A 57671-nucleotide genomic window follows, 5' to 3' on the forward strand; every position below is an offset into this window, starting at 1 on the left:
GTGCAGATATCCGAGCCATTGGAAAACTATATTATAGAACTGGTATTTGCTACGCGTTTCCCAGAAGAGTATGGGCTGAAGGAAGAAGCCAAGTACATCCAGTTTGGGGTGTCTCCACGGGCGAGTATCAATCTTAACCTCGCATCCAGGGCGGTAGCCTTTATGGATGGCAGGGATTATGTGCTCCCTGAGGACATCAAAGAAATCGCAGAAGATGTGCTCAACCACCGGATTATTCTTAATTATGAAGCCGAAGCCGACAATGTGAACACCAGGGATTTGATCCAGATTATCTTGGATAAGATACCAATTAACAAATCCGTAACATTGAAATAGTCGTTAAAAACTTAATATGCAAAGCCTTTGATCCGTCAAAGGCTTTTTTTTTTACTTTTTGTTAATTGAATATTAAATGACGGGATCTTTTTTAAAAAATACATAATTGGAAAAATTCCATGGCGAGAAAAAATTGATTCAGCTTTGTGGAGCGAAAACAAAAAAAAGCAAACAAACTAAATCAATTTCATATCATGAAAAAACTCAATCTACTCTTTTTAATGTTGATCGGAGCATCGGTGATGTTCACTTCATGTAGTGATGACGACAATCCTACTCCAGATCCTACTCCAGATCCAGACGATGAACTGGTTCTTGACGAGAACATTGCAGAAGACATGACCTTAGCGTCAGGAAACGTGTACACCCTTGCCAGCAGAGTGTCTGTATTGGACGGTGTGACCTTGACCATCGAGCCAGGTGTAATCATCAAAGGTGAAGCTGGTTCAGGAGCAAATGCCACAGCATTGGTTATCGCCAGAGGTGCTAAGATCATGGCAGAAGGTACAGCTGAGCAGCCTATTATCTTTACTACCGTAGCAGATGAAATCCAACCAGGTGAAGTGTACCACGAAGATGGTCTTTCTCCTGAACAAAATGGCCTTTGGGGTGGATTGTTGATCTTAGGTAGAGCACCTATTTCGGTAGGTGGTGATAATGCTGAGGCGCAGATCGAAGGTATTCCACCATCCGATACGAACGGTCTTTACGGCGGATCTGATGTCGAAGATGATTCAGGTGTACTGAAGTATGTATCCATTCGTCATGGAGGTGCCAACATCGGAGACGGTAACGAAATCAATGGCCTTACTTTAGGTGGTGTGGGTTCTGCTACTACTGTAGAAAATGTAGAAGTTGTCGCAAACAATGATGATGGTATCGAGTGGTTTGGCGGCACGGTAAGTGTTAAGAATGCTGTCGTATGGAATGCCGGAGATGATGCCATTGATACTGATCAGTCTTGGAACGGTACACTGGATAACTTTATCATTGTTAATGCCGGAGACAAGAGCTTTGAGCTTGATGGACCGGAAGGTTCTTATGTAGATGGAAATTTCACCTTGACCAATGGATCCATTATCGCAGGTGACGCTGCTGGATTGGTAGATAATGACGAAAATACTAATGTGAACATGTCCAACATTTACTTCACTAGCGTGATGGATGGTCAAACGTTTGACGAATTGCCAACTGTAGCTACTGAATTTAGCAACTTTGAGGTAACCCTTCCTGAAGGTGGAGCGGTTGCGGACTTCTTCCTAGGCGGATCAGCGGATTTCACTAATGCTGTAGCGGAAGGAGAAAATACGGTAGGTGCTGACAAGTCTGTTTTTGCAGGATGGTCTTGGACTTCCGTATCAGGTTCCCTAGACATTTTGAATTAATATAACAATCATCCAATAAAGAAGGGATCGAACTCGATCCCTTCTCTTTACTTTTTCAACTAATAATCGTTCGCTGTAACTTATAATTCTAAAAACAATGAAAAAGATCTTTGTAGCTTTTACCTTATTGGTATTTGCTGCGCTTCCCCAACTCGCTTTTGCCCAGCAAGGGACAATTCGAGGAAATATTATAGACGAAGGTTTAGGAGAACCTTTGATCGGGGTTTCTGTTTTGGTCAAAGAAACACAAACCGGTGCTGTTACGGACTTGGATGGGGCTTTTGAAATAAAGCTTGCACCAGGAACTTATTCGCTTGTTGCGTCTTTCATTTCATTTAATAAAGTAGAGATCAGTGAGGTAGAGGTAAAGGCCGGAGAGGTCACTGTGCTGCGTGATATCAAGATGGGTGAAGCTACCGAAGAACTGGAATCCGTAGTGGTATCAGCCAAAGCCATCAGGACTACGGAGGCTGCCTTGATGACCGTAAAGCGGAATGCTGCCAATGTCATTGACGGGATCTCTGCCTCTACCTTTCGCAAGATCGGGGACAGTGATGCTGCTTCTGCCATCAAAAGGGTGACAGGTGTATCCATCGAAGGAGGAAAGTATGTATATATCCGTGGATTGGGAGACCGATATACCAAGACCGTACTGAACGGTGTGGATATTCCAGGGCTTGATCCAGACAGAAATTCCATCCAAATGGACATCTTCCCTACCAACGTAGTGGATAATATTATCGTCTCCAAGTCCTTTACCAGTAATCTCCCAGCGGATTTTACCGGAGGTGTAGTGGATATCGAAACCAAGGATTTCCCAGAAGAAAAAACATTTAAAGTAAGTGTAAGTGGCGGTTATAATCCTTCCATGCACTTTAACAGTAACTACCTTCGTGTGAATGGTAGTGGCACCGACTTTTTAGGCTTTGATAATGGCTATCGGGATATTCCAACTGGTGGTAGCACAGATATTCCCCAGTACGCCCAAGTAGTAGGTAATCCTGATGGTCCAAGAGGACAAGAATACCAAAGCATCCTGAGAGGATTTAATCCAACCATGGGAGGTTACCGTGACGGTAGCTTAATGGACATGAGCCTAGGACTTACCTTTGGTAACCAAGTGGCTGTAGGGAATGACAATAAGTTGGGATATAACTTGGCCTTGACCTACAGCAATGAAACTACTTATTTCCAAGATGCTGAGTATAACCTATTTGGTAAGCCGAGTAATGCGGGAGAGTATGAATTGACTCCACTGGAAACACAGAAGGGTGACTATGGTGTCAATAATGTTTTGCTTGGTGGAATGGCTGGTGTGGCCTATAAAACTGGCCTATCCAAATTCAAATTAAATTTCCTTCGTCTTCAAAACGGAGAATCCAAAGTGGGACAATTTGATTTTGAAAGTACTAATGTAGGGGCCGTTTTTGGCGCCGACCAGTACAATATCGAATATAGCGAACGCTCTTTGACCAATGTCCTATTGAGTGGTGAGCATAAAATCGGGCCAACGAACGATTGGGAGCTGAACTGGAAACTGTCTCCAACACGGTCGGTAATCAACGATCCAGATGTAAGAATACTTCGGTTTAGAGATACCAATAATTCCATTTCGACAGAAGTGGGACTTCCTGAACGTATCTGGAGAAACCTCGAAGAGGATAACCTAGTGGGTAAAGTAGATGTGATCAAAAATTATACTTTCAGAGATCAGGCAGCCAAATTTGGATTCGGAACCAGTTATACCTATAAGCAACGGGATTTCTTGATTCAGAGCTTCCAGTTCCAAATGGGAGATAACAATACTACGAATCCTTTTACCGGAGATCCCAATTCAGTTTTTACCGAAGATAGGCTATTTTCTTCCGATCACGTAAATGGTATTCGTTATGATCCATTGTTCTTGCCAAACAATCCAAACGAGTATAACGCCAGCATCAATAACCTAGGGGTGTATGTCAATACCGAAATTAACCCTTGGGAAAAGCTTAAAGCGATTGTTGGGGTGAGAATGGAGATGTACCAGCAGTATTATACTGGCAAAAACCAAACTGCTACTATCGTTTATGATAATGAAAAAGTACTGGATGACACGGATTTCTTTCCTACGCTAAACTTGATTTATGATTTAGGAGAAACCCAAAACTTACGTTTTTCCTACGCCAGAACCATTGCGAGACCGTCGTTTAAAGAGATGTCCTATGCAGAGATACTGGATCCAATCTCCGGTCGTACATTTGTTGGTGGCTTGTTTGAAGAAACTACCAATGGCGGTACAGAAGTACTTTGGGACGGTAATCTACAGTCTACAAGAATCCATAACTTGGATGCGCGATGGGAAATGTTCCCTAAGCGGGGAGAGATCTTCTCTGCCAGCCTTTTCTATAAGAAGTTTGGCAATCCAATCGAAATGGTGCAGTTCCTTTCTGATCCTGGCTCTTTTCAACCAAGGAACGTAGGGGATGGACAAGTGACTGGGGTAGAACTCGAAGTGAGAAAATCACTGGATATCATTACTCCGGCAGCAGAAAACTTCTTCTTTAATGCCAACCTGACCTTTACCCAGTCCAGCATCCAGATGTCTGAGTCTGAGTTGCGGTCAAGGGAACTTTCTGCTAGGGAGGGCGAAGAGATTTCTTCCACTAGGGATATGTCCGGACAGGCTCCTTATATCATCAACACTGGGTTGGCCTATGAAAACTGGGAATCCGGATGGGAAGCTGGTGTGTACTATAATGTGCAGGGAAGCACGCTTTCTTATGTAGGTTTTGGTAACAGAACAGATACATACACAGTACCTTTCCACAGCTTGAACCTTAACATCAACAAGTCTTTCGGTCCTGATGAGCGGTTCCAGACCGGTCTGAAAGTAACCAACTTGCTGAATGATAAGAAAGAGGAAGTGTTCAGCAGCTATAATGCCGCTGACCAAATCTTCACTAGCCTGTCCCCAGGTACGGAGATCAGCATCAAGCTAGGGTATTCCTTCTGATAATTGTGCCTTCAATAGTTAGTTAATTAACCTTTATCATACGAAAACGTGGGTAGAAATATCCACGTTTTTTTTCTTTTATTTTTTTATATTTCAACCATGTATTTGTTGTGCTTAGATTTACTAGGCCATGACATGAACATTACTGTTTTACTCCTATCGTGTTATGAATAAGAAATTGCTACTATTACTTTTTGTTGTTTTGGGAAATAATCTTTTTGCTCAGGACTTTGTCCCATTACAGGATTTTATTCCCTTGAATAAATACAAAATAGAAATCAAGGATTTGGATAAGTACAAAGTCTGCTATTACAAGAAACTTTTGATAGATGACACTCATGAAAAATATGCTGTTATATATGATACTTTGTACAGAGTTTATCAAGAGAATTACACCTATTTTGCTATTGAGAATAAACCTTCAAAATTTGTTGAAGTGACTTTTAACGACGAGGGGGATACCACAGATGTCACTTATATTGATTATGTGAGAAAAATCAGAAAATGGGCTTATTATGACCAAGGGGAAGAGTTTGCAGCATTTGAATACAGTAATGGTGCTGTTTCTGGTTGGAAAATAAACGAAGCCGGTAAAAAAGTGATTACCGATATCGACGAATATTTGGCACGGCCAAAAGTATCTAAAGATAGACATTCCAATTTTTTAATTAGGAGGATGAAGTACCCAAAAGACTGTCGCCGAAAAGGGATCGAAGGAAGTGTCAAATTAAATCTCAAGATAGATTCCGAAGGAAAATTGATTGGAATTGATGTGATGAACCCTGAGGATGTTGATTTGAGCTTACAGCATGAGGAAGTTAGGGTAATGTCACTGTACCCTTGGGACTTTATACCCGCTCAGGACAGGTCAGGAAACCCCGTTGAAAGCGAGTTAGGCCAGCCCATTAAATTTAGACTTTAACAATTTTTAAAAATAAAATCAGTGAAAATCTGCCCAAGCAGCGCTGTCTGCGTTCCATTAAAAAACGACGCACCTTATTCATCATCTTTCCAACCTTAAACCCGGAATATGCATTAGCCTATCTACGCCACGGCGCACAGGTGTTGCGACCTTAAACTGCTTCAAAATCAGCCGTTTCACTTTAGTTTTTGGCATAACCGTAGCGGTGCTACGCTAATGCCTCCAAACTAACTGATTTTCTTGCAATTTCAGCTCTCACTACGATTCCTAACGCATAATCCGGGTTAAACCTTCCAGCTTCAACCCGATCATTTGGTTTTCTTGCGTCTGGCGTATTTGCCTTTTGGGCATTGGCAGTCGTCGATCATGAAGCGGGCGCCACGTCTGGTGCCGTCTTCCAAGGTGGTCCAAGCGGAAGCGTTGGAGGAAAAGCTGGTGCCATAGTCATCGTCGTCTCTGGTGCGGACCCTTCCTTGGGTCAGTATGGTGAGCTTAGAAGCCAGTTGGTTATGGTGGGCTTCTATCAAGTTTAGGCTGACAGTACTTTCATTGCTGACTGGAACGGGTCCTCTGGGATGTGGGTTCGTCTGAGTTGGTTTGCTGACATTATCGCTATTGCCTTGTCGTTCCAGGTAGCGTTCCAAGTTGGACTTTACCACGTACTTCACCCCTAGCTTTTGATGGGCCAAGGCCAAGTCCTCAGCGGTTTCTACGGATTTGATACCATTGACCAGGAGGTCATATTCCAATTCGTACCAACGAAAGACGTGTTGGAACCCTTGGTCTTTCAATAACCCGATCACGATATTGTTCAGTGCGGTGTTTTCAGACATTGTAAGGGCCGGCAAGTGGATATCGACTACTACCGTATCCTGTTTGTCCATGCAGACTGTGCAGTATTGGTTTTTGATAATGGTGGACTTGGTCGAGCAGGAAAACAGCAACAGCCCAAAAATAAGTAAAATGACTGTGGCAAAAAATCTTCTATTCATAACCCAAAGAAATAAAAAAAATGACGCTTATAACAGGCAATAGATGACAAAACCCTTGATTAATGTCCTTAAAATGGGTGATTAATAATGGTCGCTGCCGGTGATTCGAAAGTCTTGGATAAAATCCCCCAATCTTCTGATTTTTTCATTTTTCAATATACCATCAATTTTCCACCACTTTCAGGGATTTTTTTATCTTTGGAATGTACGAGCGGTTTTTTGTTGGGATTGTGCACGATGGCGTACGTTCGGGGCTTTTGTATCAAATTGATTTTTCTTAAAACTTCCAGAGATCATGTTAAAGAAACTTAGCAAATTAATAGGCGCCATGCTATTGGTACCTTTTGTCAGTTGGGCACAGGTGGATGCCAAAATCGCCCAGTACCCTGATGTATCTGATTCGCATATCACTTTCAGCTATGGCGGTGACATTTGGGTAGTACCCAAATCGGGAGGCTTGGCCAATCGGCTGACGAGCTCAAAAGGGACAGAGTCCTTCCCCAAGTTTTCACCTGATGGCTCCAAGGTGGCTTTTAGCGGAGTGTATAATGGCAACACAGATGTTTATGTGATGTCCTCCCAAGGTGGTGTTCCGATGCGATTGACCTACCACGGTATGAGTGATCGGATGGTGGACTGGTATGGTGATGGTGAGCAGCTGTTGTTTGCCTCTTCCCGAGAAAGTGAGAAGCAGCGGTACAACCAGTTCTATAAAGTATCAGTGGATGGAGGATTGCCGGAAAAGCTCCCGGTTCCCTATGGGGAGTTTGGCATGATCTCGCCGGATGGCAAGCAGATCGCCTACACGCCAAAAAGTAGGGCGTTCCGTACGTGGAAACGCTATAAGGGAGGAATGGCCACGGATATTTTTACCTTTGACCTGGCGAGCAATGCGGCTGAAAACATCAGCAATAGCATTTATAATGACGAGTTTCCCATGTGGACAGAAGATAAGATCTATTTCCTGTCTGACCGTGGAGAGCACCAGCGAAGCAATATTTACAGCTATGACTTGGCCAGTAAGGAAATGGAGCAAATCACGGATTTTAGTGATTTTGATGTGCTGTTTCCCAGTATTGGAGGAGGGGAAATTGTATTTACCGCTGGGGGTGAGATTTATTTGTTGAACCTGTCATCTGAGGAATATGCAGCAGTGAGTATTCACGTGAGCAGCGATGTGGCTTCATTGATGCCGCGTAAAGAAAGCGTAAAAGGCTATATCCAAAATGTGTGGCCCAGCTATGACGGCAACCGAGCGGTGTTCGAAGCTAGAGGAGAGCTCTTCTCAGTTCCTGCCAAGGATGGCCCAGTGATCAACCTCACGCAGTCTTCCGGTGTGGCGGAGCGCTATCCTTCCTGGTCACCTGACGGCCGCTACGTAGCCTACTGGAGTGATCGCTCAGGAGAATATGAGTTGACAATCAAAGACCTGAAAAACGGCGGTGAGGAAAAAGAGCTCAGTGCTTATGGTGCGGGTTACCGCTATCAGCTATTTTGGTCTCCGGACAGCAAAAAGCTGGCTTTTGTGGACAAGGCGATGGACATTTATGTTTATGATAAGGAAAAAGACAAGACCACTCATGTGGACAAGCAGCTATCCCTGTTTCAATATGGCCTAGATAATTTTTCTGTTTCCTGGTCGCCGGATAGTCGCTACATGGCCTTCGAAAAGAACCTGGCCAATCAGCATAACGCCATTGCCGTTTTTGATACCGAAGAGACCAAACTTCATCAGGTGACTTCGGGTTTTTACAGTGACAATAGTCCTGTCTTTGGGCCGGAAGGCAAGTATTTATACTGCTTGACCAATAGGGATTTTGATCCGGTTTACAGTGACTTTGAGGGCACATGGGTCTATGCCAATGCCACCCAGTTGGCCGCGATTCCTTTGAGCAAGGAAACGGCTTCTCCGTTGGCGCCGAAAAATGATGCGACTTCAGTGAAGGAAGAGGAAAAATCCGATAAGAAAGAGGACAAAGGCAAAAAGGACAAAAAGAAAGACACTGCCGAAGAGGAGGAAAAAGAGGCCGATAAGGCTGTAAAAATCGATTGGGACGGTTTGGAGCGACGGATGGTGGTATTACCGCCAGTAGCGGGCAATTATAGTAGCCTCGGAGCGGTCAAGGGCAAGGTGCTCTACCTGAAGCATCCCGTCACCGGTGCTGAATCCCACCAATCCGAATTGGCCTATTATGATCTGGAAGAACGTGAGTCCAAGACCGTGATGGGCAATGTAAGCGGGTATCGCTTGACGGCAAATGGGGAAAAAGCCTTAGTGGTTTCCCAAGGTTCTTTTGGTGTAATTGGCATCGGAGAGGGCAAAAAGTTGGAAGATAAAATGCCCACAGACAAGATGGAAATGACGCTCGTGCCCAAGGAAGAGTGGCGCCAGATTTTTAATGATGCTTGGCGTTTGGAAAGAGACTTCTTCTACGACCCCAATATGCATGGAGTGGACTGGGAAGCCATGCGCGATCATTATGGCCGATTGATCGATAATGCCATCACCCGGGAAGACGTCAATTACATCATCGGTGAGCTGATCGGGGAGATCAGTGCTTCCCATACCTACAGGGGTGGAGGAGATACAGAAAGTGCATCCAGCAAAGCTGTTGGTTATTTGGGAATTGACTGGGGCGTGAAGAATGATGCTTATTATGTGAAGAAAATCATCCAAGGTGCTCCTTGGGACAATGAGGCAAGGTCGCCGCTGGATGAGGCAGGTGTAGAGGTGAGTGAAGGGGATTTTATTCTTGCCGTAAATGGCGTGCCAATGGACATGGAAAAAGCTCCATGGGCAGCTTTTGAAGAGTTGGCTGGTGAGGCGGTGGAGCTTACCGTAAATGACAAGGCAGACATGGACGGATCCAAAAAAGTAATGGTCAAGACCCTTGGCACGGAAACCCGCTTAAGAAACTTGGCTTGGATAGAGGCCAATAGAAAGCGTGTCGAGGAAGCTACAGAGGGCAAAATCGGCTATATCTACGTTCCTAGTACCGGCTATGACGGACAGCAGGAATTGGCCAGGATGTTTTATGCGCAGTTTGACAAGGAAGGCCTGATCATCGACGAGCGCTTCAACAATGGCGGGCAGATCCCGGATCGGTTTATCGAATTACTTGATAGAGAGCCGCTGGCTTTTTGGGCAGTAAGGGATGGAGAGACTTGGCAGTGGCCACAAGTTGCTAATTTTGGCCCGAAGGTAATGCTGATCAATGGCTGGAGTGGTTCAGGAGGAGATGCCTTTCCGGATTACTTCCGTAAGACAGGCCTTGGTCCGTTGATCGGTACGAGGACTTGGGGTGGCTTGATTGGGATTTCGGGAGCGCCTTCCCTGATTGATGGAGGTGCAGTGACCGTGCCTACCTTTAGGATGTTTGACCCGAGTGGTGAGTGGTTTAAGGAAGGGCATGGAGTGGATCCCGATATCGAAGTGGCGGAGGATCCTACAGCATTGGCCAATGGCACAGATCCACAATTGGAGAAAGCCATCGAGGAAACCTTAAGACTGCTAAAGGAGCACCCTCCCGTCAAGCCAAAAGTGCCGGAATATGAAGTGAAATAAAGCTAAGGATATGAAATAAGTGATGTGACATTTCTATATATAATTCTCCGTAAATGATACCAGTAATCACAGGGAAATTAAATAGGTACTCACAGAAAACATGGAAATCTCAGAAAAGCCTTATTTCATTCTGGGTGTTCTGTGCGTTCCGTGAGAAATAAAACCTACTGGCAATAAAGTGTATAATCAGATTTCTATATATTAAGAATAGCACATTGATCCCAAAATAATAACTTAATCATGCCATGTCTTACAGTCATGGCATGATTTTTTTATGACTAATTGAAGAACCTGTTATTTTTCACTAATTTAAATGACAATACCACATATACATTTATGGTTTTACTGATCCTTTACCTGACGCTGGCGATAGGGGTGTCTTTTTTATGTTCCACGCTGGAAGCAGCATTACTAAGTATTACACCTTCGTACATTGCTACACAGCAGCAAAAGGGGAAAGTCTATGCCAAGCAGCTGATGCGTCTAAAAGAAAACATCAACCAGCCCTTGGCTGCGATCCTATCCTTTAACACCATCGCTCATACGGTAGGCGCTGCCGGGGTGGGGGCGCAAGCTGTGGAGGTTTTTGGCCAGCAGTATTTTGGTTATATTTCCGCTGGGCTGACCATCGCCATCTTGGTGTTTTCGGAAATTATCCCCAAATCCATTGGTGCTAACTACTGGAGGCAACTGGCGCCATTCATCGGCGGAATACTTAAGCTGATGATTTATGGGCTATATCCGCTGGTGAAGGTGTCGGAATATTTGACACAGTTTTTCAAATCCGAAGAACAGCATACCACCAGCCGGGAAGAACTTGCGGCGATGACGACGATCGCCACAAAAGAAGGGATCTTCAAGGAAGATGAGTCGAAAATCATCCAAAACCTGATCCGGTTCAGGTCTATTTTGGTGACCAATGTCATGACGCCCAGGACCGTCACTGTGGCCATGGAGGAAAATGAAACCGTAAAGGATTTTTATGCCCAATCTGATTCCAGAAGGTTTTCGCGTTTTCCAATTTATAATGAAACAATTGACAATATCACTGGTTATATCATGAAGCATGATGTGCTGGCAGAACTTGCAGAAGACCACTTTGGCAAAAAGCTTGTGGAGCTAAAGCGTGAGATTACCATAGTGTATGAAAATTACCCGATTCCGTCGGTTTTAGAAACCATGCTGAACAAGCGGGAGCACATTGCCCTTGTGGTGGACAAATATGGAGGAATGTCAGGTATAGTCACCATGGAGGATATCCTCGAAACACTGCTGGGGATGGAAATTCAGGATGAAAGCGATGAGGAGAAGGACATGCAAGTGCTGGCAAGAAACAAATGGGCCGAAAGGGCCAAAAAGATGGGGCTTATTTTTGATAACCCCGGTGAGAATATTGATTAAAAATCCCTCGGATACTGATTTCATCGAAAGATGCTTGAAAAAATAATAGTGATAGAGAAGCGTATATTCATGAAATAATTTTATCATGCACACTCAATAGAATTTTTATGGAAAAACAATACCCAAGTAGTATTATTCTGGCCGCAAAATTAATCGTCCTATGCCTGACCATAGCGATTGCGTATTTTCTAAAAAGCGTATTGGTGCCATTGATGTTTGCCCTGGTAATATCGATCATGTTGTTCCCTTTATGCAATTTTCTGGAACGGGTCAAATTACCCCGTGCAGCGGCTTCCATAATTTCGGTAATTGTGGCGACATTGATCTTGTCGGGACTGATGTATTTTATAGTGCACCAAGTCATCGTGATAGGAAGAGATGGTCAGGATATCGCTGTCAATTTTGGAAACATCTATGACAGTATCCAAAAATGGTTGGAGTCGACTGTTGGACTGGAACCAGGAGAGTTGACCAATCGCATTAGAGAGCAAGCTCAAAAATCACTTTCAGGTGTCGGGAAATACCTGACATCGGTATTTAGCTCTGCCGGAGGTACTTTGGCCAACGGAATATTGGTGCCGCTTTATACGTTCTTTTTCTTGTATTATCGGGACTTCTTCAAAGATTTCTTGATCCAGGCCGTCAAGGGCGCTTCTGCCAGTAAGGTAGTAGATACCATCAGCAAGATCTATCATGTCATACAGAGCTACTTGTTGGGACTGGTGATGGTCATGGGAATCGTCGCTGTGCTCAATACCGTTGGACTGTTGGTGATGGGGCTTGAGTATGCTTGGTTCTTTGGAACATTGGCGGCCATCTTGATATTGATTCCATACATTGGAGTAGCGATAGGGTCACTGGTGCCGGCATTATTTGCCTTGGCTACGATGGACAGCCCTTGGTATGCACTGGGCGTTATTGGTTGGTTTCAAGTGGTACAGTTTCTGGAAGGGAATTTTATCACACCCAATATCGTGGGAGGAAAGGTAAGCCTGAACCCGTTGGTGGCCATTATTTCATTATTGTTGGGTGGCATGCTATTTGGTTTGGGAGGCTTGATTTTAGCCATTCCAATGGTGGCCGTGATGAAGATTATCTTTGAAATGACAGATGCCACGCAGCCGTTTAGCTTCCTGATAGGAGAGCCTGAAAATGACCATCTTAAAAAAGACTCTTACAACAAACTTCTCGATAAGCATAAGCTCAAAAAAGACGATGATGTTGAGTAAGCGTGACTTAGACCATCGATGACTTGTCAGTGCGGCTCTTCACATGTTAGGCATTTTGTTACTTTGATAAAGTATACGTATTGATAAATCATTCTATATTTTAAATAACCATATACAGTTATGACAAATCTTATTCGTATAATACTTGCAGTTATTTTACCTCCTTTGGGAGTGTTCTTGACCGTCGGGTTGGGCAAGTCCTTTTGGATCAATGTCCTGTTGACTATATTAGGGTTTATTCCAGGTATTATCCATGCCGTATGGATCATTGCAAAGCAGAGTGAGCATTAACTGACTAGACGAACCATTCATTATAGCTGATGCTCTCCAAAAAACGACTGGCCCATATTGTTTTTGAATCTGATGATGCTGCGTCAAAACGCTTTGATGTGGTATTATTAGTGGCCATTTTGGGGAGCGTGACGGTGGCTATTCTGGACTCTGTAAGTGAGCTGCATCAGGCCTACGGGACCGTGTTTTATTTACTGGAGTGGGGGTTTACGTTACTTTTTACGATCGAGTATCTCTTGCGTGTATGGTTGAGCAGGCGGACATTAGGCTATGTGTTGAGCTTTTACGGAATAGTGGATCTCTTGGCGATCTTGCCCACTTATCTAAGCTTGGTAGTGGCCAATAGCCATTTCTTGGCAGTGGTCAGGGCATTACGTTTTCTGAGGGTGCTAAGGGTGCTTAAGCTGGGGCGATATTTGCGCGAGGCACAGGTATTGACTGATGCCTTGTACAATAGCCGCTTGAAGATCCAGGTGTTTCTTGGTTCTGTGGTGACGATCGTTTTGGTCATGGGGACGGTCATGTTTTTTATAGAAGGACCAGAAAGTGGCTTTACCAGCATCCCAACAGCCATGTACTGGGCCATTGTCACCTTGACAACAGTGGGATATGGTGATATATCGCCTGCTACTCCGCTAGGTCAGTTTATGGCTTCCTTGATCATGTTATTGGGATATGCTATCATTGCTGTTCCCACGGGAATCGTCACTTCAGAAATCAGCGCTTCTGCCAAACGAAAGCAACAGGACCAACGGGCCTGTCATACCTGCCATGCCATTGGGCATGATGAAGATGCCTATCACTGTAAATACTGTGGGACAAGGCTCTGATGCCAAATAAAACCCGACATTGTTATTTGTTTTATACCAAGTTGGCCTAACTTTACTGTATTTTAGAGGAAAGGTATGTATGTAGATAAGAAACTCATCAAACAAATCATCGAAAAAGTCATTCTTGTGCTTAGTTTTGCAGGATTTGCCTTGGTGATTTATGAAGAAGGGTTCAAAAAGCCATTTTTGACAGAAACAGATTCTCATTTACTGCTTAAGGTCATGCTGTCAACGATTTGGGCCGGCTACGTTGCGTTGTACTTTTTGGTCAAATCCAAAACAGGAGCTTTTACCAAGAAACGAATATCAGAGCTGATGGCTATACTGATCATCAGTGGTATCTTGGTGTTTATCTTTACGGAATATTCCATTCCGGGGCTTGACATGATCACGCAAGCGACTACCGACCGCTTCTTGGTGGATTTATTGGTGGCCGGAGTGTTTTTAATTGAGCTTTCTAAAGTAAGTTTGGGCGTCAATGAACTCCAATTAAACCCTCCGCTGATATTTATTCTTAGCTTTTTGGTACTGATAGCCATAGGTACGGTGCTGCTGATGTTGCCAAACGCTACTCATGGCCCCATTCACTTGATAGATGCTCTTTTTACTGCCACTAGTGCCGTGTGTGTTACCGGGCTGATTGTACTCGATACGGCCAAGGATTTTACCATTTTTGGACAATTGATCATTATGCTATTGTTCCAGTTGGGCGGCTTGGGGATGATGACCTTTACGAGTTTCTTTGGCTTCTTCTTTCGCGGGAGCTTTAGTATCCAAAACCAGCTTTTCTTGAAGGATTTTATCAATGAGGATAACTTTGGCCAGATATTCAGTACGCTGATGAAAGTGATCCTCTTTACATTTTTGGTCGAAGGGTTGGCCGCTGTATTGATCTTTTTTTCCTTGGACAATGAACTGTTCAATGGCGTAGGGGAAATGATATTCTTCAGTATTTTTCATAGTATTTCGGGCTTCTGCAATGCAGGCTTCAGTATCCTGAGCGACGGCCTTTACGAACAGGGTTTTCGTGACAATTACAACATGCAGTTGATCATAGCATTTTCCATTATTTTGGGAGGGATAGGATTTCCAGTGGTGCTTAGCTACTATGGTTATTTGAGGCATTTTGTCCGTGGGATGTATCGCAAGTTGGTGTATAAAGAAAGTTACCGTCATTTGCCCAGAGTGGTGAATATCGGGACACGATTGATTGTGATCACTACAGCGATATTGATAGTGGTGGGGTTTCTGGGATATTGGATCTTGGAATATGATCACTCCATGGCAGGGCTGGATAGCTATGGCAAGATGGTCACCGCTTTTTTTGGGGCAGTGACACCGCGGACAGCAGGCTTCAATACGGTAGATATGGCGGCACTTTCTGTCCCTACAGTGCTGCTGTACCTTTTGTTGATGTGGATAGGTGCTTCACCAGGCTCCACAGGTGGTGGGCTGAAGACCAGTACATTTGCCGTGGCCATTTTGAGTTCATTCAGTATTGCCAAAGGCAAGGACCGGGTAGAGGTGTTTAGAAGGGAGGTTTCGAGCAGTACTTTGCGAAAGGCTTTTGCGGTCACCTTTCTTTCCTTTATGGTCATAGGGACAGCCATTTTTGCTTTGATGCTATTTGATCGCAATTTGCCATTGTTGAGTGTGGTCTTTGAAGCTTTTTCTGCCTTTTCCACGGTGGGGCTAAGTTTGGGGATCACGGGGAGTTTGAGCTTTGGAAGTAAAATGGTATTGATATTGACCATGTTTATTGGCCGGGTGGGGATACTGACGCTATTAATTGCAATCAGCAAAGAAGTAAAAAACCTGAGCTACCGCTACCCGGAAGAAAGTGTCTTTATTACCTGAGGTCAAGACGTGTCTTGTAGTGAGTCTTGAGATATGAGTCTTGAGTCTTGAGACATGATACAAAAGTCTGCGACTTGAGACTTGAGTCATCCTCCCCTTTTAGGGGAGGTTAGGTGGGGTTATTTTGGAGCAAAGAGAAACACAATAGGATTTTAGTAAATGACTAGCGATTACAATAATTGACAATGAAAACTAATATTAATACGGGCAACACTAATCAGGGAAGTACAAAAATGTCTTTGGAGGTGTTGATTCAATAACTTAATAACTAACGATATGAAATTTATCATAGTAGGGATGGGGAATTTTGGTGCTTATTTGGCTGCCCGTCTGACCGATAAGGGCCATGAGGTCATCGGTGTGGACAGTAAAATGTCCAAAATAGAAGGAGTCAAGGAAAAGGTAACCCATACCATCTGTATGAATGCCACTGACAAGCAGGCAGTCAAAAACTTGCCAATCAAAGATACTGACGTCGTGCTGATCGCCATCGGGGAAGACATGGGTGCATCCATTATGGCCACGGCTGTGTTTAAGGAGCTGCAGGCCAAGAGAATCATTAGTCGAGCCATTACCAATACCCACGAGACGGTCATCAAGGCCATTGGTGTCGATGAAATCATCCATCCCGAGGAAGAAACTGCCGAGCGCTTGGCCAAGAAATTGGAGATGAAGGGGGTGATCGACAGTTTTGATATTTCTGATGGGTATAATATCGTAGAGGTGAATGCGCCAAAAGACTTTATCGGTAAGACTATTGGTGAAACAGACGTCAGAAACAGCTTTAATGTCAATATCCTGACGATTATCAAAGTAAGGAACCGCCCCAATCTCTTTGGCAATATGCAAGAACGACAGAAGGTGTTGGGCGTCGTCAGTGGCAGCACTGTCATTGAGGAAAATGATATCTTAGTGCTTTTTGGCGACTTTAAGGATATCCAAAAGATTTTGGACCTGAATGAGGGGTAATAGGGGCGTCTGGTTAGGCCCACTGGGAAATTGGAGGATGTAAAAACCCGGAGGCTGTTTCATGTTTTGGTGCTATTGAGGTCGTAGCGATAGCGAAGAACAGCGACCCCTTCTTATAACCTCAGGTCGATTATAAAACCGTTTCCGTACAGTGGTCGGACCATGCACTGCGAGCCTGTCTGAAGCCAAACAGGGCTTAGGGGAGATTTGAGGGGATGGAAGCCGTGGCAGCTTAGCTGTTCGAGATTTATAATCTCGAACCGAGATAAGGGGGATTTGAAATCCCCCTAGGCCATTTATGAACAGTGTAGGTGTCAATAATCATATGTTTCTCAGGGATTTACAGATGTTAGCTTGACGGCTATGATTTATGAGACAGCCTCTAGATTTTTTGACTTCTAAGCTTACTTTTTTTGATTATACGCTTTCTTGCCAGTAGACTTTATTTCTCACAGAACGCACAGAATACTCAGAATAAAATAAGGCTTTTCTGAGATTTCAGCGGTTTCTGTGAGCACCTATTTACTATTTCTGTGATTACTGGTGTCATTGCGGATATACATATTACTTTTTCAACAAAAACACCGTCAAGCTTCTTGGGCCATGGGCACCGATGACCAGGGACTGCTCGATATCTGCGGTCTTAGAAGGGCCGGCGATAAACACACCGTAGCCACCATCTGCCACATTGACCTTTTCGTAGGCATCGTGCATATTGGTGAGTAAAGTTTCTTCGCGGATGACAATGATCAGGTGCTGGGCGATAAAGGGGAGTACACGATGGACGACATTCTTTTCTGGCATCCAGATGGCTCCGTTTTCGGAAACCCCTAGCTCTCCCTTCAGAATGGCCAACTCTACATGCTCTAGGTCGTGTGGGTCGGAGATTTTGCTTACGTCCACATTTCCATTTACCTCGTCCACCAAGGAGGCGATGAGCTGGTCACTAGCATAGTTTTCCCTTACGAAAGCTTCCAATTCTTCCAAAGAATCCACTACTTGTAATTTGCCACCATTGCCAGTGAGGCCCTTTTCGTAGCGCTCTATAAGGTTGGTTTCATCGGGAAACTTAAGCAAATCCGGTAAGGGAGTTGCTGCGGGTTTGTTTTTTTTGATGGCTCCTAATATAGCTTCCTTGCTGCTCATTGTTTTCTGTTTTTCTTATACCATTCCTTAAAACTCTCCTCGGGGACTTCTGGTAGGTCACGGTGCTTGCCCCAGACATTGATACTGCTGTACACCAGACTGTGTGGGGTGTATTTAAGGGCAGTTCTTGCCACTTTTCCGGCCAGATCATACAGGACTGGCTTGCCAAAAGTCATTCCGGCCACCTTCATGGACAGTTGTTTGCTTCGGTCCATATTGGTGTGTTCGGCGATTACCTGACGCCATTTGTACAGCTGTTCGTGGATGTTGATCTTCACGGGGCATACATCTGAGCAGGAGCCACAAAGCGTCGATGCAAATGGCAGTGTGCTGTATTTCTTCAAATCCCTCCCAGGAGACAGGATAGACCCAATCGGTCCAGGAACAGTGTAGTTATAGCTATGCCCTCCGCTACGTCTGTATATGGGGCAGGTATTCATACAGGCACCACAACGGATGCATTTAAGGGAGTTTTTAAAATCTTCCCGGCCAAGCTGATCTGTTCTGCCATTGTCCACCAAGATGATGTACATCTTTTTTCCTTCGGCAGGACGGTGGAAGTGAGAGCTGTAATTGGTGATGCTCTGTCCTGTAGCGCTTCGCGCCAAAAGCCGGAGAAATACACCCAAGTCAGCGGCACGAGGGATCAGTTTTTCGATGCCCATGCAGGCGATGTGGACATCGGCCAAGTGCGTGCCCATGTCTGCATTGCCCTCATTGGTGCAGACCACAAAACCGCCCGTCTCCGCTATACCGAAGTTGACGCCGGTAATGGCAGCATTGGCTTCTACAAACTTTTTGCGTAAGTGCTGTCTTGCCGCTTCGGTAAGGTAGTTGGGGTCACTGGCACCTTCTTTGGTGCCGATATGATTGTGGAAGATCTCGCCTATATCCTGCTTTTTGAGGTGAATGGCGGGCAAGACGATATGGCTTGGGGTCTGTTTGGCAAACTGGATAATGCGTTCGCCCAAATCCGTGTCCACGACATCATAACCTTTCTTTTCCAAGTAATGGTTGAGGCCGCATTCCTCAGTGAGGATGGATTTACTTTTGACAATATTGCTGACCTTGTTTTCTTGGAGGATACGATAGACATGTTGATTGTGCTCTACGGCATCCTTGGCCCAGAGTACTTCTACCCCATTGGCTTTTGCGTTGGACTCAAACTGTTCCAGTAGCTCACCTAAATGTGAAAGGACGTAATCTTTGGTGGCGGATGCCGTATCCCGCAAGGTCTCCCACTCAGGGATGCCCTGGGCAGAACGGTCCCTGTTGGAGCGTACATGCCAGAGGGTTTCGTCATGCCAATGGGTTCTGGCGTCGTCTTTTATGAATGCTGCCGCTTCTTCGGCGTGGGTCTTTCCTTTCATGCTACCATTATATTATGCTGTTGTCTCTGACACGAGACTATCAAAGGCTAGTTTTCGTACGTTGAGCTGCAAGCTCATATTGATCGTACCAGGGCACACCCCTTAGGTACAACGGGTTATCTCTAAAATCTCACATCTTGAGTATCAAGTCTCACTACTCTCTACTACTTCATTTCCATTCAGGATTTCGGCGATATGCATCACTTTGATGGGGCTTTTTTGGCGTTTGAGCAGGCCTTCCATGTGCATAAGACAGGACATGTCAGCTCCAGTGAGCACTTCTACACCATTGCGCTGATGATCTGCAATGCGGTCCTTTCCCATGGTGACAGAAATGGCTTCTTCGGCAATCGCAAATGTTCCTCCAAAGCCACAGCATTCATCTTTGCGGTCCAGTTCGACCATTTGGATGTTATTTACCATGTTCAATAGGGAAAGCGGCTTGTTGAATTCTGGATCCATTCGTTCCGAACATTTGGCCAAACGAAGCCCGCGAAGGCCGTGGCAGCTCGAATGGAAGCCTACTTTGTGGGGAAAACTTGCATTCACGTGATCCACTTTCAGAATGTCTGTGAGAAACTCACACAGTTCGTAGATCTTGGGAGCCCCTTCGGTTTTTGGGAGGACATGGTCCTTGACATGGAGCGTACAGCTGCCAGAAGGTGCCACGATGTATTCAAACTCACCAAAGTTTTTCATGAATAGATCGGCGGAATCTTTCCCATATTTTCCATAGCCGGAATTGGCCATGGGCTGGCCGCAGCAGGTCTGGGAAAGGGGATAAACGACTTCCACGCCGTATTTTTCCAGAAGCTCCAAGGTAGCTTGAGCCGCTCCGGGATAAAACTGGTCTACATAACAAGGTATAAAGAGTCCTACTCGCATAGTTTTATAAATTCGATTCCCCAATATAGGATTGGCAGTGCAACTGTTCATCCTGCACCATACTGTTTATATGTCTTCGGCAAATGCCCACTTAGCAATAGCGTTGTCCATTAGCGGTATTCTGGAGACGCATCCTGCATATAGGTACTGTTGAATAGACTTGTCGTTTGGTGGGCAGGAAAGTAAAGTACACCATTGGCCATGAAATGTTTTATATTTCCGACATTCCTTAGGAAATACTATCTAAATTTTACCCTAAAGGTACCTTAAATAAACCTAAAAAATCAATTAACAGCTTCATGAATAATAGTCATTTCTTTGCAGCTTTTTTCATTTTCTTGGCTCAAACAAGCCTCTTGTTTGCTCAAGAAGGACAAGAAAGTCTGTCAAACGACCAAAACACTTACCTTATCTCTGCAGGAAACAAAAACCTGCAGTTACAGTTTCACTCACCTGATGTCTTTCGCGTAAAGACCTTTTGGGGCGAGCAGCCCGAGGAGCAATATTCCTATATGCTCAAGCAGCAGGCATTTGACTTGCTTCCTGTCAAATCCACCAAGGATGAAGGGACCTTTATCTTCGAGACAGGCAGACTAACAGTGAAAGTGGACCAATACAGCTTAAACCTAATGGTGTATGACTCCCAAGGAAACCTCCTTTCTGGTGAAGAGGTCTCAGACGCTGACGGTGGTGCCTATCAGGATACCGACGCCGTGGGAGCGATTAAAACGCTTCAGCCGGATGAGCACTTTTTTGGCTTTGGCGAACGCATGGATTTTCTTGACCGTCGGGGCAAGGAAGTGGACTTGAATGTAGGTAGAGGATTGGGAAGACCCCATATCATCGGCGCGTATAATGTCATGGAAGCCAATTACGCTCCAGTACCGTTCTTTATGAGCACAAAGGGTTACGGTATCTTTTTCCATAATTCCTATGCCACCCATTGGGACCTCGGCTCGGAGAGCAATGAGCACCTGAGCTTCGAGGCAGAAGGTGGTGAGCTGGATTATTTCTTTATGTATGGACCTGATTTCCCCAAGTTGCTTTATCATTATACCGGTCTGACAGGCCGGTCACCATTATTGCCGCGTTTTGCGCATGGCCTTCACGTGGGTACTTACAGTGGTGGTACTTGGGGACATGAAGAGATGACCAGTACGCACTATGTGGTGGGGCTGGCCAGAAAATACAGGGAAAAAGGAATTCCTTTTGATGTCTTGCACTTGGATTCTACATGGAGGATGTTTGGTGAAAATGGCGGAAGTGGAGCCACCACTTTTGAGTGGAGGGAAACTTTCAAGGATCCGGCGAGTATGTTTGACAGCCTCTATGCGATGGATATCAATATGGTGGGACTGCACCTGAGGCCGCGGTTTGACAATGGTAAGCAGCTGGATTTGCTTAATCAGGCCAGGGCCAAAGGCTATGTATATCCTGAAGAAGACAATCCTGGTGAATTTGTGAATTTCTTTGATGAAGAAGCCGTGGATTGGTGGTGGGACAATGGCGTGATGCGCATTGCGGAAATTGGAGCCATGTTCCTGAAAACTGATGAAGGAAGTGCTTTTGGCCGTAAGGCAAATGAAAGTGACAAGACCGGCCCTCGGACGGAAGAAGCCAGAAGGCTACATAATGTCTTTCCCGTGGCTTATGCCAAAGCTCCTTATGAGAAATTTAAAGAATATAACGGTATGCGCGGCATGAACCACACCCGTGAAGGGTACGCCGGTATCCAGCGATATCCCTTTATCTGGGCAGGAGACTGGCCAAGCGAATGGCAGTATTACGGCCCGGTGATCAAAGCAGGGATCAATGTAGGCTTATCTGGCGTTGGGTATTGGTCGCATAATATGGGCGGTTTTGAGCATGATGCAGATCCGGAACTGTTTGCCAGGTGGGTGCAGTTTGGGATGTTCAGTCCAGTGGCGCACGTTTTTGGGATGGATCATCCCGGATATAAGGAGCCTTGGAACTATGGTGACAAGGCAGAGGAGATCTTTACGCAGTATGATAAACTACGGTATCGCCTGATCCCTTACATCTATACGACTGCGTTCCAGCAGTATCAATCGGGTACACCGATCATGCGGGCATTGGTATTGGAGCATCAAGAAGACTACAATACCTATACAGTGGATGATCAATATTACTTTGGTGACCAGATGATCGTATGTCCCGTGCTGACCAAAGAGGCGCAAACCAGAACGGTGTATTTGCCAGAAGGCACTTGGTATGACTATTGGGATGGTACCAAATATGAAGGCAAGCAGTACTATAATATTGTCACACCTCTCGAGGAACTACCGATCTTCGTGAAAGAAGGGGCGATTATCCCTATGCAGGATGAAGTGGCTTATGATAATAAAGAAGCTTATGGCACGATCACCCTCGACATTTTCCCAGGAGCATCTTCCCGATACCGTCTTTTTGAAGATGATGGGGTGTCCGAGAAGTACATGGATGGCCATTATGCAGAAACCCTCTTTCAAGCCACATCGGAAGGAGATGGTTTGGAAGTTCGGGTAGGTAAATCAGAGGGTGCTTACGATCCTGGTGCACGCAGTTATGTCTTAAAAATCCATACTGAAACCGAGCCGACTGAGGTAATGCTGAATGGAGAAGATCTTGCGCAATTGGATGCCGCTGCTATCAAGGAAGGTAACGCTGGCTGGGCGTATGATGCAGAAGCCAAGGTGCTTTGGGCAGGAGGAGAAAAAAATGCTGATGAAGAAATTTGGTTTGATATCAAGTAATGTGATTGGCGATCAAATCCTTATGCAAGCGGTTTTATCAGTACAGAACAGGACAGTATTTTAGTTTAAAAAGAATAAATTCGCTATTATAAATTTCAAATCTGCAATTAAAAAACACATAAGATAATGAGCACAGCAGAACGTACTTTTAAGCATGTCAACTACCTCTGGGACGAGCAAAAAGCCCAAGAACTAGAAGGAGACGAGGTAGCCCTTTTGATCTACCGTTCCAATATCCTTGGATCGGATCTCCGCATCACCAATTACGGTGGGGGAACACGAGTTGCAAGACCACGGAAGTCGATCCCTTGACCAAGGAAGAGACAGAGGTGATGTGGGTAAAGGGCTCCGGTGGGGACATCGGCACCCTGAAGAGAAGTGGCCTTGCCGGTCTGTACATGGAGAAGCTGCATTCGCTGAAGAATGTGTACAGGGGCTTGGAGTTTGAAGACGAGATGGTAGGTTTGTTCAACCACTGCATCTATGACCTGGACTCCAAGGCACCTTCCATTGATACGCCCTTGCATGCTTTCTTGCCGTTCAGGCACATCGACCACCTGCATCCTGATGCGGCCATTGCGATTGCGGCCTCGAAGGACGGTGAGAAGATTACCCAAGAGCTTTTCGAAGGACAGATTGCGTGGGTACCCTGGCAGCGCCCAGGATTTGACCTGGCCCTGCAATTGGAAAAAGCCCTGAACGACAATCCCGGTATCCGTGGCATCATGTTGGGCGGCCATGGACTGTTCACCTGGGGCGATACGGCCTATGAGTGCTATATCAACAGCCTTGAGATCATCGACAAAGCTTCTGAGTACCTGGAGGAGAACTATGGCAAGGACCGTCCGGTATTCGGTGGGCAAAAGCTGGAGTCCTTGGCCCCTGAACAGCGTAAAGAGCAGGCTTCCATCATCGCCCCCGTGCTAAGGGGACTGGCTTCCGGATACAACAGAATGGTCGGCCATTTCACCGACGATGAGCGCGTACTCCAGTTTGCCAACAGCCATGACCTGGAAAAACTGGCACCGCTGGGAACGAGCTGTCCCGACCACTTCCTGAGGACAAAGATCAGGCCTTTGGTACTGGATTTCCCTGCTGATATTGACCTGGGCAACGCAGAAGAGATCAAGGAAAAGCTGGACAGGGATTTCGAAGAGTACAGGGCGTACTACAAAAAATATTACGAGGACCATAAGCGGGACAACAGTCCGGCCATGCGAGACCCGAATCCCGTGGTGATCATTTGGCCAGGCGTGGGGATGTTCTCCTATGCCAAAAACAAGCAGACCGCACGTGTGGCCAGCGAATTTTACATCAACGCCATCAACGTAATGCGCGGGGCGGAAGCTGTTTCCGAGTATGTGGCCCTGCCGCTCCAGGAGGCTTTTGATATTGAGTACTGGTTGCTGGAAGAAGCAAAGCTCCAGCGTATGCCCAAGGAACAACCACTTTCCAGAAAAGTGGCATTGGTGACCGGTGGTGCAGGCGGTATCGGCAAGGCGATTGCCGACAAGCTGGCCGGTGAAGGTGCCTGCGTATTCATCACGGACATCAACCAGGACCGTCTGGACGAGGCTGTAGGGACTTATTCCAAAGATGTCGGTGGCGGTGCAGTGATGGACGTGACCAAGGGTGACGACATCGTAAAGGCCTATAAGGAAGCTGCCCTGAAGTTTGGTGGTGTGGACATCATCATCAACTGTGCCGGGCTGGCGATTTCCAAGCCGATCGAGCAGACCTCCGAGAAAGACTGGGACCTGCTACAGGATATTCTGGTAAAAGGACAGTTTGCCGTATCCAAGGCGGGAGTGGAAACCCTGAGGGCGCAGAACCTTGGCGGTGACATTATCAATATTGCCAGTAAAAATGCCCTGGTATCCGGTCCCAACAATGTAGGTTATGGTACTGCCAAAGCCGCCCAGGTGCACATGAGCCGTCTTCTGGCCGCTGAGCTTGGTAAGGACAAGATCCGCGTAAACGTGGTGAACCCTGATGCCGTGATCGAAGGAAGCAAGATCTGGGAAGGCGAATGGGCAAAAGGAAGGGCCAAAGCCTATGGCATCACCGTGGAAGAGTTGCCGGCCTTCTATGCAAAAAGAACAATCCTGAACGAGATCATCGGTGTGGATGACATCGCCAATGGTGTCTTTGCCTTTGTAGGCGGTCACCTGAGCAAGTGTACAGGTAATATTCTGAATGTAGATGGCGGAGTGGCCGCTGCTTTTGTGAGATAATTATGCGAATAGACAAGCAAAGAATAAAAGAAATGAACGATCAAGCTCTCCCGGACCACCGGGAGGGTTTTGATCATTTGGACAGCGTACTGGGAAAGAAGGGCATCGATGTCAATGCCCTTGTGGGAAAGCTAAAGGAATTCCAGGTGGCCGTGCCCAGCTGGGCACTGGGCACCGGAGGCACACGTTTCGGGAGGTTTCCCGGAGGCGGTGAGCCAGGAACCTTGGAGGACAAGATAGCCGATGTGGGGCTGTTGCACCAGTTGAGCCAATCTGCGGGAGCGATCTCGCTGCACATTCCCTGGGATATCCCCAAGGATGTGAAGGCCATTAAGGAACTGGCCGCTTCGCACGGGCTGATCTTCGACGCGGTGAACTCCAATACCTTTCAGGACCAGCCTGACCAAGAGCTTTCCTATAAGTTCGGGTCGCTTTGCCATGCGGACAGGGCAGTCAGAAAACAGGCCGTGGACCATAACCTTGAAGTGATCAGATATGGTGATGCCCTCGGCTCCAAGTCGCTGACCGTTTGGTTGGCGGACGGATCGTCTTTCCCGGGACAGCTGAATTTCAAGAAGGCTTTCCGGCGTACCCTGGAATCGCTTCAGGAAATCTATGCGGGCATGCCTTCCGACTGGAAGATGTTTGTGGAATACAAGCCCTATGAGCCGAATTTCTACTCTACCGTCATCCAGGACTGGGGCACCTCCCATATGCTGGCCGATAAGTTGGGCGACCGTGCCTACAGCTTGGTGGACCTTGGCCACCACCTGCCCAATACCAATATCGAGCAGATCGTGGCGACGCTGATGATGGAGGGCAAGCTGGGCGGCTTCCACTTCAACGATTCCAAGTACGGCGATGATGACGTGACCGTTGGCTCGCTGAAGCCCTACCAGTTGTTTTTGATCTTCAACGAACTGGTGGACGGCATGGAAGACCCTACATCGGACAATCCCTACCCTGCCTGGATGATCGATGCCAGCCATAACCTGAAGGATCCGTTGGAGGACCTGCTTCAATCACTGGAAGCGATCAAACTGGCCTATGCACAGGCACTGTTGGTGGACCGTGTGGCACTGGAAGAGGCCCGGGAAAACAATGATCCTTCCCTGGCACAGGAAATCCTTCAGGCAGCCTACCGTACGGATGTCCGTCCACTGTTGGCGGAAGCCAGGTTACAGTCAGGAGGGGCCCTGGATCCGATAGGTACTTATCGAAGACTCAATGTCCGGAAGGAACTGATCGCCCAGCGTGGCGAGAAGGTGATCTCCACGGGACTGTAACAGGGCCGTCATAGCTTTGCCTTAGGCCCTTATCATAACATCAATACAATCCATTACAGCAACTTCCGGCAATCCGTTCATTTCCTTTTTCACGGGTTTAATAGGTTTGAGAATTTTCTTCTGAAAAATTGAACTGGATTGCCGGTTTTGTATTACCAGCTTCCAACGTGAAGTCTAATTAACTTACCCCATGACGCCAATACCGGTAATTGCCATATTTGATATAGGAAAGACCAACAAGAAGTTCTTTTTGTTTGATGGGCACAGCAATGAAATCAAGCAGGAGTACAACAAGATTCCGCTGACAGCGGACGAGGATGGTTTTGAATGTGATGACCTGGCAGCATTGACGGATTGGATAAGGTCCAGTGTTGAGGGCATCTGCCGGTCACCGGACTATGAGCTCAAGGGGATCAATTTTTCCACTTATGGCGCGTCGTTTGTCCATATTGGCGAGGATGGCGAGCCGCTGACACCACTTTATAATTACCTGAAGGAAATCCCCCAAGAGGTGCTTGACGGGTTTTACCGGCGCTATCCCGAGGAGGCCAACAACCTGGAGACCGCTTCCCCTTCATTGGGCATGCTGAATTCCGGGCTGCAGCTGTACTGGCTGAAGAAGACGAGACCGGCACTGTTTGCCAAGATCAGACACTCCCTGCACTTCCCCCAGTACCTGAGCTATCTGTTTACGGGCAAGGCGGTGAGCGAGCCCACTTCCATCGGCTGCCATACACGTCTCTGGGACTTCCAAAAAGGCCAGTACCATGATTGGGTGAAGGCGGAAGGCATTGACCGGGTGCTCCCAGAGATTGTACCGACGGGCCAATTGTACACGGCAGCGATCTGTGGTCGAAAAGTGGATGTCGGTGTAGGTATCCACGACAGTTCCTCGGCGCTTGCTTCTTATCTGGTGCGGGTAAAGGAACCGTTCCTGTTGATCTCCACCGGCACCTGGAGCATTTCCCTCAACCCGTTTACCCAGGATCCACTGACACGGGAAGAACTCCACAATGACTGCCTGAATTTCCTCAGTATAGATGGCAGCCCGGTGAAGGCATCCCGCTTTTTTATGGGCTACGAGTTCAATTACCAGATGGACCGCATCAACAGGCATTTTGACAAGCCCGACAAATATTACAAGACGGTACCTGCCGACCCGGCAATCATCCAGCAAATCAAGGACGGAAAGGTCCGCAATACGTTTTGTCCGGAGCATATCGCGGAGACACCATTGGTGAAGTCCCTTTACGGCGGCAATGAGTGGGAGCCCGGGGCATTTGCCTCTTTTGAAGAGGCCTACCACCATTTGATCTGGGGGCTGACGCTGCTGCAGGTAGCGTCGCTCAAATTGGCAAGGGGGAATTCCGCTATCCAGAAGGTCTTTGTCGACGGCGGCTTTGTCCACAATGAGGTGTTCATGGAGCTGCTGGGGCATTATTTGCCAGACTGCGAGCTGGTGTTTTCGGACTTCCCACTGGGATCGGCCTACGGCGCGGCCCTGGTGCTGGAGGCCAGCGAGAAGAAGATGGTGTAGAAGTCCGAAGACTTCGGGAAGTTATGGTCGCAAGTCTGGAGACTTGGACCAATTAAGCCCTGGTCCAAGTCTCCAGACTTGCGACCTCATACCTTATGGAAGTCTTCAGACTTCCCCTTTTTTTTATTAGCTTGTTTTAAAGAATTTTAAAATGAGCAGAAAATACCAGATCAGGGATCAGGATGGATTGTATTTTGTGACTTTTACCATTGTGAGGTGGATTGATGTTTTTACCAGGAATTGCTACAAGGATATTTTTATCAATTCATTGAAGTATTGTCAGGAAAACAAGGGGTTGGAAGTATATGCTTTTGTTATTATGACAAATCATGTTCATCTAATTATCGGTAGAAATGGTGAAGTGCCCATTCAGGCGATTATCCGAGACATGAAAAAATACACTGCCGTGAAAATTTTAGAGGCTATTGAGCGAAGCGCGGAAGAAAGTAGGCAGGATGGTTATTGTATTTTTTTGAGAGAGCAGGAAGTTTCAAGGCCAGCAATACCAAATATCAATTTTGGCAGCACCATAGTCACCCCCTAGAGTTAAATTCAACCAAGAAGACGATAAACTATTTGAACTATATTCATCAGAATCCAGTGAGGGCTGGAATTGTATATCAGCCAGAGGATTATGTTTATAGCAGTGCTGCAAATTATGCAGGGATGGTGGATAAGGTGTTGGACGTGAGGTTTATTGGGTGAGAAGTCCGGAGAAGTCTGGAGACTTTGGGAAGTTATGGTCGCAAGTCTGGAGACTTGGACCAATGAGGGACTTGAACCAATTAGGAGACTTGGACCAATGAGTGAATTAGGCCGGAATATGAAAACCTTCAATATTGATCTATAAAATCACTTTTTATAGATCGTTTTTTCGTTAATATTGATCTATAAAGCGTATATTTATAAATCATGACTTGGAACTGGCAACATACAAATTGGCCTCAATTCATTTATAACACGGAGGATTTTAAAGAACATGAACTGCAATTTTTCGAAAAAGCAGGGATGTTGAATGGAAGCATTCAGCATATTGATCAGGCTGACCAAACGTTGATAACTATTGACCTGATAAGTAATGAGGCGTTCAAAACCTCTGAGATTGAAGGTGAACTACTTAATCGGGACTCGCTCCAATCCTCGATCAGAAGACAGTTTGGGCTTCAAACGGATTACCGTCGAGTGGAGCCGGCAGAGCAGGGTATAGCTGAAATGATGGTTCATCTCTACAGGAATTATCACACCCCACTTGATAAGGAAACATTATGCCTTTGGCATAAAATGATCACCAACGGGAGGATGGACCTTAAAAACATTGGAACATATAGAACCCATGAGGATCCAATGCAAGTGGTTTCCGGGCCTATGGGGAGAGAGATTATCCATTTTGAAGCGCCTCCTTCAAGCCGGATTCCAGAAGAAATGAGCGGCTTTATTAGATGGTTTAATGATACAGAAAGGAGCGGGAGAAAGGAAGGGGCAAGTTTGGTAAGGGCTGCAGTGGCCCATCTCTATTTTGAATGTATTCATCCGTTTGAAGATGGAAATGGACGGGTCGGAAGGGGTATTTCAGAAAAGTCATTATCCCAAAGCTTGGGCAGACCGACCTTGATTGCCTTGTCCCACATTATCGTAGAGAATAAGAAGGGCTATTATCAAGCACTGGAGCGAAACAATCGGGGGCTGGAAATCTCAGATTGGATTTCATATTTCTGTGATACTGTCTTGAAAGCGCAGGATCACACGCAACAGACCATAAATTTTATTATCCAAAAAGGAAAGTTCTACAAGCAATTTGAAGGAAAACTCAATGAACGCCAATTGAAAGTGGTAGACCAGATATTCAGAGAAGGTGTTAAGGGGTTTAAGGGTGGGTTAAGCGCTAAAAATTATAGGAGCATCTCCGGAGCACCAAGTGCTACTGCTACGAGAGATTTGACCAAAATGGTAAAGGTGGGAGCACTAAAAAAAACAGGAGAGCTTAAAAGTACCAGGTATTTCTTGAACATCTAGCCCCAAGGGTTATGCTGATTAATACGAATGGATAAACCACGAATGCACGAATGACTGCAAATGGTCCAAGTCTCCAGACTTGGACCTATATCTTGCAAAAGTCTTTCAGACTTTTAGCCCTTAGGCCTTTTTGCCTGTAACTTAATGTCCACCAAGTCTGAAATGTGGACGGGTTGATTGGTTTCTATACTTTTTCGGGCGGCAATACCGATCAAGATGGACATGGCACCATCCCGCGTGCCGGCTGATTGGCGATAAGGGTCCGCCATATTGGGGTCCTTGAAGAGTTTGTCTTTTAGCCTGACATCCCCGCCACCATGTCCACCACCGCTATGAGGGATGGTGATGATTTCCGTTTCCCCAAAGTTTTTGGTCAAGCGCAGTTCGTCAGCAGGTTTTTCTTCCCATGGTTGGCTTTCTTTGATCCATGCTTCCAGCCTGCCTTCTGTACCATTAAAAGCGATGCGGTAGCCTTCGTAGGGGGAGTAAGTAGTAAGCGAGTAGCTGACTTGGACATCATTCATATAGCGGATTTGTACGGCCATCTTATCATAGATGTCAATGTCTTCCCTGTAGACGCAGCCATCTCGGAGATAGCCATCGTATTCTTCATTATCTACATAGAGGTCCGTGAGGCGTTTGCTTTTGGTGATATCCCAGTAGAAGTCACAATCGGATTTGTGTGGGCAGGGACGACAATTGGTAGAGCGAAAAGGGCCATTTTTACCATAAAACTCCAGTTTTCCAAATGCAAAAACTTCCGCCGGATCGGAATCCAGCCACCAGTTGAGCAGGTCAAAGTGGTGGGTGGCTTTGTGTACCAGCAGGGTGCCGCCTTTATCACGGTAACCATGCCAGCGACGGAAATAGGACGCGCCGTGGTCTGTGTCCAAGTACCAGTGGAAGTCCACTGAGGTGACCGTTCCTATTGCCCCTTCATGGAGCAGTTCATAGATTTTTTGACGATGCGGGCTGTAGCGGTAGTTGAAGGTGACGATTACCTGTTTGCCGGTTCGCCGTTCTGCATCCAGTATGTTTTGGCATTTTACCTCATCGGTGGTCATGGGTTTTTCGGTGATGACGTTGGCACCTGCTTCGAGGCCTTTGATGATGAACTGGTCGTGGGTACTGTCCATGGTGGTGACGATAAGTACGTCGGGTTTTACGGTGGCTATCATTTCGTCAAAGTCCACAAAGGTGGGACAATCCACGCCGATGTACTTTTTGCCATAGGCAAGCCGTCCTTCGTTGATGTCAGAAAGTCCGACAAATTCCACTTCGTTTGGATAATCTTCTACGACACTTTTGCCAAACATGCTGGTGCCCCTAATACCGGTTCCTACCAAAGCGACACGTAGCTTTTTGGCAGGATTTTCCCGTAAATGTAAGGCCTTGGCAATGGGGTGGATAAAAAAAGAACCGGCTGCAAGGGTGCCGGACTTGGTAATGAATTTTCTGCGATTTAGGTTGGTAATCTGATCTGACATAATATTTTGGGTTGTTGTTTAATAGCGTTATAATATACCTAAAATGATCTTTATATCTGTACTGTATGTAAGTAAACTATACGAGCGGCTGCGTGAAAATTTGAAATGATCAAATGGAGGATTTTACGGAAAAAGTAATATTTTATAAATAGGTACCAATAGGTTAAGCCCTAAGTTACGGCGTGCCAATGTTAGATAAGTTGGTTGATGATTTCCATTATCAGGTGCCTTTGAAAACTTCTGTATGCTGTTATATGACAAAAATCTATTTGGCAGGAAAATCCATTGCACCCTATTCCTGTGCGACCAAATAAGCGTCAAAAAAAGATGATGGGAGGATTACTTTGTAAGGCTTTTATATTTGCCCCAGTAATAGATCGGGAGGATCAGTGCTTTTAGTTTCCAGTCATTTTTTTCCTTTGTTCCGAGAGATTCATCTCTATGAACTTGGGAGTACATCATCGATGCCATGATGGCATGGCCAAAAAGCAACAAAAAGATGATGGCGTAGATAATTAGTTCTGTCATATGCTTAGCAAATTGATAGGTTTGGAGTGTGGCTTATCGCCGGGTATTTTCAGGGTTAAATGATATTTTCTTTCTATATTGAGTAGCCATCCGGTATTGGAGGAAAGAGCTGCAATATCCATAAATTAATGTTTTTAAAAAAGCGGACGGGGCCATTTGGTTTGAGGGAAATGAAGGACTGGGTCAAGCCGGCGTAGATGATATTTAAGAAAAAGACATACAAATGAAAATTGGTTTGATCAAAGAGGGCAAAGTTCCCGTGGATCGACGGGTAGCCTTTAGCCCGGAACAGTTAAACATCATGAGCAAGCGGTATGAGGGGAAGTTGAGTTTTGTGGTGCAGCGAAGTGATGTGAGAGCCTTTAAAAATGATGAATACGAGGCCGTGGGAATTCCCATGGTAGACGATGTGTCGGATTGTGAGGTGCTGATGGGGATCAAGGAAGTACCGATTCCTTTGCTTATTGGAGATAAGACTTATTTCTTCTTTTCCCATACCATCAAGGCACAGCCTTATAACCGGGGCTTGTTGCAGAAGGTATTGGAGAAAGGTATTCGGCTGATTGACTATGAAGTGTTGAGGAATAGCAGCGAGCGGGTAGTGGCCTTTGGGAGATGGGCAGGCATCGTCGGCGGCTACAACGGTCTTTGGACTTATGGGAAAAAAACAGGGCTTTTTGATATGAAGAGGGCCAAGGACTGTTTTGACCTAAAGGAACTTCATGAGGAGGTAAAAAGTATTCAGCTGCCACCGATCAAAATGGTCATCACCGGCAATGGCCGTGTGGGAAATGGCGTAAAAGAAATCCTGGAAGTAGCAGGGATCCGAGAGGTCAATCCCAAAGAACTTTTGCAGAATTATTACGATGAGCCTGTTTTTGCGCAGTTGGCCATGGAAGATTACAATCGGCGCAAAACCGATGGTGGATATGAAAAAGGAGAGTTTTACAGTCAGCCAGAAAAATATGAAAGCCATTTTCTCAAGTATGCAGAAGTGAGTGATGTGCTTTTTGCTGCAGCTTTTTGGGATCCTAAGGCTCCGAAGCTTTTTGAAAGAAAAGATGTGGCCAGTGAGGATTTTAATCTTTCCGTCATTGCAGATATTACCTGTGATATTGATGGTTCGGTACCGACGACAGTGAAGCCCTGCACGATAGACGATCCGGTTTACGATGTGGACAGAGAGTCGTTTGAGGTGTTGCCGGCTTTTGGCGAACAGCTGAGTATTTCGGTGATGGCCATTGATAATCTCCCTTGTGAATTGCCCCGGGATGCTTCGGAGGATTTTGGAAGACAACTGATGGAAACGGTCATTCCTGCTTTATTGGAAGAGGGAAAACCGATCATTGAGAAAGCGACCATTGCAAAAGCGGGCGAACTGACCACTTACTTTGACTATTTGGAGGATTTTGTCCGTGAAAGTTCCGATGATTTATGAATTCCATTAACACCTATTTAGAGCATACACAGTTAAGCCCTGTCCTTACCGACCAGCAGGTCAATCAGCTGATAAAAGATGCTCACAAGTACCAATTTGCAGGGGTTTGCATACCGCCATTTTGGGTGAAAAAAGTAAAGCGTGAGTTGGGAGATTCAAGCGTACAGGTGGTGACTGTTGTGGGTTTTCCCTTGGGCTATCAAATGACCGAGACCAAAGTCTACGAAACCACGAAAGCGATCGAAAATGGCGCGGATGAAATTGACGTGGTATGGTCGCTCAGTGCGTTTAAGTCAGGGATGAACTGGCCGAAAATCGAATTGGCCAAGCTTTCTTCGGTTTGTCATGAAGCGGGGAGACTTCTTAAGGTCATTGTCGAAACGGCCTATCTGGATGGGGATGAACTGGTAGCCGCCTGTAAAATCTGTGCTGATGCAGGGGTGGATTTCGTGAAGACTTCCACCGGCTTTGCTTCATCAGGGGCCCAACTGGAAGATGTCAAGCTGATGCGGGAGGTATTGCCTGCTCAGGTCGGAATCAAAGCCAGTGGTGGCATCAAGACACTTGACCAGGCAAAGGCTTTTGTACAAGCAGGAGCCGATAGGATCGGTACCAGTGCGGGAGTTCAGATCATGGAGGAATGGCTTTCCCGAAAAGGCTGATCCTATTTTTACCTTTTTTCTAAGAAATTGAGTACCGTCTCAGAAAATCGCTGCGGAATCTCTGTCAGCGCATTATGACCTGTACCGTCGAAGATAATGAATGTGGCATCAGGGATGTTTTTAGCAATCAATTTGGTATGTGCTTCCTTGACATAATCATGTTCACCTGCCATGATCAATGTAGGGCAATTGATCTTGGACAAGGCAGCGGGAGAGATGTTGGGTTCTGACTGTAAGCTCTTTTTGACACGTAAGGAAAATTCCTCCCTTTCGTTTAGTGTGCGACTTTCCAAGTCCTCGATTTGTTTTTCCAACAATTTATTGATTTTGGTATCTACGGAGGTTTTGTCATTATACAATATTGCAGCCATGGTGGCCAGACGGCTGACTTTGTCGGGGTAGTTCATGGCCAGTACCAAGCCGGTGTTGCCACCATCACTCCACCCAAGGACGTTTACTGCTTCTATTCCAAGTTTATCCAAAAAGGCGTTGACATCTTCAGCGTATAGTTCATACGTCAGTTTCCTGCCATCTTCGGTGGATTTGCCATGTCCTCTTGTGTCCAGTGCGATGACCTTATAATGCTTCGCCAAAGTGGGGATAATGCTGGAAAAACTTCCTATGGACATGTCGGCACCATGCAATAGCAACAATGGCTCACCTTCTCCGTAGGTTTCGTAATAGAGGTTTATACCATTGACCTTTACCTGTTTTCCTACCTTATTGTTCCTGCCTATTGCGGTGCTTTCACCATTTACCGTTAGTTTTAAAATATGGTTGTTTTCATGGTTTGGTTCTTTAACGAGGGCAGTACTGTCTTCTTTACTTAAGCACATAAAGGCAGAAAGACCACTGTCTAAATCCTCAAAAGTTCCGTTTACCAAGATGGGTGCGTCATTTTTGTCGCCTTTGATGGTCAATTGTAAGTTGTCTAAGTAATACTCCCCCGCATCTTGGCACAATACCCCAATTAGAAGTTTAATGCCTTTTTTATGGATTTTCCCCGAAAGGGTTAATGCTCTCCAGGCATTATCGTCCATTGGTGCAGGCTCATCACCGAGGTGGTTTTCCAAAAAGCGCCCTTGGTCATCATAGCAAGCTGCAAAACCTATCATTTGGTTGCTAGATTCATACTTGGTAAGAGTGCTGAATGTAAACTTTTTACCCTGATAGTCTCGGATGTCAATGGATTGGACAAAACCTGAATACTTTGCTTGCGCCATAGCATTATTTAACAATCCTAAAAAAATCAGTGTAAGCCCGATAAAAACGTTTTTTTTCATGGAACCTGGAGGTTTTATTAAAAATCACATTAAAATATCATCAATGCCATGACGGCACCTGAAAAAGATCAATTGTGTATTTCAAATGAAGATTTGGGAGGGGCAGTTGCCTGAATTTCCGTTTTTTGTTTTTCCGTATCTAGGTTTGAAGTATCATCATCTTTATTCAGGTAAATCAGAATAAAGGGAATCACGAAGAAAGTCAACAAGATATAAGCAATGCCAATGACCTTTTGCTTGGCGGCATTTTTTCCAAAATAGATGGCCAGCTTTACCGGGATGTTCCTCAAGCCGGGGAAGGGCAAAAATATCAAGGCTCCGATAAAATTGAACAAAAAGTGGACGATGGCAATGGCAATGGCGGCTTCAGTCTTATAAATGGCTGCAATGGCCGCCGTGATAGTAGTGCCGATATTGGCACCAATGATAAAGGGAAATACCTTGTTCAGGGATATTTTTTTTGTGGCGACAGCAGGTACTAAAAGCGAGGTAGTCACTGTACTGGATTGTACCGCAGCAGTAAAAAAGATACCATAGGCAAAAGACCTGTAGGGGAATTTGAAAATGTGTTTGCTGACGTCTTTAAAGCTATTGGACACAAAGGTCTTATAGACTGATGTGGATAGTATCTTGATGGACAAAAACAGTAAAATAACACTTATCACCAGTGCCAAAATGGGGATTTGGATCCAGTCAATGATGATATTACTAATGGATCGTGTAAATATGATATTATAGCTGTAATCTCCTTCTACACCATTGGCCATAGAGAAAAGTGCCTTTGAGAAAAAAGTGGCTATTTTGCTCATAAAGCTGAAGTAATACTCCATTGGTAGCAAAATGATCACGGTAATGATATTAAATAGGTCATGTAGTACTCCAGCAGAAATGGCTTTTCTAAATTCACTTTTCTTCATGATGTAGGTGAAAGAAACCAGTGTGGAAGTGATCGTGGTGCCGATATTGGCTCCCATGACGATAGGTACAGCTTGGGTGATGGATAGGTTGCCTGAGGCTACAACAGCTACCACCATTGCCGTTACGGTACTGCTGGACTGTATCAATGCAGTCATCAGCAGACCAATGAACAATCCTATGAAGGGGTTGTTGGTAGCGAGAAAGATCTCATTGGCCACCTCGTTGTTCATATTGAGCAGAGAGACTGTCAAAAGATCTATGGAGGTCATGAAAAGGATCAGCGCAAATAACATTTGCGCTGCTATGATCCACCTGTGAGTGTAATCTTCTTTTTGGGTCAATTCTGCCATTTAATAATGAGTACTCTGCTTAATAGAAGGCCTAATTTAGGGTAATTCACAAAATAAGGCGAATAACGGGAGATAATTTTGTAAATTATGTAAAGGTTATGTTAACAATGTGCTTTAATAAGTTAAACAGATATTTTTCGCCTCAGTATTTTATTTTTAAATGTAATGTTTTTTATTGGGATAATTTTGTTGCTTGGTGAAATTAAGGCATATTGTAACATGTTAAGAGGTTGTATTTAAGTGTTGACATTATTTTAACAATTTCATAACATATAACTCTTATAAAGTTACTTAACTTTGTGGCCGAGTAAAAAATCCTCTCGATAATCGCCAAAAACAAATCTATGGCTAAATTAAAAGATCAAAACATTAACCAGGACGCATTGTCAAAAGCGGCCTATTCACTTTTTGATTTTACTAAGAAAGAAAAATCCTTTTTAATTGTCTTATGTATTCTGGTTTCCATTGCTGGTTTTATTACCCAGTACACTTATGCCGCTATGTGGTTTGGGTTTTCCCTAGCTGCCTACTCAGCGATCGGTAACGACAGTATTCAGACCATCGGAACCTTTATAGCTTCCAATCAGCGTAGAAAGTGGTATTGGCTATGGTTTTTTATGGGAGGGATTTTTGTGGCTACGGCGATATATAGCTGGGTGACCTATGGAGGAGATGTCAGCTATCAGCGCCTTTATGTAAAAGGACTGGACAAAGCCCCTGAGAAGTTTGTATTCCTCCAACTCGCGTCACCTATTGTGCTGATGGTGATGACCCGGTTACGGATGCCTGTTTCCACAACGTTTTTGTTGCTTAATGTTTTTACATACAAAGCAGGAACAATTGCCGGGGTGGTACAGAAGAGTTTGATCGGTTATTTATTGGCCTTTGTCATAGCGATTGTGGTATGGTTTGTATTGGAGAAGTTTGTCACAAGTTATCTAAAAGGTAAAACCAAAAACTACTGGTATGTACTCCAGTGGATTACTTCGGGGACACTTTGGTCGCTGTGGTTGATGCAAGATGCTGCAAATATTGCGGTGTTCTTGCCGAGGGTCTTGAATATTTATGAATTTGTGGCCTATGCTGGCTTTATTTTCTTTGGGATGGGATTTCTGTTTTACTTTAAAGGAGATCGTATCCAAGGTATCGTCAATGAAAAAACACAGGTAACCGATGTGAGGGCTGCGACCATCGTGGATTTTGTGTATTGTATTCTGCTGTTCTACTTTAAGATGCACAGTAAAATGCCGATGAGTACCACTTGGGTGTTTATTGGACTTTTAGGAGGACGGGAAATCGCCATTGCATTGGCCAAGTCAAAAAAATTGAAGAAGAGGAAAGCTAGGCTGGTACGCGCTTATTTGTTGGCAAGAAATGATGTGTTTAAAGCGGCCATCGGATTGATTGTCTCCTTGATACTGGCACTTATTATTAATGAAGGTGTCAGGGAAGAAGTTTTCAATTTGATCTTTTAAGAATTATAGAAGCGGCGGAAGCCGCTTTTTTTTTGCCTCATTATTAAAACCTTGCGTCCTGAAATAGCTTGGGGCTTTGTCTGTCGCTAAATTTACCTTAACTTCATTTGCCAAAATCACCTGGTATGGAATTGTATACACCTGAATATTTTATGAATGAGGCCTTGAAGCAGGCAAAAACGGCTTTTGAGGAAGGTGAAATTCCAGTAGGAGCAGTGATGGTCTGTAGAAATAGGGTAATAGCAAGGGCTTATAACCAAACGGAGAAGCTTACTGATGTTACTGCCCATGCTGAAATCTTGGCGATCACCTCAGCCTCAGATTCCCTTGGGGCAAAATACCTCACAGAGTGTGAATTATATGTCACATTGGAGCCATGCGTGATGTGTGCAGGAGCCAGTTTTTGGGCACAGCTAGGTGGTATTCATTTTGCAGCCTCTGATCCTAAGAGGGGGTATGGCAGGATGAACGAAAACCTATTGCACCCCAAGACCAAGGTAAGTCGGGGCTTGATGGAGACGGAGGCGAAAGAGTTATTGGATGCCTTTTTTCGAAAATTGAGAAAGTAGGATTTTCAGACATATTATAGAACTCTTTTGACGTTATCTTGGTTGAAAAGATAAGTGATTTTAGAAGTAAGGAATTATTTTAATGTTTAACCATAAAATTTTATAAACAATGGCTTTTGAATTACCAAAACTACCGTATGACTACAATGCATTGGAACCAAATATCGATGCTAAGACAATGGAAATCCACTATGGAAAACACCACAATGGTTATGTAACTAAATTGAACGATGCTGTTGCGGGAACTGACTTGGAAGGTAAAAGCCTTGAGGAATTGATGAAAGTAGCCGGTTCTAACGGAGCGGTAAGAAATAACGGTGGAGGACACTTTAACCACTCTCTTTTCTGGACCATCCTATCTCCAAATGGTGGAGGTCAGCCTTCAGGAGATTTAGCTTCTGATATCGACGCCAAGTTTGGGTCTTTTGATGCATTCAAAGAAGAATTTAACAAAGCCGCTGCTACCAGATTCGGTTCAGGTTGGGCTTGGTTGTGTGTAGATAAGAACAAAGAGCTATGTGTATGCTCTTCGCCAAACCAAGACAACCCATTGATGGACATCGCTGAGTGCCCAGGTACTCCAATCCTCGGACTTGATGTATGGGAACACGCTTACTACCTGAACTACCAAAACAGAAGACCTGATTATATCTCTGCTTTCTGGAATGTGGTAAACTGGGAAGAAGTGAGCAAAAGATATGCTGCCGCCAAATAAGCTGGACGGCCAACGTATAATTAACTGAGAAACATCCTCGATTCGCTGAAGCGGGTCGGGGATTTTTTTTGCATCAAAAAGAGCTAAGCGGGGATTGGCTAATAACCTCAGTTCGATTATAAAACCGTTTCCGTACAGTGGTCGGCACATGCACTGCGAGGCTTAGGGGGAGAGTTGAGGGGTGGAAGCCGTGGCAGCTCGCCGCGGCGAGTTGCCACACCCTTTTCCAACCCACATCCTCCTAAAAAGGGTTCGCAATGACGCTTTTTATACTAAAAATAAGTCGAGCTCAGGTTAATTAGTTATCGGCTGGTTGTAATTTTTGGGTTCTATATGATTTACTGAGGGTAACTTTTATTTTGTTTGCCAAATAATAGCGTGACTATCACTTTGTTACCTTGTTACTTTTTTGCTTCAGGTCAAAAAAGTAACCAAGAAAACCCAGAATGAAACAACGCTTTTCTGTGCTTTCCGCGGTTTCTGTGAGGACCTATTTCATGTCTCTCCTGATAGAGTGAACAGACTGTTTGTAAATGAACGATCAGATTGTACGAAACCGTACACTTTTCTTAAAGGTTGTTTTTATAAGTAGTTGAAATACAATTAAATACAAAATAATTTTTGGTCTGGCACTGCTTTTTCTAAAGGTAGGTCATAGCATCGAAACTGAAACAATTATGAAAATACCTTACCAATTAAGCACTGTCTTGTTTTTCTTCCTCTTGGGTATGAGCCAAGCATTGGCGCAGCAGTCGGGAAAGCTCAGTGGCAGAGTAGAAGATACAAATGGAGAAGTGTTGCCCTTTGCCAATATTTCACTTTTAAAGGCAGGATCTGGGGATATGATTGCCGGGGCAGTTTCTGACGAAAATGGGACGTTCGAAATAAGCACTTCAGCAGCTGGACAGATGATCCTAAGCGTGTCTTCGATTGGTTATAAGACTTACTCTTCCGGTGCTTTTGAGATGACATCTGGAATGAAAAAGGACTTCGATGTTATCAGGATCGAAGAAGAGGCGACCGCTCTCGACGCAGTAGAAGTGAGAAGTAGTCGGCCGGAAGTGATGATAGAAGCAGATAGGACCATCGTAAATGTCGAAGGTACCGTCATGGCAGAAGGCAGTACGGCACTTGATGTGGTGGGCAGGTCTCCCGGGGTCTATGTGGATGCAGATGGAAACATCAACCTAAATGGACGCTCTGGTGTGATCGTGCTGATCGATGATCGCCAAACCTATATGAGCGCTAAGGATTTGGCCAATTTTCTTAGGGCCATGCCTGCGGATAATATCAAAAGCATAGAGGTGATCAATAATCCCCCGGCAAAATACGATGCCGAAGGTGCGGCAGGCGTGCTCAATATCCAATTGAAAAAGAACGATTATAACGGAATGAATGGCAGTATTCAGGCGGGGAATTACTATAACGGTCGCCATGCTCCCTTTGCAGGAGGAAGCCTGAACCTCAAGCGAGGCAAATGGACTACCAATGTCAGCCTAAACTATAATACCTGGGTAAGGGATATTGATCTACAGATCCTTAGGCGGTTTAAAGAAGAAAATGGAACTTCTGAGTTTGACCAAGATGCCTTACTTGAGTTGGGTGGTGAGAACTTATTTCTTACAGGAGGTGCCGATTATCAAATTGACAAAAAGCATTCAGTAGGGTTTAACTTCCAAGCCTCAGACTATAATGGAAAAGAAGATGGGAATTCACTTACTGATATTTCCAATCCAGATAATGGAGACATCAATCACCTTCAGGCACTCAATGACAGTGAATCAGACAATAGGAGGTTTTTTACCAATTTTCACTACGTTGGTAATTTGGATACCTTGGGTACAAAGCTCTCGGCCGATGTGGATTACACGGTCGTGGATGGAGGAAGCCTTAGTCTCCTGACCAATAATTACTGGGTCAATGAAGCTACCGAAGCGGGTACCATGGACAGGATAAGGACGGACAATGATATGGAGTATACCATTTTTACGGCCAAGGTGGATTTTACCAAACCCTTAAGCGAAAAAGTAAAGCTGGAAACGGGAGTGAAGGGCAGCTGGGTAGAGTCCGATAATATGCTGGATATCTCAAAAAGCGTAGAGGATGGGCCCTTTGAGCCAGATCAGAACAGTAACCATTTTATTTACAATGAAAATGTCCTGGCAGCATATGCCTCCGTAAAATCTCCATTGGGCAAAAAACTTGACTTCCAAGCAGGGCTTAGGATGGAGTATTCGAATATCAAGGGAAACTCTGTAACGCTCAACGAAGTCAATACACAAAACTATGTAAACCTATTTCCAAGTATGTTTTTACAGCATAAGGTTTCCGACAATTACTCCATTACCTATAATGTCAACAGGAGAATTACCCGTCCCAATTATCGCTCGCTAAACCCGTTTGTGTTTTACATCGATCCACTGACGACCGAGCAGGGGAATCCAAACCTGAAGCCTCAGTATGCCAATAACTTTGAGATGAGCCACGTGTTTAAGCAGGCATATCAGTTCACTTTGGCATATTCCAGAACGACCAATTCCATCGATCAAGTGATGATCCAGAACGATGAAACGAAGGAAACGACCCTTCAAGTGCAAAATTTCGATAAGTCAGAAGATGTTAGTCTTAGGATGTTGGTACCCGTGGAGATAGCAGAGTGGTACAGTACGAGTAATATGGTCCAGCTTTATTACAAAGCCTATCAATCACAGTTGGGAGATGACTTTTTGGATGTCAGTCAGTTTTCATACATGGCCAGAACCCAACACAACATCATCCTTCCCAAGGGATTTAAGGTAGAGTTGGTAGCGATGTACTTAAGTCCATTTCTTGAAGGCCAATTAGAACTCAATGGCTTTGGATGGGTGGATGCAGGGATCACCAAAACCTTTAAGGATGACAAGTTCAGTTTGACGGTAAATGGCCAGGATATCTTCAGAACAAGGGGTATAAAAGGTGTGGTCAATTTTGGGGATATCAACACCGATATCCGTCAGTATAATAACCAGCAAGCCGTAAGAGTGACCTTCAGATGGAATTTCTCAAAAGGCGAAAAATTCAACGTATCCAATAGAAGTGGTAGCTCCGAAGAGAGAAACCGGTTGGATTAAACCCGGATTATGCGTTAAGAATCGTAGTGAGAGCTGAAATTGCAAGAAAATCAGTTAGTTTGGAGGCATTAGCGTAGCACCGCTACGGTTATGCCGAAAACTAAAGTGAAACGGCTGATTTTGAAGCAGTTTAAGGTCGCAACACCTGTGCGCCGTGGCGTAGATAGGCTAATGCATATTCCGGGTTAAACAAAGAGGTTGATTTGATTTAATAAAAAAAGGTAGCTTCCATGTGGAGGCTATTTTTTGGTTTCGAGATGTTAACCCAGGTTTACCATTCTTCCAGTGGAAAATCATAAGTGAGTGCCCACTTCCCATTGACCTTTTGATAGATCGCCAGCGAACTCGTAGACGCCTCTTTTGTTTGACAGGAATAGAATATACAGGCAATGGAATAATTCTTCATAAAAGCAGGCTTAGAAGTAGTAATGACATAATCTTTGGAAGAAACATTCGAAGCCAGCTGATATTGGTTTACCGTTGATGATTTATTCGTGTTTAGTGGTTCATCAATCAGTCGAATGCCAAATTGATTGGATTTAAGAAGGTTAAAATATACCTCGTTTTGATGCTTTTCACCTATTTCTCTAAAGGCTTTTTCCGAAACCAGGTTTTTAAAAGGTTTGTCGGTCAGTGGTGATTGGTCGTTTTCTATTTTTTGGTAGGCTTGGGCTAGGGAGCCATGTTCATGCAAGAAGTACTTGATGGGTTGGGTTTGACTGACCAAGTACACGCGGCCGTCGTGTTTGTTGGTTTCTTGTACAAATTGGTCCAGTAAAGCGTACATTTCCCTATTCTCTTGATGTCCACATGCAGTCACAAAAATCAATATAATCAAGGGTATAACAATTCTTTTCATATTGTTGGAATCTAGTGAGGTATTGTTGAGTAGGACATTTCATACGTCATAGGGTTATTGTCATGTTGTTGACAATAAAGGAGTTATATCGAGACGCCAGAAAAGATAAGATATAGGGATTAGTCGCTATAGACAAAAATACTGCTACGCATATGTACGCAAAGTACGTATAGTTATGTTTTTACATAGAAAAGTGTAAAAAATAACCCTTGAACGTTGGTTGCATTCAAGGGTTCTGTTTATGGCTTTATTCCTAAAAGTAGAGGGAGATCTCCGACTTTCTTATTTAAAGTGATAGAGGAAGATCAGTTTCCCTGTAAAAGCAGGTTTTTTCTGGCCTTTGATTTCTAGTTTGATGCTCATTTCTGTTTTTACCGTTCCCCTGAGGTTGGTGATATTGGACAAGGAGGCATGGAGCCGTACTTCGCTGTCGACGACTACAGGTTGTGCAAAGCGCAGTGATTCTATCCCGTAATTGACGAGCATTTTAAGGTTGTTGACCTTTACGATCTGTTCCCAAAGGTAAGGAACAAGAGAAAGCGTCAGGTAGCCATGTGCGATAGTATTGCCAAAAGCGCCTTCTACTTTGGCCTTTTCTGGGTCGGTATGAATCCACTGATGGTCGAGCGTAGCATCTGCGAATTTATTGATTTGATCCTGTGTGATTGTGTGGTATTCAGAAGATCCTAGGCTTTGCCCAATGTATTTTTCGAATTCCTCGAAACTGTTGATGACTAATTGACTCATAAAGTATTTTGATAATTTAATAGGCGAATATACACAAAAGGCAGTAGATAAGAAACCAGCGGTTTGAGACCTATTGATCCTTCATTTTTGATGTTTCTATGAACGTTTCTCAAAAAAAGTTATTGTTTTTGAAAAAAAAATAGTTGTTTTGACGAAACTACTTTGTTTTTAAAGAAACACTACTTACTTGATTTTAAGATGATTGCGATTTTTAAAAAGACGTTGATTATTGTCTTCTCGCTACTTTTATTTATAGATAATATTGCAGCGGCCCAAGATAAAGCAGAAATACAGCTGATTAATTCAAAGATCAACAGTGCCGAAACCATTCGGCTTACCGATGATTATGAGGTTCTTATCAGTGTAAAAAATAAGATAGTTATTCTCAACAAGGATGGGCTGAAGGATGGTAACATTTGGCTTCAGTACAGTGATTTGATGTCTATCGAGGACTTTGGAGGGGAAATCACAGACCAGAGCACTGGTAAAACCATCGAAAAACTAAAGCTGAAAAATTTTAAGGACGTGTCCTATATCAGTGAAGGGTCAGTGTTTGAGGATGATCGATTGAAATACTATAAGCCGTCTTTCAACCAGTTTCCAATAGAGGTCTCCTATGAATACACCCAAAAGATCAGCGGAAACATGTATATCCCATCATGGACACCGGAAGGAAGAGCTAAACAGCTGGTAGAAAAAGCCACCTTGGACCTGGTCTATCCAGAGAAATTGGGACTGCGGTATAAGATGGAAAATATGGAAAAGGCCCCGTTGATTTCCAAAAACGATGGGGAGGTGATACTAAAGTGGGAATTTGAGAATCTCTTCAGTCTTGATACATCTGAGAAAGATAGTTCGGCTTTAGTGAAAATAGCACCAGAGGAATTTTCCATGGAAGGCTATGTCGCCGACATGAGTACGTGGAATGGCTTTGGCCAATGGGTGAACGAACTCATGGCTGGAAGAGCAGGACTTTCTCCTCAGGCCAATGCCACCGTAGCGGAAATCATCGACACCCTTGAGACAGATCGGGCAAAGGTAAAGGCCTTGTACCGCTATCTGCAACAAAATTACCGCTATGTCAGTATTCAAATGGGAATCGGAGGTTTTCAGCCTGTCTTTGCCAATGAAGTATATGAAAAGAAATATGGTGACTGTAAGGGGTTGACCTTTTTGATGAAGGCCATGCTCAAAGAAGCAGGAATTCCTGCCAATTATACTTTAGTGAGAGCAGGAAGCGATGCTGAAGATATTGATGCAGCATTTTCTTCCAACCAGTTTAACCACGCTATTTTACAAGTTCCAGCAGAAGGTGATACGGTATGGCTGGAATGTACTTCCAGTACGCTTCCTGCAGGGTTTTTGGGAAGTTTTACGAAGGACCGTCACGTGCTGGCCGTAACTGATGAAGGGGGCGTTTTGGTCAAAACCCCAAGCTATGACACGGATGAATACAACCAGATCAAAAATATATCTAAGGTGAGCCTTCTTGGCAATGGAATGGCTCGTATCCACCAGGTCAAAGAGCTGACGGGTTTTGCAGCCCAAAATTACCTGTATGCTCAGAGCCTTCTCAATGAAAAGGACATCCAAAAGTACCTCTATCATGACCTGGGATTCAGTGGAGCCCATATTGAGGATTTTGACCTTAGTGTGGATGAGAGCAAAAGTATTCCCTCGGTGGTATTGAACCACGATACGTTTTTGCGGCAGTTTTACCAATCCACTAGCAAAAGAATGATCATTACTCCGCAGTTCCAGTCGATAAAAAGTGACCTGCTTAGTAATCGGTTTATGAAATGGGAAGAGCAGTGGGAGATCGTGAGTGAGGAAACCTTGGAGCTGGAAAGTGGCGAAAAGGAGATGAATCTATCCGAAGACTTTTTTGATTATACCAAAGATATTCGGTTTGTGGACAACATCCTTACCGTAGTGAGGACAGTGGACTTTCATTTTCCTAGCTCCATCGATGAGGATGACTTGGATAAGACCCTCAAGCAAATAGAACAACTAGATAATCAACCAATATTTTTAAGAAAATGAACTACTCTACCAAGTGTTATGGAATGGCCATTTTGACTTTGGCCATCCTGATTCTATTTACCTCTACGAGTTTTTCCCAAGAGATCAAGCTGGGAAAATACAGTCAGGAAGAGCTTGATATGACTTCCTGTAGTTTTGAGCCCGAAGCCTCGGCCATAGTGCTGGGAGAGCAGGGCGTCAGCTTTTTTGCACGATCCCATTTGGTCACAGAGATCAAAAGAAGGATCAAGGTGTTTGATAGTGAAAAAGCCAAGGACCATGCCGACATTACCATTCGCTATTATGTCGGAGAAGATGGTGACATAGAAAATGTCAGTGGGCTGAAGGCACAGGTGATGAATTATGAAAATGGCAAAGAGGAAACTACCAAGCTGTCCAAAAGTGATTTTTATGATTCAGATGCTGGCAATGGCTATAAGGAAATCCGCTTTACTTTCCCTGAAGTGAAGGAGGGGGCTATTTTGGAATATGAGTACAAAGTGTATTCAAAATCCATCACATTTATCGATGGCTGGAGTTTTCAGAATGATATTCCTACAGTTTTTTCCCGGTATAGGATCGACATTCCCGAGCATTTGGATTATAGGTTTTTGGGGCAAGGGGAAAACTTTGTCTTGGCCAATCAAAGTAAAGAAAGTAGGTACGGCGAAAATGAGTGGATACTTACCAATCTCAGGTCGATCAAGCCAGAGCCGTATATGAACAATTTTGTGGATTACCTGGACAGGATCGAATTTCAGCTTGCTGGCTATAAGGATTTCAGTAATAATGGGATTTATGAATCCTATTTGGGTTCATGGCAAAAGCTGGCAGACGAACTTTTCAGTATTGACAATTTCAAGTCCTATTTTAGAAACAATGTAGCCAAAGATCTTCAAGAGATCGAGGTGGAAGGTGATACTGACCTGGCCAAGGCTACCCATATTTACGAATATATTAAGGAGCATTATGGGCTGAATGATGAGAGGGGATTTGTTCCGAGCCAGTCTGCGAAGCGGCTTATGGATGGCAAAGTGGGCGGTCAGACGGATTTAAACTTGCTTTTTATGGCCATGTTACGGGCTCATGGAATCCAGGCCGATCCGTTGCTGATCAGTACCAAGGGCAATGGACGTTCGTATTTGGTGCAGTTTCCTTTTGTGACCCAGTTTAATAGGCTGATCGTTCAGGCCGTCATTGATGGAGAGCCTGTTTATGCCGATACTTCCGAGGAGCACATGCCCTTTGGATATTTGCCGATGAACAGCCACGTGAAGGGAGGCTTTTTGGTGATGGAAAAAGACAGTGGCTTGATCAATGTGACTATAGACCATAAATCGGGTCTCAAGCAGATGGTAGACGTTACCTTTCAGGGGGATACGGTGCATTATGACCACGCAGTGCGGTATTTGGATTATGATGCAGTGGATTTTTTGGAAGAAAATGGCGGGCTGGCTGTAGAAGATGCCCAAGAGTGGTTTAAGCTGGAGGAGAATAGTTATGTGGGTGATCTTAGTATGAACAAGAGCATGGATGGTGCCTTGAAGGTGGAGAGCAAATTTGACCTGTACAAAACCTTTGACCATTCTACAGAAATGCTGTTGGTCAGTCCCATCGTGATTGCCCGTCATAAAGAAAACCCCTTCAAAGTGGATGAGCGGAATTTTCCTGTGGATTTCAATTACCTCGTGTCCGATAATTATATTACCACTATTCATGTGCCGGAAGGATATGTACTGGATGATTATCCGGAGCAATTGGCCATAACCATGCCAGGCGGCTTGGCCAAATTTATGTACTTGCCACAGGAGGACAAGGCCAATAAGTTGCTTCGGATCAATATGATGCTTGATATCAACAGTGAAATTGTCCATGCTTCCGAATACCAAGAGCTAAAGACATTTATGGAGTTTTTGGTCAATAAACTCCAAGAACCTGTAGTGCTGAAGAAGACAGCGCTTATTTCAGAAGTAGAATAATCATCACCCGTCTCGTTCACAGAGCGAGACGGGTATTTTAACCCGGTTTATGCATTAGGGATCGTTATGAGGTAGTCTCAGGCCGCAATACCTGTGCGCCGTGGCGTAGATAGGCTATGCATATTCTGGGTTTAATTTGCAAGGCTTACTTTGATGGCTTTTCTTTTGATGCGCTGGCCTTTTGAAGCGGCAATGGCCTGTGGGTACTTTTCTCTTTTTACAGCTACATAAGAGAAGAAGTCTTTTACTTCGATAAGGCCAAGATCCTCTTTTTCCATAAAGTCAAACTGGAGGAAGAATCCTACTAGGTCGATTTTGTTGACTTTGTCTTTCTTGCCCTTGTTGATGTGCAAGGTGGCAAACTGCGGTGCTGGCGCATGGTTTTCCGGTGTGGGAGTAAATTCCTCTGGTTCTTCCTGAAGGTAGTTTGGGAGGTAATCCTTTTCTGTCATCAGCAAAATACATGTGCCCGTAGCTTTCATTCGGGCTGTTCGGCCATTCCTGTGCAGGTAGGTAGTCTCTTGGGGAGGCAGTTGGTAGTGCACCACATAGTCCAATTCGGGAATGTCTATTCCCCGTGCGGCGATATCGGTGGCGATCAGCACTTGTGCACTTCCGTTCCGAAATTTGGTCAGCTGGGATTCACGTTCGTCTTGTTCGAGTCCACCACGAAAGAGGGAAAAGATCACTTCGTGCTGATCCAGGAATTCTCCGATACGGTCACAGGCATCCCGATGATTGGCAAAAACGATGACATTTTGACCTTTCCCCAGGCTTTTGATAAGTGCGAGCAATCCTTCCAGTTTGCCCTCTTTTGGAGTGACTATTTTTTGGACCTTGAGGTCTGTGGAGGTGGCTTGCTGGGTCTCCAGTGTATAATGGTCGTCGAAGTCCAGGTAATAGGGAAGTTCAATAGAACTGGTGGCAGATACCAAGACCTTGTCCGTCACCTGAAAGAGTTGTCCTGTGATGTATTTCATTTGTCCGGCAAATCCCATTTCGAGGGATTTGTCAAACTCATCAAATATAAGATGGCGGATGGAATCAGGTGAGAACGTTCCCCGTTCCAAGTGATCCTTGATCCGGCCGGGCGTGCCGACTAAAATGCTTGGTGGCACTGAAAAGTTTTTCCGCTCGATGCTGAACATATGCCCGCCATAGCATGCATTTACTTTGACGGGAAGCTTCATCTGCTTCAGGACACTTTCTATCTGGAGGACAAGCTCCCTGGTGGGGGCAAGGACCATGGCTTGAATGCCCTCTTTTTCTTCCAGTTTCTCCAACAAGCTGAGCAGGTAAGCCAAGGTTTTTCCACTGCCCGTAGGGGCGATGAGCATAAGGTTTGCATGCTCCTTTGAAGCTTTTAGTGTTTCCTGCTGCATCTCGTTAAGTGACGAAATGCCCAGGTTTTGGAGGATGGTTTGCTGATTTAGATTGGAAAGTGTCATGCCTCAAAGGTAATTCAAGTATCTTTATAAATCAGAAATTATTTCGATTCGATGGAAGAGCAACCTAATAACCCCATGCACGGGGTAAAACTAGAGCAGATCGTGACCGTGTTGGTCAAATATTATGGCTGGGAGAATCTAGCAGATAGAGTGCCTATCAACTGTTTTATCTCTAATCCCAGCATCAAGAGCAGCCTGAAGTTTCTCCGCCGTACCCCATGGGCACGGGACAAAGTGGAGGCGTTGTACATGGATCTATTGAAGAAAAAGTAGTTGCTTTAGCATCTATAGGCCAAGAAAGGCACCTCCCACAAAAAAATGCTTCCAACACTAGGGGTCAGCTGAAGCTTTAAAAGGAGGGCGAAACTAACGCCCCCATTTTTATTTAGCGTCTTCGTTTCATGACGAGGCTATCTGCCGGATACTTCTCTTTTAGCATGGCCATTTGTGACCTTGCCCAGTCGATCAAGGTAGTTTTTTCCTTCTCCGTTAGGTCGGCTTCTGGGTGCATTCCAAGAGCGGTGTATGAACTAAGCGGCATTTCCCCTTCTTCGACCATCTCTATGATTTCCTCCAATTTGTGGTTTTGACGGGCGATGGGGGCATTGGTGAAGTCGTCAAAGTTTAGGTGGCGCTTTCCGTCCTTGATGTGGCCATCGAGCCACCAAGCCACCGGTTGGAAGTGGGCGTACCAAGGGTAATCCGTGCTGTTGCTGTGGCAGTCATTGCAGGCTCTCCCGAGAATGGACGTCACCTCATCAGTGAGCACATAGTCAGCAGCCAATGGTGCTGGCTGGGCATTGGAGCTGTTCTTTTCAGGCCGGAAAAACTGTATGATGATAAATATGGCCAAAAGTGCCAAAAGGATTTTTTTTAACATGGTTTGCGTGGTTTGTAATGATCTATTCGTTAAAGATAATCAAACTGCGCAAAAATGAAATGTATTAAAAACTAATCTGATTATACGCTTTATTGCCAGTAGGTTTTATTTCTCACGGAACGCACAGAACCCCCAGAATGAAAAAAGGCTTTTCTGAGATTCCCATGTTTTCTGTGAGCATCTATTTAATTTTCCTGTGATTACTGGTGTCGTTGCGGATAATCATAAAAACTAATTACAGTACAGATAGCCTAGTGGGTTTTCTCCGTAATCAATTTGTCCATTAGGAGGTAGGCTTCCGTGTTGATGTGGGCTTTCCTGCCTAGTGCTATCACAAAATCAATGAACGTAGCCTTTTCTGTTTGAGGGGCTTCTTGCTCCACGTCAAGTTGCAGGGAAGACTTGGCACTGTAAGGGAAGTTGGACAGCATGTTAAGCGCTTCTTCTACGTCACTGTCTTGCAAAACGGTGGTTTTGACATTTGCTACAGCTTGAACCTCCTGCATGAGTTTTTGCAACCGCTTCACCAGTTCTTCTCTTGCCGCTACTTCACCAAAAGTCACATCATAAGCGGTGGTGATGGCCGCCAAGGGAGATACAAAAAGGAATTTTTTCCAGAGGACTTTTTTAATCTCTGAGGTGTAGTGGGCATCGATTCCTGCTTTTTGGAGTAGCGTGGTGATCCACCGGAAATCACCGGACCCTTCTTTGCCAAAAATCACCTTGCCAGGGCCTCCTACATGGTGGATTACTCCGGGCTTTTCAATGTTGGAGGCAATATAAATACAGCCTTCTAAAACGGTAGGCGGGTTTTTAGGAAATTGTTGAAGGATGGTTTCGGCAGCATTGATGCCATTTTGTAGGGGAAGGATTACGGTGTCAGTGGAAATGCAATCTTGAAAATTGGTAATCACTGATGGAAGCGAAAAGGCTTTCGTCGCGATGATCAACAAATCGAGCTGACCTATTTTCGCAGGATCATCACTTGCAATGCTTGGTTTGGTATGGATCTGCTGCCCATCGGCGTGTAGGTTAATGCCATTTGTGGAGATTTCTTGCTGGGTAGTTCCCCGGCAGATAAAGATGATTTCAGCAGCAGGGTCGTTTTGGTAGGCATGGGCCAGTTTTGCGCCAATAAATCCTCCTACTCCTCCTATTCCCAGAACACCAATTTTCATTTTTGGATGGGGTTAATGGTAAAATTATTAATGATGGATAAAATGGAGGCTGCCACATAAACCTGTGCTTCGCGATGGGTCAATAAGATAACCAAACATCCCGAATACCGCTGATCGGTCGGGGATCAGCAGAATGGATTATGGGGCAGCCTATAATCAATCAGTTTAAGTTTTCGTCATCAAAATCATCTTCATCAGGAGCTTCCATGTCAAACATGCTGCTGAAGAGGTCTTTAAACTGCATGCCCGTGTCTAGCAGTTTTTTGCTGAGCTGGCTGTATTCTGCGAGGCCGTGGAGGGCAAACTCCATATAAAATTCCTTTTCCTTTTCTGGCAGTTGTTTTACGAAGTCCGTGGTGACTTTTTCGAGCCCAGGGACTTCATGAAGGGCTTTTTTGTATTCCTTGTCACTTTGAGAAGCCAAAATGTCAATATGGTTGCCTTCGCCAAACCAAGAAAGTGGCAGGACATAAGGGTTGCCTTCCTTGTCTTTTTTCTTCTGCTCAGGAGTGGGGAAATGTTCGGCAAATAACGTTCTGATGGCTTTTCCGATGAGGTTATAGGCCACTAGTCCGGCACCTTCCTGCTCTCCTTCGTAGACCAGCTCTACTTTTCCTGTGATGGCAGGGATGATTCCGATAAGATCGGCTATTCGCGTGACCGTTTCGTTTTCATCATTGAGGTAGATTCTGCGTTCTGCTGCCGAGAGGAGGTTTTCGTATGCCGATATGGTAAGCCTGGCAGATACGCCGCTTTTTTCATCCACATATTCGCTGGTACGAGCTTCTACAGCTACTTGCTCGATCAGGTTTTTCATTAGTTCCGGAATATGGATCTTGTCCATAGGTTTCCCGTCGACTTTAGCTTCTTGGGCAGTGATCTTCTTACCGGTCTCAATGTTTTTAGGATAGTGGGTAATGATCTGGGATTCGATACGGTCCTTCAGTGGTGTGACGATACTGCCCCGGTTGGTATAATCTTCAGGGTTGGCAGTGAAGACAAACTGGATATCCAAGGGCAGCCTGAGCTTAAAGCCCCGGATCTGGATATCGCCTTCCTGCAGGATGTTAAACAGGGCCACTTGGATTCTGGCCTGCAAGTCGGGCAGCTCGTTGATCACAAAGATAGAGCGGTGGGAGCGCGGCACCAGTCCGTAGTGGATGACCCGTTCATCATTGTAGGAGAGCTTTAGTGTAGCCGCTTTGATGGGGTCTACGTCACCGATGAGGTCGGCTACCGAGACGTCAGGAGTCGCCAGTTTCTCTGTGTAGCGCTCATTTCTGTGCCACCAGCTGACTGGTGTGTCATCACCTTTTTCTTCAATTAAATCCTTCGCATAACTGGTCAGTGGCTGCAAAGGGTCGTCATTGAGCTCAGTTCCTTCTACGATGGGCACATATTCATCCAATAGCTCCGTCATTTGACGGGCTATTCTTGTTTTGGCCTGCCCTCTTAGTCCCAGAAAGTTGATGTTGTGCCGCGAAAGAATGGCACGTTCAATGTCCGGAATAACAGTGTCCTCATATCCCCAAATGCCCGCAAAGACATTTTCTTTGGCTTTGATCTTTAGGATCAGGTTTTGGCGAAGTTCTTCTTTGATGGATTTGGGCTGATAGCCACTGGCCTTTAGTTCGCCGAGTGTTTTTATCTTTAATAAATCTTTGCTCTTCAATTGCTGGTATGTCATGCTTAAAAGCGTTTTGTTCTGTTTTTTCTGTAGTCTTCAAAAATAAGGTGCCCCAGACCTTTAAGGTTGCTGTAGTAGGCATTTCCATTATTGGCTTTGGTAAACTCCTGTACAAATTCCTTTAAATAAGGATCGGATGCAATCATAAAGGTGGTAACGGGTATTTTTATTTTTCGACATTGTGCGGCTAGTTTCAGGGTCTCGTTTAAGATTTTGCTGTCAATGCCAAAGCTGTTTTTGTAATACTTGATGCCCACTTTCAGACAAGTAGGCTTCCCGTCGGTAATCATAAAGATCTGTTTATTGGGATTTTTCCGCTTTCTTAATAGGTCCATTGCCAGCTGTAATCCTGCCACTGTGTTGGTGTGGTATGGCCCCACTTGAAGATAGGGGAGGTCCTTGATTTCGATCTGCCAAGCATCATTGCCAAAGACAATAACGTCTAAGGTGTCTTTGGGGTAGCGGGTCTTGATCAGTTCGGCGAGTGCCATGGCTACTTTTTTGGCAGGTGTGATACGGTCTTCGCCATAAAGGATCATGGAGTGGGAAATATCGATCATCAGCACCGTACTGGTCTGGGTACGGTATTCGTTTTCAGTGACTTCCAGGTCATCTTCGGTGAGGAGAAAATCCCCGCCAAAGCCATGGTTAATCTGGGCATTGCGGAGGGAATCAGTCAGGGCTATCTGTTCGAGGTTGTCCCCAAATTCAAAAGGTCTGCGGTCACTTCCTTTTTCGTCCCCTTGACCAGAGTGCGTCGTTCGGTGTTGGCCTCCTTTGCCTCTCTTAAGTTTACCAAAAATCTCTTCTAAGGCGCTTTTGCGGATTTGTTGCTCCGATTTTCCTGTGATTTTTATTTCACCTTTTTGATTTTCTTCCGTCAGGTAGCCTTTATCCTTGAGATCATCGATAAAATCACCTATCCCATATTGAGGATTGGTCATTCCATATCGATTGTCGAGGTTGGTCAACCAGCTCAGCGCTTCTCCTACATCACCACCTGTCATGGTGATCAGCTGAAGAAACACTTCAAGAAGGTTCTCAAAAGTACTTTTGTTGGGGTCTTTTTGAGGGGTGTATTTAGTAAATCTAAATCCTTTCATATAGAAGTGATAACAAGATTGGCCCGAAGGTAGTTTGGAATTTGTCTATTTTTTATAAAAATCACATGTAGCTGGCTTTAGACAGCTCCTTTTTTAATTGTAAGCTAATGACTGTTACTTATCACATTTAATTTACAAATAATTGTCCGAGAATATAAAAGAGGTTTTAAAGAATTTGATCTTTGCTTAATTTGTCATTGTATTAATTTTTACCAAAAATGAACAAAAAGTATAAAGTAATAGGTAAAGTGCAAGGGGTGTTTTTTAGAAAAAGTACACTTGAGAAGGCATTGGATTTAGGAATAAGGGGTTGGGTGAAGAATGAACCAGATGGATCAGTGTTGACTGTTATCCAAGGTACTGAAGCACAAATAAAAATGATGGAAAAGTGGTTGAAGGAAGGGCCTCCAAAGGCAGAGGTCACCTACTTGTTATTACTTGATGAGGGCTACGATAAACCTTTTGATAAATTTGAAATCAAATCCTGAGCAGATATCATCACTATGGAAGTGGTACTGGATTTTAGGCTATTTTCAGTTTAAGTTCACCTTTTCTTTTGACGATTTTCAAATCGAAAAATTCATTCACAAAACTCTTACAACGGTTTTCGGCAAATTCAGCCCTGTTTTCCGTGTCGAAAAGTACGGTCATTCTCAGCATGGTCTTTACATACGATTCATGATGGCCCAATTCCCGCAGCCAATAAATGAATTGTGTCTTCCAGTCTTCTTGATATTTGTCGAGGTGACTACGGCCGTCAAATAGGAATTCAAGCTGGTTGGAACCGTATTTGAAACGATAAATCCCACTCAACTGCTCATAGATGACCTTGATACGGTCTTTGGGGAAGGTGTTGGTTTCAATAATTTGTCGGTAGGTATTATCTACCAAGCCCAACGGGTTGTAAAGTAACGTGTAGGAATTTTTCAGTTCCGTGACCATGACTTCCGTTAATTCTTCTTCCAAGACAGACTGAGCCTGACGGAGAATATAATTTTTATCTAACGGAAATAACTTTTGAATCATGGCAAGGATAACGAATAACGCCGCAAATTACATTTTTATCGCCAAAACGTAAAATTTTTGTTTGTACTTTTTCGGGGCTAGGGCCGAGGAATGCACTATTGAACCCGATTTATGCATTAGCCTATCTACGCCACGGCGCACAGGTGTTGTGACCTGAAACTGCTTCAAAATCAGTCGTTTCACTTTAGTTTGGAGGCATTAGCGTAGCACCGCTACGGTTATACCTCCAAACTAACTGATTTTCTTGCAATTTCAGCTCTCACTACGATTCCTAACGCATAATCCGGGTTTAAGGACGTGTTTTCTTGTTATGAGACAGCCTTTAGAGGATATATGGCTTATCGTGCAGAACTGCTACTGATGGTCTGACCAAAGAAAATACTGTTGTAAAATAGTTTGTTGGTTCCAAACCAAAAGGCCCTGAAATTGGGGTTGTCCACAAAACCAATGACTTTGCCGCGGCCTACTGCCGAAACACGGATCATTGCAGTGTTTTTCATTTGCTCCAAGTTATAAGGGTATACATATCCACTTGCCAAAGGGGCGTCAGTATAGATTAATGGATTGGCATAGGGGTTTTCCGATGGTAGTAAGAACTGGTTGCTGTTCCGGAAAGTGTATAATTCTTCCTCTTCATAGCCATACCCCAAAGGATGTGTAAGGTCCAAGTTTACATTGAAGATAGCTCCTCCAGTGACTTTTGAACCACGGTCGTTGGAAAAGTTAGCGTAGCTTTTTTGGAGCGTGCTGTCTTTTTCTGTTGCTGTTTTAAAAGTGAATTCACCAATTTTATGATCACTTAGCCAGTTTAGGGCTCTCCCTCTTGCGATGATCGTTCCCCCTTTACTAACCCAGTTTCTCAGGTCCTCGGTAACACTGCCGCTGAGGTTTCCGTAGCTGCCATTGGGCATGATAAGGGTGTTGTACCTGTTGAGGTCTGCCCGGGAGACCAGGCCCGTAGGTAATAGGGTGATAGGCATTTCTAGGCGTTGGTCAAGTAAGTGCCATATCTCACCTGCTTCATAACTGGATACCCCTCCATCTACCAAAAGGGCCACCTCCGGTTTTTCAAGGACGTCGATGCTTGGAGATCCCATGTTGATGCCTCCTGTGTATCCCGTGTTGACGGAATGGATGATGATTCCGGTGTTCTGGGCGGTCGCTTGCAAGTCCTCAAAAAATGCTTGGTCAGAAGCTCCCGACCTTCCTTTGTCCACCAAGATTGTTCCCCTGCCAAACTTCAGTTCTGCACTGACTTCAAATGGCTTATGGGCCACGCGGAGGTTGTAGCCTTTGTCCATCAGCTGGTAAGCTGCTTTTGGGGCATAGTACTCGTTCCACTCAAAGGCATATCCGTAAGCCCCGGCAGCTCCTTCTACTTTGCCTTGCGGCATGGACAGGCCTGTATTGACTTCCTCGACATTGGCCAAGTTAAGTATGCGGCTGTTGACCGCCATAAACTCCATATCAAAGGCCATGGGCAAAGTCCAAGCCGAAACATCATAGAATAAACTGTCCTGAAACTCCGTACGGGTTTCGAACATCCCCTTGATCAATCTGTACTGAGGTTGGTTAAGGGGAACGATGTAGGCTTTGTTTGCTTTAAAGTCTACACCATTGACTGTCATGTCTTCCTTGAGGCTGTACAGTTTGACCTTGTGTTGAAGGATCATGTCTGCAAGGTGAAATGTCCTTCCATTATCCTTGGCCAATCCAAAAATGTACGCCTTGTTGGTGTCTGCGTCAGCGTCGGATTTGGCATCGATATAGAAATCACGCATGTAGTTGTTAAGCTCCGTTTTCATCGCTACCGCTGCTTCGAACGAGGAAAGTGATGCGGTAAATTGATTTCTAATAGTGAAAGCGAAGCTTAGGGGGCCATTGATACTTTCCTGAAGGTGTCCGCGGGAAGAGGCCTGTTCAAACAAAATCCCTATTTGTCCCTGTACGTCAGGGTAAGTGGAGCCCTTGCCGTAATAGAAGTCGTCATAGTTTTCTTGGGTAAAATAGAGCGATCCTATTTCGTCCAGGTGTTTTGCGTGATATTGGGCGATCTTTTCTGTCAGTTCAAAATTCTTTGATGGTGTAAGCGGATGGTTCCTGCTTGGGATACCCGGTTGGAAGAAAAAGGTACTATTGGTGCCCATTTCATGAAAGTCCAGTACAAGATTGGGTTTCCACTCCTGTACCTTGGCAATTCTGCTTCTGGATTCA

At 44.8% G+C, this 57671-nt stretch carries 44 protein-coding genes and 1 pseudogene (2 of these 45 running past the window's edge); 28 read left to right on the forward strand and 17 right to left on the reverse strand.

From position 1 onward, the window contains the following. From DN752_RS13745 to DN752_RS13760, 4 genes are all read left to right on the forward strand, one after another. Positions 1-336, forward strand: partial view of an AAA family ATPase gene (locus DN752_RS13745; protein WP_112784480.1) — the final stretch only. It extends 636 nt beyond the left edge of the window; 336 of the gene's 972 nt are visible here — the last part of the coding sequence; its start codon lies beyond the left edge, outside the window; it ends in the stop codon at positions 334-336. Between the two features lie 194 nt (positions 337-530). After that, entirely contained in the window at positions 531-1721 is a 1191-nt protein-coding gene (locus tag DN752_RS13750) for a hypothetical protein (RefSeq protein ID WP_245949221.1), read from the forward strand. Positions 1722-1818: 97 nt separating this feature from the next. Next, positions 1819-4713: a TonB-dependent receptor gene (locus tag DN752_RS13755; RefSeq protein WP_112784482.1), complete on the forward strand. Its 2895-nt coding sequence runs from the start codon at positions 1819-1821 to the stop codon at positions 4711-4713. Positions 4714-4879: 166 nt separating this feature from the next. Continuing rightward, a complete protein-coding gene (locus DN752_RS13760) occupies positions 4880-5635 on the forward strand; it encodes an energy transducer TonB (protein WP_112784483.1) in 756 nt (251 codons plus the stop codon). A 308-nt stretch (positions 5636-5943) separates the two neighbouring features. On the opposite strand, the gene DN752_RS13765 is transcribed toward DN752_RS13760, so the two are convergent. Beyond that, positions 5944-6627 (reverse strand): hypothetical protein, encoded by a 684-nt coding sequence (locus tag DN752_RS13765; RefSeq protein WP_112784484.1) that lies wholly within the window; start codon positions 6625-6627, stop codon positions 5944-5946. Positions 6628-6922: 295 nt separating this feature from the next. On the opposite strand from DN752_RS13765, the gene DN752_RS13775 reads away from it, so the two are divergent. The 7 genes from DN752_RS13775 to DN752_RS13805 all read left to right on the forward strand — a co-directional run bounded on the left by DN752_RS13775 (position 6923) and on the right by DN752_RS13805 (position 16769). Beyond that, positions 6923-10192, forward strand: coding sequence for a S41 family peptidase (locus DN752_RS13775; protein ID WP_112784486.1), 3270 nt, complete (start codon positions 6923-6925; stop codon positions 10190-10192). 336 nt (positions 10193-10528) lie between these two features. After that, on the forward strand, positions 10529-11593 hold the full coding sequence (locus DN752_RS13780) for a hemolysin family protein (RefSeq protein ID WP_112784487.1): 1065 nt from the start codon (positions 10529-10531) through the stop codon (positions 11591-11593). Positions 11594-11700: 107 nt separating this feature from the next. Continuing rightward, the gene (locus tag DN752_RS13785; protein ID WP_112784488.1) at positions 11701-12822 is read left to right on the forward strand and encodes an AI-2E family transporter; all 1122 of its coding nucleotides are present in this window, start codon (positions 11701-11703) and stop codon (positions 12820-12822) included. Positions 12823-12942: 120 nt separating this feature from the next. After that, a complete protein-coding gene (locus tag DN752_RS13790; RefSeq protein WP_112784489.1) occupies positions 12943-13113 on the forward strand; it encodes a YqaE/Pmp3 family membrane protein in 171 nt (56 codons plus the stop codon). A 26-nt stretch (positions 13114-13139) separates the two neighbouring features. Next, a complete protein-coding gene (locus tag DN752_RS13795; protein ID WP_112784490.1) occupies positions 13140-13943 on the forward strand; it encodes an ion transporter in 804 nt (267 codons plus the stop codon). Positions 13944-14018: 75 nt separating this feature from the next. After that, the gene (locus DN752_RS13800) at positions 14019-15800 is read left to right on the forward strand and encodes a TrkH family potassium uptake protein (protein WP_112784491.1); all 1782 of its coding nucleotides are present in this window, start codon (positions 14019-14021) and stop codon (positions 15798-15800) included. Positions 15801-16076: 276 nt separating this feature from the next. Further along, a complete protein-coding gene (locus DN752_RS13805; protein ID WP_112784492.1) occupies positions 16077-16769 on the forward strand; it encodes a potassium channel family protein in 693 nt (230 codons plus the stop codon). Between the two features lie 564 nt (positions 16770-17333). Here DN752_RS13805 and DN752_RS13810 read toward each other — a convergent pair. The 3 genes from DN752_RS13810 to DN752_RS13820 form a co-directional block, all read right to left on the reverse strand. Beyond that, a complete protein-coding gene (locus DN752_RS13810) occupies positions 17334-17915 on the reverse strand; it encodes a LutC/YkgG family protein (protein ID WP_112784493.1) in 582 nt (193 codons plus the stop codon). Continuing rightward, positions 17912-19285 (reverse strand): lactate utilization protein B, encoded by a 1374-nt coding sequence (locus DN752_RS13815; RefSeq protein ID WP_112784494.1) that lies wholly within the window; start codon positions 19283-19285, stop codon positions 17912-17914. Before DN752_RS13815 ends, DN752_RS13810 begins: the two co-directional genes overlap by 4 nt. Positions 19286-19429: 144 nt before the next feature. Further along, positions 19430-20170 carry a (Fe-S)-binding protein gene (locus DN752_RS13820; protein WP_112784495.1) on the reverse strand — a complete coding sequence of 247 codons (741 nt, stop codon included), beginning with the start codon at positions 20168-20170 and terminating at the stop codon, positions 19430-19432. 299 nt (positions 20171-20469) lie between these two features. Between DN752_RS13820 and DN752_RS13825 the strand changes: the two genes are divergently transcribed. From DN752_RS13825 to DN752_RS13850, 7 genes and pseudogenes are all read left to right on the forward strand, one after another. After that, the gene (locus tag DN752_RS13825; RefSeq protein WP_112784496.1) at positions 20470-22923 is read left to right on the forward strand and encodes a glycoside hydrolase family 31 protein; all 2454 of its coding nucleotides are present in this window, start codon (positions 20470-20472) and stop codon (positions 22921-22923) included. A 126-nt stretch (positions 22924-23049) separates the two neighbouring features. Then, positions 23050-25157, forward strand: a pseudogene (locus DN752_RS13830) (bifunctional aldolase/short-chain dehydrogenase). A gap of 2 nt (positions 25158-25159) precedes the next feature. Next, positions 25160-26443 (forward strand): TIM barrel protein, encoded by a 1284-nt coding sequence (locus tag DN752_RS13835; RefSeq protein ID WP_112784497.1) that lies wholly within the window; start codon positions 25160-25162, stop codon positions 26441-26443. A 190-nt stretch (positions 26444-26633) separates the two neighbouring features. Next, positions 26634-27980, forward strand: a complete 1347-nt coding sequence (locus tag DN752_RS13840) for an FGGY-family carbohydrate kinase (RefSeq protein ID WP_112784498.1) — start codon at positions 26634-26636, stop codon at positions 27978-27980. A gap of 151 nt (positions 27981-28131) precedes the next feature. Beyond that, positions 28132-28524: a transposase gene (locus DN752_RS13845; RefSeq protein ID WP_245949223.1), complete on the forward strand. Its 393-nt coding sequence runs from the start codon at positions 28132-28134 to the stop codon at positions 28522-28524. A gap of 32 nt (positions 28525-28556) precedes the next feature. Then, a complete protein-coding gene (locus tag DN752_RS25165; RefSeq protein ID WP_262511679.1) occupies positions 28557-28685 on the forward strand; it encodes a hypothetical protein in 129 nt (42 codons plus the stop codon). A gap of 207 nt (positions 28686-28892) precedes the next feature. Then, positions 28893-29993 carry a Fic family protein gene (locus DN752_RS13850; RefSeq protein WP_112784499.1) on the forward strand — a complete coding sequence of 367 codons (1101 nt, stop codon included), beginning with the start codon at positions 28893-28895 and terminating at the stop codon, positions 29991-29993. Between the two features lie 113 nt (positions 29994-30106). On the opposite strand, the gene DN752_RS13855 is transcribed toward DN752_RS13850, so the two are convergent. Both DN752_RS13855 and DN752_RS13860 read right to left on the reverse strand, forming a co-directional pair. Then, on the reverse strand, positions 30107-31480 hold the full coding sequence (locus DN752_RS13855) for a Gfo/Idh/MocA family protein (RefSeq protein WP_112784500.1): 1374 nt from the start codon (positions 31478-31480) through the stop codon (positions 30107-30109). A gap of 339 nt (positions 31481-31819) precedes the next feature. Further along, on the reverse strand, positions 31820-32008 hold the full coding sequence (locus DN752_RS13860) for a hypothetical protein (RefSeq protein WP_112784501.1): 189 nt from the start codon (positions 32006-32008) through the stop codon (positions 31820-31822). Between the two features lie 223 nt (positions 32009-32231). On the opposite strand from DN752_RS13860, the gene DN752_RS13865 reads away from it, so the two are divergent. Both DN752_RS13865 and deoC read left to right on the forward strand, forming a co-directional pair. Then, entirely contained in the window at positions 32232-33446 is a 1215-nt protein-coding gene (locus tag DN752_RS13865) for an NAD(P)-dependent oxidoreductase (RefSeq protein ID WP_112784502.1), read from the forward strand. Beyond that, entirely contained in the window at positions 33443-34108 is a 666-nt protein-coding gene (gene deoC / locus DN752_RS13870; RefSeq protein ID WP_112784503.1) for a deoxyribose-phosphate aldolase, read from the forward strand. Before DN752_RS13865 ends, deoC begins: the two co-directional genes overlap by 4 nt. A gap of 8 nt (positions 34109-34116) precedes the next feature. Here deoC and DN752_RS13875 read toward each other — a convergent pair whose 3' ends face one another. Both DN752_RS13875 and DN752_RS13880 read right to left on the reverse strand, forming a co-directional pair. Beyond that, entirely contained in the window at positions 34117-35391 is a 1275-nt protein-coding gene (locus DN752_RS13875; protein ID WP_112784504.1) for an alpha/beta fold hydrolase, read from the reverse strand. A 68-nt stretch (positions 35392-35459) separates the two neighbouring features. Further along, a complete protein-coding gene (locus DN752_RS13880) occupies positions 35460-36659 on the reverse strand; it encodes a Na/Pi symporter (RefSeq protein WP_112784505.1) in 1200 nt (399 codons plus the stop codon). 344 nt (positions 36660-37003) lie between these two features. On the opposite strand from DN752_RS13880, the gene DN752_RS13885 reads away from it, so the two are divergent. The 4 genes from DN752_RS13885 (at position 37004) to DN752_RS13900 (ending at position 42528) form a co-directional block, all read left to right on the forward strand. Further along, positions 37004-38134: a hypothetical protein gene (locus DN752_RS13885; RefSeq protein WP_112784506.1), complete on the forward strand. Its 1131-nt coding sequence runs from the start codon at positions 37004-37006 to the stop codon at positions 38132-38134. 125 nt (positions 38135-38259) lie between these two features. Then, entirely contained in the window at positions 38260-38703 is a 444-nt protein-coding gene (locus DN752_RS13890) for a nucleoside deaminase (RefSeq protein WP_112784507.1), read from the forward strand. 109 nt (positions 38704-38812) lie between these two features. After that, positions 38813-39418: a superoxide dismutase gene (locus DN752_RS13895; RefSeq protein WP_112784508.1), complete on the forward strand. Its 606-nt coding sequence runs from the start codon at positions 38813-38815 to the stop codon at positions 39416-39418. A gap of 677 nt (positions 39419-40095) precedes the next feature. Then, a complete protein-coding gene (locus DN752_RS13900; RefSeq protein ID WP_112784509.1) occupies positions 40096-42528 on the forward strand; it encodes a TonB-dependent receptor domain-containing protein in 2433 nt (810 codons plus the stop codon). Positions 42529-42799: 271 nt separating this feature from the next. Here the strand turns inward: DN752_RS13900 and DN752_RS13905 are convergent, their stop codons facing one another. Both DN752_RS13905 and DN752_RS13910 read right to left on the reverse strand, forming a co-directional pair. Further along, positions 42800-43387 carry a hypothetical protein gene (locus DN752_RS13905; protein WP_162633218.1) on the reverse strand — a complete coding sequence of 196 codons (588 nt, stop codon included), beginning with the start codon at positions 43385-43387 and terminating at the stop codon, positions 42800-42802. A gap of 282 nt (positions 43388-43669) precedes the next feature. Beyond that, positions 43670-44134, reverse strand: a complete 465-nt coding sequence (locus DN752_RS13910) for a MaoC family dehydratase (protein WP_112784511.1) — start codon at positions 44132-44134, stop codon at positions 43670-43672. Positions 44135-44332: 198 nt separating this feature from the next. Here DN752_RS13910 and DN752_RS13915 point away from each other — a divergent pair, with 198 nt between their 5' ends. Further along, a complete protein-coding gene (locus DN752_RS13915) occupies positions 44333-46177 on the forward strand; it encodes a transglutaminase-like domain-containing protein (RefSeq protein WP_112784512.1) in 1845 nt (614 codons plus the stop codon). Beyond that, on the forward strand, positions 46174-48135 hold the full coding sequence (locus tag DN752_RS13920; RefSeq protein ID WP_112784513.1) for a DUF3857 domain-containing protein: 1962 nt from the start codon (positions 46174-46176) through the stop codon (positions 48133-48135). The genes DN752_RS13915 and DN752_RS13920 overlap by 4 nt, the downstream gene beginning before the upstream one ends. A 131-nt stretch (positions 48136-48266) precedes the next feature. On the opposite strand, the gene DN752_RS13925 is transcribed toward DN752_RS13920, so the two are convergent. Further along, positions 48267-49583 (reverse strand): DEAD/DEAH box helicase, encoded by a 1317-nt coding sequence (locus DN752_RS13925; RefSeq protein ID WP_112784514.1) that lies wholly within the window; start codon positions 49581-49583, stop codon positions 48267-48269. Positions 49584-49634: 51 nt separating this feature from the next. Between DN752_RS13925 and DN752_RS13930 the strand changes: the two genes are divergently transcribed. Further along, a complete protein-coding gene (locus DN752_RS13930; RefSeq protein WP_112784515.1) occupies positions 49635-49856 on the forward strand; it encodes a VF530 family protein in 222 nt (73 codons plus the stop codon). A 112-nt stretch (positions 49857-49968) separates the two neighbouring features. On the opposite strand, the gene DN752_RS13935 is transcribed toward DN752_RS13930, so the two are convergent. The 4 genes from DN752_RS13935 to DN752_RS13950 form a co-directional block, all read right to left on the reverse strand. After that, complete coding sequence (locus DN752_RS13935) at positions 49969-50463, reverse strand: heme-binding domain-containing protein (RefSeq protein ID WP_112784516.1); 495 nt, start codon at positions 50461-50463, stop codon at positions 49969-49971. A 251-nt stretch (positions 50464-50714) separates the two neighbouring features. Further along, a complete protein-coding gene (locus DN752_RS13940) occupies positions 50715-51641 on the reverse strand; it encodes a ketopantoate reductase family protein (protein WP_112784517.1) in 927 nt (308 codons plus the stop codon). Positions 51642-51801: 160 nt separating this feature from the next. Further along, positions 51802-53328, reverse strand: a complete 1527-nt coding sequence (locus DN752_RS13945) for a P-loop NTPase family protein (RefSeq protein WP_112784518.1) — start codon at positions 53326-53328, stop codon at positions 51802-51804. A gap of 2 nt (positions 53329-53330) precedes the next feature. After that, complete coding sequence (locus tag DN752_RS13950; protein WP_112784519.1) at positions 53331-54431, reverse strand: vWA domain-containing protein; 1101 nt, start codon at positions 54429-54431, stop codon at positions 53331-53333. Positions 54432-54649: 218 nt separating this feature from the next. On the opposite strand from DN752_RS13950, the gene DN752_RS13955 reads away from it, so the two are divergent. Then, positions 54650-54919, forward strand: a complete 270-nt coding sequence (locus tag DN752_RS13955; protein ID WP_112784520.1) for an acylphosphatase — start codon at positions 54650-54652, stop codon at positions 54917-54919. A 34-nt stretch (positions 54920-54953) separates the two neighbouring features. Here the strand turns inward: DN752_RS13955 and DN752_RS13960 are convergent, their stop codons facing one another. Both DN752_RS13960 and DN752_RS13965 read right to left on the reverse strand, forming a co-directional pair. Continuing rightward, the gene (locus DN752_RS13960) at positions 54954-55457 is read right to left on the reverse strand and encodes a hypothetical protein (protein ID WP_112784521.1); all 504 of its coding nucleotides are present in this window, start codon (positions 55455-55457) and stop codon (positions 54954-54956) included. 338 nt (positions 55458-55795) lie between these two features. Continuing rightward, positions 55796-57671, reverse strand: the 3' portion of a protein-coding gene (locus tag DN752_RS13965) for a M14 family metallopeptidase (protein WP_112786552.1). 689 nt of this gene lie beyond the right edge of the window; the window shows 1876 of its 2565 coding nt (coding positions 690-2565); its start codon lies beyond the right edge, outside the window; the stop codon is at positions 55796-55798.

This window comes from Echinicola strongylocentroti (genome assembly GCF_003260975.1).
Lineage (GTDB): Bacteria > Bacteroidota > Bacteroidia > Cytophagales > Cyclobacteriaceae > Echinicola > Echinicola strongylocentroti.

Bases quoted from the DNA above. Each gene is read 5' to 3' on its own strand.
- DN752_RS13855 (WP_112784500.1), bottom strand. From the start codon at position 31,480: ATGTCAGATCAGATTACCAACCTAAATCGCAGAAAATTCATTACCAAG.
- DN752_RS13955 (WP_112784520.1), top strand. From the start codon at position 54,650: ATGAACAAAAAGTATAAAGTAATAGGTAAAGTGCAAGGGGTGTTTTTT.
- DN752_RS13790 (WP_112784489.1), top strand. From the start codon at position 12,943: ATGACAAATCTTATTCGTATAATACTTGCAGTTATTTTACCTCCTTTG.
- DN752_RS13900 (WP_112784509.1), top strand. From the start codon at position 40,096: ATGAAAATACCTTACCAATTAAGCACTGTCTTGTTTTTCTTCCTCTTG.
- DN752_RS13780 (WP_112784487.1), top strand. From the start codon at position 10,529: ATGGTTTTACTGATCCTTTACCTGACGCTGGCGATAGGGGTGTCTTTT.
- DN752_RS13880 (WP_112784505.1), bottom strand. From the start codon at position 36,659: ATGGCAGAATTGACCCAAAAAGAAGATTACACTCACAGGTGGATCATA.
- DN752_RS13860 (WP_112784501.1), bottom strand. From the start codon at position 32,008: ATGACAGAACTAATTATCTACGCCATCATCTTTTTGTTGCTTTTTGGC.
- DN752_RS13875 (WP_112784504.1), bottom strand. From the start codon at position 35,391: ATGAAAAAAAACGTTTTTATCGGGCTTACACTGATTTTTTTAGGATTG.
- DN752_RS13865 (WP_112784502.1), top strand. From the start codon at position 32,232: ATGAAAATTGGTTTGATCAAAGAGGGCAAAGTTCCCGTGGATCGACGG.
- DN752_RS13960 (WP_112784521.1), bottom strand. From the start codon at position 55,457: ATGATTCAAAAGTTATTTCCGTTAGATAAAAATTATATTCTCCGTCAG.
- DN752_RS13845 (WP_245949223.1), top strand. From the start codon at position 28,132: ATGAGCAGAAAATACCAGATCAGGGATCAGGATGGATTGTATTTTGTG.
- DN752_RS13930 (WP_112784515.1), top strand. From the start codon at position 49,635: ATGGAAGAGCAACCTAATAACCCCATGCACGGGGTAAAACTAGAGCAG.
- DN752_RS13775 (WP_112784486.1), top strand. From the start codon at position 6,923: ATGTTAAAGAAACTTAGCAAATTAATAGGCGCCATGCTATTGGTACCT.
- DN752_RS13765 (WP_112784484.1), bottom strand. From the start codon at position 6,627: ATGAATAGAAGATTTTTTGCCACAGTCATTTTACTTATTTTTGGGCTG.
- DN752_RS13750 (WP_245949221.1), top strand. From the start codon at position 531: ATGAAAAAACTCAATCTACTCTTTTTAATGTTGATCGGAGCATCGGTG.
- DN752_RS13890 (WP_112784507.1), top strand. From the start codon at position 38,260: ATGGAATTGTATACACCTGAATATTTTATGAATGAGGCCTTGAAGCAG.
- DN752_RS13755 (WP_112784482.1), top strand. From the start codon at position 1,819: ATGAAAAAGATCTTTGTAGCTTTTACCTTATTGGTATTTGCTGCGCTT.
- DN752_RS13835 (WP_112784497.1), top strand. From the start codon at position 25,160: ATGCGAATAGACAAGCAAAGAATAAAAGAAATGAACGATCAAGCTCTC.
- DN752_RS13910 (WP_112784511.1), bottom strand. From the start codon at position 44,134: ATGAGTCAATTAGTCATCAACAGTTTCGAGGAATTCGAAAAATACATT.
- DN752_RS13885 (WP_112784506.1), top strand. From the start codon at position 37,004: ATGGCTAAATTAAAAGATCAAAACATTAACCAGGACGCATTGTCAAAA.
- DN752_RS13905 (WP_162633218.1), bottom strand. From the start codon at position 43,387: ATGAAAAGAATTGTTATACCCTTGATTATATTGATTTTTGTGACTGCA.
- DN752_RS13940 (WP_112784517.1), bottom strand. From the start codon at position 51,641: ATGAAAATTGGTGTTCTGGGAATAGGAGGAGTAGGAGGATTTATTGGC.
- DN752_RS13925 (WP_112784514.1), bottom strand. From the start codon at position 49,583: ATGACACTTTCCAATCTAAATCAGCAAACCATCCTCCAAAACCTGGGC.
- DN752_RS13920 (WP_112784513.1), top strand. From the start codon at position 46,174: ATGAACTACTCTACCAAGTGTTATGGAATGGCCATTTTGACTTTGGCC.
- DN752_RS13895 (WP_112784508.1), top strand. From the start codon at position 38,813: ATGGCTTTTGAATTACCAAAACTACCGTATGACTACAATGCATTGGAA.
- DN752_RS13800 (WP_112784491.1), top strand. From the start codon at position 14,019: ATGTATGTAGATAAGAAACTCATCAAACAAATCATCGAAAAAGTCATT.
- DN752_RS13820 (WP_112784495.1), bottom strand. From the start codon at position 20,170: ATGCGAGTAGGACTCTTTATACCTTGTTATGTAGACCAGTTTTATCCC.
- DN752_RS13825 (WP_112784496.1), top strand. From the start codon at position 20,470: ATGAATAATAGTCATTTCTTTGCAGCTTTTTTCATTTTCTTGGCTCAA.
- DN752_RS13945 (WP_112784518.1), bottom strand. From the start codon at position 53,328: ATGACATACCAGCAATTGAAGAGCAAAGATTTATTAAAGATAAAAACA.
- DN752_RS13760 (WP_112784483.1), top strand. From the start codon at position 4,880: ATGAATAAGAAATTGCTACTATTACTTTTTGTTGTTTTGGGAAATAAT.
- DN752_RS13950 (WP_112784519.1), bottom strand. From the start codon at position 54,431: ATGAAAGGATTTAGATTTACTAAATACACCCCTCAAAAAGACCCCAAC.
- DN752_RS13810 (WP_112784493.1), bottom strand. From the start codon at position 17,915: ATGAGCAGCAAGGAAGCTATATTAGGAGCCATCAAAAAAAACAAACCC.
- deoC (WP_112784503.1), top strand. From the start codon at position 33,443: ATGAATTCCATTAACACCTATTTAGAGCATACACAGTTAAGCCCTGTC.
- DN752_RS13935 (WP_112784516.1), bottom strand. From the start codon at position 50,463: ATGTTAAAAAAAATCCTTTTGGCACTTTTGGCCATATTTATCATCATA.
- DN752_RS13805 (WP_112784492.1), top strand. From the start codon at position 16,077: ATGAAATTTATCATAGTAGGGATGGGGAATTTTGGTGCTTATTTGGCT.
- DN752_RS13850 (WP_112784499.1), top strand. From the start codon at position 28,893: ATGACTTGGAACTGGCAACATACAAATTGGCCTCAATTCATTTATAAC.
- DN752_RS13785 (WP_112784488.1), top strand. From the start codon at position 11,701: ATGGAAAAACAATACCCAAGTAGTATTATTCTGGCCGCAAAATTAATC.
- DN752_RS13815 (WP_112784494.1), bottom strand. From the start codon at position 19,285: ATGAAAGGAAAGACCCACGCCGAAGAAGCGGCAGCATTCATAAAAGAC.
- DN752_RS13915 (WP_112784512.1), top strand. From the start codon at position 44,333: ATGATTGCGATTTTTAAAAAGACGTTGATTATTGTCTTCTCGCTACTT.
- DN752_RS13840 (WP_112784498.1), top strand. From the start codon at position 26,634: ATGACGCCAATACCGGTAATTGCCATATTTGATATAGGAAAGACCAAC.